We start from the raw sequence: 54,361 nt of genomic DNA on the forward strand, positions 1-54,361 counted from the left end.
GCCGACATGGGCCATCGCATAGCCAGGGTCCGCGGCGATCGCCTCGCGGAACAGGGAGATGCTCTTGCGCAGGCCGTCACCGCGGCGCGCCTGGGTGTGGCGGGTGGCGGCCAGGTAGAGCTCATAGGCCTGGGTGCTGCGCGTGCCGCCGAGGGGCTTGTCCGGCAGGCCCGCCGACACCGCGCCCGCACCGGCGCTGGCCTGCAGGCGCGGCGCCAGCGCCTGCAGCACGCGGGCGGAGATCAGGTCCTGCATGTCGAACACGCCGGTGAACTGCGCATCGAAGCTGTCGCTCCAGCTCGCGCCGCCGTCGCTGGCGCGCAGCAGGCGGGCGTTGACGCGCAGTTGCTCGCCGCGCCGCTGCAGCGAGCCGTCGACGATCCAGTCCACGTCCAGCTCGCGGGCCGCGCGCACCGGGTCCTGGTCGTTGCCGACGTAACGCCGCACCGAGCCGACCGAGCGCACCACCAGTCCCGGCACCAGCGACAGCCGCGTGATGAGGCTGTCGGCCATGCCGAGCTCCAGCAGCTCGTCGCGGCTCTCGGCGGCCAGTGGCTTGAAGGGCAGCACGGCCAGCGTGGCGCGTGCGGGCGGGCGGTCGGGCTCGCGGCGGCGCCAGACCCACGTGCCGGCGACGGCGGCAGTGAGGGCCAGGGCCGCACCGCCGAGCAGGGCCAGCCGCCGCTCGGGACGGGAGGGGGCGGCCGGCGCGTCGGCCACGGGCTCCGGTGCTTCGGCGGGCGGCGGCTCGGCGCCGTCCAGCACCGTCACCGGCGCGATGAAGCGGTAGCCGCGGCGCGCCACCGTCTGGATGTAGCCCCGCCCGGCCGGCTCGTCGCCCAGCGCGCGGCGCAGCGCGGAGATGGTCTGGCTGAGGTTGTTCTCCTCCACCACCAGGCCCGGCCAGAGCGCGGCCATCAGCCGGTCCTTGTCGAGCAGCGTGTCGGGATGGTCGACGAACAGCAGCAGCGCGTCAAACAGCCGGGGCGTCAGGCTCAGTTCGCTGCCGTCGGGCCGCAGCACCCGCTGCTGCGAGCGCTGGAGCACGAAGTCGCCGAAGGAGAGACGTTCAGGCGCGGGCTTCACAGGTGTTTCAGGGATTTTTCAGACGCCGTTCAAGACGGCGCGGCGGGGTGCGGGCGATTGTGCGTGCCGGGCCGCACGCCGCGGCCGAGGACGCAAGGACACCCCCATGAACCTCACTCACCCCACCTGGTTCAACGCGCTGCTGACCGTGGCCCTGGTCATGTCGGCCTGCGGCGGCGGTGGCGACACCGCCCCTGCTGCCGCGCTGGACGAAGACGGCTGCACGCTGACCGACGCAGCCGCGCTGGCCGCCTCCCAGCCCACCGCCCTGTGCCGGGGCAAGGCCAACTTCAACGACCGCCAGTTGGTGGGCATGGGCGGCAACGGCCGGGCCTGCGCCGACTGCCATTCCCCCGCCGACCGCTTCCAGCTGAGCCCGGCGAAAGCGCAGCAGCGGCTGGCGGCCATGATGGCCACGGGCATCGACGACCCGCTGTTCCGCCCCATTGACGCCGATGACTTCCGCGTGCTGGGCGCCGCAGCGCGCGACTTCACCAATGTGACCGTCAACGGCCTGGTGCGGGTGACCCTGCCGCTGCCAGCCAACGTGAAGCTGCTGGACTGCGGCGCCGCCGTGCCCTGCCCCGCCTCGGCCCAGCCCACCGCCGAGACGCAGGCCGACATCTGGCGCGCGGTGCCGTCCATCCTGGACGCGCGCCTCACCGGCCCCGACGGCCAGCAGCCGGCCTGGCCACGCGGGCCCAACCCCAGCGGCGGCTACCAGCTGGATGGCCGCATCGACACGCTGCAGGCCCAGGCGCTGAGCGCACTGCGCAGCCATGCCGGCACGACGGTAGACGCGCCACCCGCATTCCTGGACGACCTGACCGTCTTCCAGAACGCCATGTTCTCCAGCCCCGGTGTGAAGCTGCTGGCTGCCGCCATGGATGCAGGCGCCGCCACGCTGCCCGACCCCGACCCCGTGCTGGACGACCTGGAGCGCCTGGGCAAGCAGGTCTTCAACCGCGCCTGCGCCCAGTGCCACGGCAACCTGGGCGCCCACCCGAGCGGCAGCGCACCCATCCGCCAGGGCATCGCCGGCACGCCGACCTTGCTGGTGCGCTATCACGACATCCTGACCGCCTGCCCCCGCCCCGTCGACACGGTCAGCCCACCGCGCTTCCTGTTCGCTCCCTGCAGCGCCAGCCAGATGGAGAACGTGCGCACCTACCAGATCACCAACAGCGGCACCCCGCCCTCGGGCACTGCCTGCGGCGGCGCCGCGCCCCAGCCGCCGTGCGTGACACGTGTCACCACGTCGGACCCCGGCCGACTGCTGATCACGGGCTACCCCGCGCCGGGCGGGCCGGGCGACATCCAGAAGCTCGACATCCCCAGCCTGCGCGGCATTGCGCAGACAGCGCCCTACTTCTCCAACAACACCGCCGCCACGCTGGAGGAGATGCTGGAGCACTACAAGCAGTTCTTCAAACGCGTGCAAGTGCAAAACCCCGCCGCGCCACTGCTGACCACGCTGCCCGGCGTGACGCCGCCCGTCATCGACCGGCCCTTCAGCGACGCCGAGACACCGGCGCTGCTGGCCTACCTGCGCAAGCTGTGAAGACCCGGCGCGGCGGTTGATACTGCCGGGCATGAAGGCACGCATCGGCATCATCGGCACGGGCTGGGTCGGCACCAGCGTCGCGTTCTCCACGCTGCTGGCCGGGCATGCGCGGGAGCTCTGGCTCTACGACCCGCGCGGCGCGGTCGCCGAGGGCGAGGCCATGGACCTGGCCGACGGTGCGGCCTTCTACCCGCGCTGCGCGGTCAGCGCCGTGCCGCTGGCGCAGATGCGCGAGGCCGACATCGTCGTGCTGGCTGCGGGCCGCAACGGCCGGCCGAACGAGAGCCGGCTGGACCTGCTGCGCGACAACGCCCGCATCGCGGCCGATATCGGCCGCGGGCTGGCGGGCTTTGGCGGCATCGTCATCGTCGTGACCAACCCGGTCGACATCCTGACCCGCGTGGTCACCGACGCCAGCGGGCTGCCGCCGGAGCGCGTCATCGGCACCGGCACGCTGCTGGACACCGCACGGCTGCGCGAGCGGCTGGCACTGCGCCTGGGCGTGGCGCCGCAGTCGGTGCACGCGCAGGTGGTGGGCGAGCATGGCGACTCGTCCGTGCCGCTGTGGTCGGGTGCCCGCGTGGGCGGCGTGCCGCTGCGCGACTGGCCGGGCTGGCAGGTGAGTGAAGAGGCGGCGCTGGCCCAGGCCGTGCGCCGCGCCGCCTACGAGGTCATCCAGCGCAAAGGCGCCACCAACCACGCCATCGGCCTGGTCACGACCGAACTGATCGGCTGCATCGTCGGCGACGAGCACCGGCTGCTGCCGGTCAGCCGCGTGCAGAGCGACGGCGTGGCGTTGTCGCTGCCGGCGCTGGTGGGCGCGGGCGGGGCAGTGCAGGTGATGGCGCCGGCCATGGATGCGGCCGAGCGCGAGGCGCTTGCGGCATCGGGCGCGGTGTTGTCGCAGGCCTTTGCCTCGCTCGCCGGTTGAGGGGCGCAGTCATGCCTGGAGCTCTTCCTGACCGTCGCCGCCTGCTGCTGGGCGGCCTGGCCCTCCCCGTGCTGAGCGCCTGCGGCGGCGGTGGCAGCACGGGCGCTGCGCCCAGCCCTGCGCCGGCCCCTGCACCAGCGCCTGCGCCTGCAGATGTCCCCGCGCTGAAAACGCACTTCGCCGCCAACTTCAAGATCGGCATGGCCGCCGACCCCGGCAGCTACAAGAACGCGATCGCCAATCCGGTGATCCTGAAGCACGCCAACTCGATCACCGGCGAAAACTGCTTCAAGCCGGCCAGCCTCGGCATCTCGCCCGGTGTCTACAACTGGACGACGGCGGACGAGCTGGCCAGCTTCGCAGCCGCCAACGGCATGGTCGTGCGCGGCCACACGCTGTGCTGGCACTCGCAGACGCCCGACTGGTTCTTCACCGGCACGGCGGCCGAGGTGCGCGCCCGGCTCGAGACCTACATCCGCGACGTGGTGACGCATTTCAAGGGCAAGGTCGCCTGCTGGGACGTCGTCAACGAGTGCACCAGTGACGACGCCGGTTCGGCCTGGCGCAACTCCCGTTGGCTGCAGATCCTCGGGCCCGACTACATCGAGCACGCACTGCGAGCCGCCCGGGCCGCCGACCCCGATGCCAAGCTCTTCATCAACGACTACGGCACCGAAGACCCGGCCAAGCTCTCGCGACTGATGACCATCGTCGCCGACCTGCAGGCCCGGGGTGCACCGCTCGACGGCGTGGGCCACCAGCTGCACGTCAGCACTGCGTCGCCCACGGCCGCCAATGTCGACAACGCGCTGCGCAGCGTGGCCAACAAGGGCCTCGTCAACCACGTCACCGAGCTGGACGTGTCGCTCTACAACGACCCCGGCTCCTGCTTCGCGAGCCGCACCGGCTGCGCGGCCGACATCACCGGCGACCCCACGCTGCTGGCCGCCGCCCTCAAGGCGCAGGCCCTGCAGTACCGCGCGCTGTTCAACGTCTTCAAGCGGCACGCCAGCCTGCAGAGCGTCACCACCTGGGGCATTGCGGACAACAGCACGTGGCTGTCGGGCTTTCCCATTGCGCGGGGGAATCGGCCGTTGTTGTTTGACGTTGCCGGGGCCGCCAAGCCGGCAGCGCGCGCGATCACGGATGACGGCTATGTGCCTTAAGGGGAAAAACCGTACGGCCAACAGCCGCAAGTTCCGACAAGAATCTCACTAGGCCATCTACACGCGGCGCCAACGCTGATGGGAGGTGCTCGGCAACACCATGGGCTTGTGGTGGCCGGGCGCCATACCGCTGTGGCGTTGCCGCTGCGGTTAGGTCAAAAGCCCTTTGGTCATGCAGGCAACTCAGCCCTCGACTGAACTTCCGCGAATTCACGAATTCACGAATTCACGAATTCGCTGACCGTGCCCTTGCGCTGACCTCGCTGCCGCGCCCGCTGCGCCCCTGTCAGTCGATCTTCTTCTTGCGCAGCTCCCAGGCCGCGTCGGTGCACAGGCCGCACTGCGGGCCGATGAAGGCGCGCGCGGCCTGCTTGTCGCCGCGCAGCTGCCAGTCCAGCCACGCCACTACGGCGGCAGCCGCCTTGCCGCCGTGAGGCTGCATGTAGGTGCCGCCGTGACCCACGCCGAGCAGGTTCGCAACGGCGACCGGCACATGACCGATGCGGGCGAAGTCGTCCATGCCGTTGGCGTAGGCGATGTCGCTCGGGCCGCCGAGCACGTAGAGCGTCGGCGTGTGCAGCTGGTCGAGCAGCGACTTGGGCTGGTCCATCTCCACGTGCTTGATGCCGGTGCCGGGGATGAAGAGGCCGCTGTTCATGACGACGACCGTCTTCACGCGCGGATCGGGCGCCACGCGCAGGGCCTGGATGCCGCCGCAGCTGAAGCCCGAGACGGCGATGGCCTTCGCGTCTAACCTGCCGAAATAAGGGCTCTTGGCGTCGGCGTTCTGCGCCAGCGCCCAGTCGATGGCCGCGAGCAGGCCGGTGTAGCTCGTGGGCGGCGGCGGGAAGACCGGCCGGCCTTCGGCATCGAGCTGGCGCGGCGGCTGAGGCTGCGGCGGCGCCGTGACGCCGGGGCCTGAACGGATGCGGCCGAGCGCCACGGCCACGTAGCCGTGGGATGCGATCTCGAGCAGGTGCATGCGGGAGCTGGCGCCGTCGTCGGAGCAGGCGCCGTTGCCGAAGACATAGAGGCCGAGTTGCCCCGGCTTGACGTCCGCGAGCTTCGCCGGGCGGTAGACGACGTGATCGGGCAGCGAGGCCACCTCCTCCTTCAGCGCTGGCCACGGGCCGCTGACCGCGGTGTCGGGCGGGTCGGCCGGCGTGGCGGGTGCCTGGGCATCGGCCGTCAGGGCAGCGCAGGCCAGCAGCAGCGACGAGACAAAACGGGGAGGCAGGCGGAATGAAGTCATGCGCGGCAGTCGGAGTGGCGGGGCGGCGGATTCTGTGCCGCCCCGTCCGGCCGCGGCGGGCGCAGCGAGCCAGGCGAACGATGAAAAAAATTAGGTGCCCGATACCGGTTTGCCAAGCCGGCGCCCCAGCGCGAGGGCGGGGAGGGTTTGCCGCAGGCGTTTCTAGGGGGCTGGTGGTGCGCTGCGTACAAGCCTGCGCCGCCGTCCTTTCCTAGACTGCCGCGCGTCCCACCCCCCACAGGAGTCTCCATGAAACAGCCCGTCTCGCTGGGCCGTGCCCTGCACATCACCGCAGTGTCGGCTGCAGTGTCGGCCGCCCTCGGCCTCGCCAGCGCGGCCTCCGCGCAGATCGGCCCGGACCCGACTTCGGCCAGCCTCAACGCCGCCGCCGGCGCGTTCAGCGTGTCGACCTCGTCGGTGAGCCTGCCGCGCGGCTTCGGTGGCGGCACCATCTATTACCCGACGACCAGCGGCCAGTACGGCGTCGTCGCCATCAGCCCGGGCTTCACCGCCACCCAGTCGTCCATCGCCTGGCTCGGCCGGCGCCTGGCCACGCACGGTCTGGTGGTGATCACCATCAACACCAACAGCACCTATGACCAGCCGGCCAGCCGCGCCACGCAGCTGATGGCGGCGCTCAACCACGTCGTCAACAGCTCGAGCAGCACCGTGCGTGCCCGCGTGGACAGCAGCCGGCTGGCCGTGGCCGGCCACTCGATGGGCGGCGGCGGCGCGCTGATCGCGGCGCGGAACAACCCGACGCTGAAAGCCGCGCTGCCGCTGACGCCGTGGAACAGCAGCACCAACTTCTCCGGCGTGACCGTGCCGACGCTGATCGTCGGCTCCGACGGCGACACCGTCGCCCGCGTCGCCAGCCATGCGCGGCCGTTCTACGCCAGCCTGCCGGCCACCACCTTCAAGGCCTATGCCGAACTGAACGGCGCCAGCCACTTCACGCCCAACAGCACCAACACGCCCATCGGCCGCTACGGCGTGGCCTGGATGAAGCGCTTCGTGGACGCCGACACGCGCTACTCGCCTTTCCTCTGCGGCGCGCCGCACCAGGCGTATGCGACCTCCGCGGTGTTCGACCGCTACAGCCAGAACTGCCCGTACTGAGCGCGGTGATGCGGTCCAAGCGTCGCTGGCCGCTGCTGGCCGTGGTGGCTGCCTGCCTGCTGGGCGCGCTCGCCTTCGTCGGATGGCAGCGCACTCAGCCAACGGGCGCGGTGGCTGAGCCGGGCGGCACCGCCTTCCCGTGGGCCGCAACACCCCTGCCGCGTGAGGCTGCGGCATCGGCCGCCACGGCAGCCGTCGACATGGCACCCATCGCCACGGCGACGACTGCCGTGCCGCCATCTGCGGGCGCCTTCCGCACCGATGCTCAGGGCAAGCTGGTTGTGGACAGCGCATTGCGGCTGCGCGCCGAGGAGCTGCTGGCGCTGCACGACGGGCCGGACCTGGCCGCCCGCCTCGACGCCGAGCTGGCCGTGCTGCCGCCGGCCGCCGCCGTAAGGGCGCGCGACCTCGTCACCCGCCTGGACGGCTACCAGGCAGCCCAACGCGCGGCCTTCCCGCCCGGCGAAGCGCCGCTGGTGCCCGAGGAGGGCCTGGCCCAGCTCGATGCGATGCAGGCGCTGCGCGTCAGCCACTTCGGCGCCGACGCTGCGCAGCGCCTGTTCGGCGAGGACGACGCGGTGGCGCGCCGGCTGCTGCAGTTGATGCGCGATGAAACCGATGCGTCGCTCAGCATGGAGCACAAGGCGATGCGGGCGCAGGCCCGCTACGACCTTGAACGGGGGACAGCGCGCCGTTGACACCTGCCGGCGGGTCTCGGAGCATCGCGGCCCGATGACCGAAACCCTTGCCGCGACACGCCTGGGCCTGCTGGGCGACTGCTTCATCTACGCCGCGCCGGCGCTGGACTCCAGCGTCTGCCGGCACTCCGTCACCCTCGCCTGCGCGCTGACCGCCGAGCCGCTGACCGTCACCGTCGCCGGCCGGCGGTGGCAGGGCCGGCTGCTCGCCGTGCGGCCGTTCGTGGCGCGCCACATGGCCTCGGCCGGCCAGCCGGCGGTGCTGATCGACCTGGAGCCCCTGCACCCCCGGTACAGCGCGTTCAGCCGCCCGGCCGGCGCCGAGCCGGTGCTCGCCCTCGACGACCAGCGCTTCACCGGCCTGCTGGCCTGCGCCGAGTCCTTTGCGCTGCAGGCCCGCAGCGGCCGCCAGCTCCAGGCCGCGTTGCAGTTGCAGATCGGCGACCTGGCGGACAGCCTCGGCCGCCATGAGCCGCCCGACCCTCGCGTGGTGCAGATGATGGCGGCGCTGCGGCTGGACCCGGGCCTGAGCCTGGCCGCCCTGGGCCAGCCGGTCGGCATGTCGGCCACGCGCGCATCGCGCAGCTTCGTTGAAGCGTTGGGCATCACGGTGCGGCAATACGCGCTGTCCGTGAAGATCCGGCAGGCCGCCGGCCTCTACGGCAGCGGCCGGCCGCTCACCGAGGTGGCCCAGATCGCCGGCTTCACCGACTCCGCCCACCTCGCTCGCGTCTGGCGGCGCTGCTACGGCGGCTCACCGTCGCACTTCTTCGCCGAACACCGCAGCGTGGAGAACGGGCGGGTGGAGCATGCGTGGCGACAGCAGGTCCGGTGGGGTGGACCGGCTGAGCGCCGCACCGTGGCGCCCGGGAGCCGGTAGCGCCCCAGCGGCCGAGTCCACGGCGCGCCTCGCTCAGCCTGCGGCCAGCGCCCGCCCGATCAGGATCTTCTGCACCTCGCTCGTGCCCTCGTAGATCTGGCACACCCGCACATCGCGGTAGATTCGCTCGACGGGGAAGTCGCTGAGGTAGCCGTAGCCGCCGTGGATCTGGATGGCGTCGGAGCAGACGCGCTCGGCCATCTCGCTGGCGAAGAGCTTGGCCATGGCCGCCTCCTTCAGGCACGGCCGGCCAGCGTCTTTCAGACTGGCGGCATGCCAGATCAGCTGGCGCGCGGCTTCGATCTGCGTGGCCATGTCCGCCAGCTTGAACTGCACGGCCTGATGCTGAAAGATCGGCTGGCCGAAGGTGACACGGTCACGGCTGTAGCGCAGCGCCGCTTCAAACGCCGCACGCGCCATGCCGACCGACTGGGACGCGATGCCGATGCGCCCGCCCTCCAGGCCCGACAGCGCGATCTTCAAACCCTGGCCTTCGTCGCCCAGCCGGTTGGCGGCAGGCACGCGGCAGTTCTCGAACAGGATCTGCGCCGTGTCGCTGCTGTGCTGGCCCATCTTCTCCTCGATGCGCGCGACCGTGTAGCCCGGCGTGGTGGTGGGCACGAGGAAGGCGCTGATGCCCTTCTTGCCGGCGGCCTTGTCGGTCACGGCCATGACGATGGCGACGTCGCCATGCTTGCCGCTGGTGATGAACTGCTTGACGCCGTTGAGCACGTAGTCGTCACCCTCACGAACAGCCGTGGTGCGCAGGCCGCCGGCCTCGGAGCCGACGTGCGGCTCGGTCAGGCAGAAGGCGCCCAGCATGTCACCGCGCGCGAGCGGCTTGAGGAAGCTCTCCTTCTGGTCCGCATTGCCAAAGCCCATCAGGATGGAGCAGACCGGGCAGTTGTTGACGCTGACGACCGTGCTGGTGCCGCCATCGCCGGCGGCGATCTCTTCGAGGATGACGGCCAGGGCCAGGTAGTCCAGCCCCGCGCCGTCCCACTCAGCGGGCACGGCCACGCCGTAGCAGCCAAGGCTCGCGAGACCCTTCAGCTGCTCGGCCGGGAAGTGGTGGTTCTTGTCCCAGGCGGCGGCGTGGGGGGCGATCTCGGCCTGCACGAAGGCGCGGATGGCGTCTTGCACGGCGAGGTGGTCTTCGGATAAGAGCATGGTGAGCTCGACCTGTGGTTTTGGGGGTGAGCCATTGTCCAGCCGCGCGAGCTGACCCTACAGCGCCGGCAGCCTGATCGGGTCGCGCATGCCGTTCACGCCCAGCCGCGCCTGGCAGCCCGCAAAGTGCTGGCCTTGCGCAGTGCGCTCGATGCGAACCGCACCCGGCAAAGGCTGGCGCTGGACCGTCGCGAGCAGCGTCTGGCGCAGCAGTTCCAGATCAACCTGGCGGGCAACGTAGCCCGTCAGGTGACCGCCCGCCGTGTCGAGCAGCCAGTGCGTCACCGTGTTCCGCCAGACGGGCCAGGGTGTGGGGGTTTCGACCCAGGGCTCCGTCTGCAAGGCTTCACACGCGGCCGGCCCCGCTGCCGGCACCGTCGCCAGGCGCCCCACCCAGCGGGCGTCACTGTCTTGCCGGCTCTGCTCGGGCATCGAACCCAGCGCGAACCGGCACAGCTGACGGTCCAGCCACGACACCGCCGGCCTGCCCTCCGCGTCCTTCGCCTGGTGGCAGCCGCGCACCGGGTCCACCAGGTCGCTGATCACCCCGCGGCCGTACTGGGCCTCGTGGGGAATCCAGTTGCGCGGGCTGAGCGTGAGCGCCGGCAGCGGCTTCAGCAGCGCCACCAATTCGGCGCGATCCAGGCCCCGCAAGGCAATCACGTCACCTGCGAGCACCCAGTTGTTCTGCACCGCGGTCAATCCGATCATCGTGCCGATGAGGCTGCGTGAACCCTGCAACGCGCGGCGGGCGAGTTCGTCGGCACGGGCCAGCAGCGCGAGCGCGCGGCTGTCGTCCTTTTCCAGCACGGCCTGCATGCCGAGCCAGCGCACGCACGAGGTCAGGCCGGCCAAGCGCGGCATGGGCAGGGCCGCGAAGGGCCGAGTGGCCAGCGGTCCATCGTCGGGTCGCAGCGGCCACGCCTCCTCCTCCCAGGCCAGCATCTGCGCAATGCGCTCGCAGCGCTCGCCGAGCACGGCGGCCGTGCCCAACTCCTGGCGCAGCGCCGCCGCCTGGTCGTGCCAAAGCCTGGCGCAGTCGCTCCTGCTGGCACGGCAGTTCCACAACTCGCCCGTCGGCAAGCGCAGCCGGTCGCCAGCGGGCGGCGGCAATCCCTTCAACGCGGCCTGGCCAGCGGCGAGGATGTCGGCGCCATCCGGCGCATCCCATCCCTGCACGGCGACGAAGGCGTTGTGCTCAGGCGCCACATGCACCGGCCGCAACAGCAGCTCCGGCGGCACCGGCTGCGGCGCCGCATCGGCCCAGCGGCCGTTGCTGGCCACCCAAGCCAGTGCCAGCAGCAACAACAGCCCCAGCAGACCGAGCCCCAAACGGCCCAGCACCTTGAACACACGGCGCATCGGCGCGTCCTCCCTCACGGCCGGCAGCATAAGCAGGCGTCAAGCCGGCAATGCAGGTGAGTTTTCCCGTCGGCACGCCAGAGGTTCCGCCGGCGGCAGTCGCTGTGCATACTGGGTCATGGTGAGTTCCGCCCCTGCTTTCACTCCGCCTGCCGCGCTGCCACGTGGCGCGCGGCGCGTGGCCTGGTTGTTGATCGTGATGGCGGTGCTGCTGGCCGCGCTGGGCTTGTTCGCCGTGACCTCGCTGTCGGCGGCGCGTGCCTATGTGACCGGCGAGAGCCAGTGGTCGCGCGCGCAGAAGAGCGCCACGCTGGCCTTGTTGATGTATCTGCAGTCCGGTGACGCGGCGCAGTTCCAGGTGTTCGAGCGCGAGATCGCCGTGCCGCTGAGCGACCGACGCGCCCGCGAGGCGATGGATCGCGGCAGCGACCACGACGCCGAAGCCGTCCAAGCTTTCATTGACGGGCGCAACCATGCGGACGACGCGCCCGGCATGGTGCGGCTCTACCGCTGCTGCCGCAGCCTGCCCTACATGGCCGACTCCGTGGCCATCTGGCGCGAGGCCGACAAGTTGATCGCCGAGCTGACCGCGCTGGCCTACCAGGCCCGCGCCCTGCCCGCCGCCGACCGTGCCGCGCTGCAGCCCCGCGTGCTGGCGCTGGATGCGCGGTTGACGCCGATGGAGCAGGCCTTCTCCGACAGCCTGAGCCTGGCAGCACGGCTCACCGGCACCGTGTTGAACGGCCTGCTGATCGTCTGCGCCCTACTCTTCGGCCTGATCGCCGCCGGCCTGGTGCTGCGCCGCGCCCGCCAGGACCAGGCCGCCAGCCAGGCCTTGCTGCGCAGCGAGGCGCTGTTCCGCTCGCTGTGGGAGACCAGCATCGACGGGGCCGTCATCATCGACGTCGACAGCCAGATCCGCTTTGCCAACCCGGCCATCCACACGATGCTGGGCCATGCGCCCGGCAGTCTTGCCGGCCAGCCGCTGTCCGTATTGCAACCCGAGGCGCTGCGTGCGCCGCACGTTGCCGGGCTCGCCCGCCACATGTCCACGGGCGAAAAGCAGCTGAACTGGCGCGGCGTGGAAGCGCTGGCCCGTCACGCCGACGGGCGCGACCTGCCGGTGGAGATCCGCTTCGCCCGCTTCGACCTCGATGGCGAAGCGCTGTTCGTCGGCTTTCTGCACGACATCACCGAGCGCAAAGCCGCCGAGCGCGCGGCTGCCGAACACCGCCGGCTTCAGGCCGCGGACCGGGCCAAGTCCGAATTCCTGGCACGCATGAGCCATGAACTGCGTACGCCGCTGAACGCCATCCTCGGCTTTGCCGACCTGCTGCGCACCGGCCGCAGCGGGCCGGTCACCCCGGAGCAGGAGCGGCAGCTCGGCTTCGTGGCCAGTTCCGGCCGCCATCTGCTGGCCCTCATCAATGATTTGCTGGACCTGTCGCGCATCGAGGCTGGCCGCGTCGAACTGAGCCTGGTGCCACTGGACATCGCCGCGGTGGCGGCGGATGTGGCCGGCCAGCTGCGGCCGCTGGCCGAGACGCGCGGCCTCACGCTGACGCTGGCGATGGCGCCGTCGCTGCCCTGGCGGGGCGACCGCCTCAAGCTGACCCAGGTGCTGCTCAACCTGATTGGCAATGCAATCAAGTTCAGCGAGCAGGGCGAAGTCGAAATCAGCGCGGGGCTTGAGGACACGCGCCTCGTCATGGCCGTGCGGGACCACGGCCCAGGCGTGCCCGAGGCGCAGCGCACCCTGCTCTTCCAGCCCTTCCGCCAACTCGATGGCGGGCTTGCCCACGCGCAGGAGGGCACGGGGCTGGGGCTCTACCTGAGTGCCCAGTTGCTCGGGTTGATGAATGGCAGCATCCGCCACGAGCCGGCCGAAGGCGGTGGCTCGCGCTTCATCATCGAGCTGAAAGCATTGCCGTGACGCACGTCCTGCTCGTGGAAGACAACGACCTCAATGCCTACCTCGCACGCTATGTGCTGGAGGCTGACGGCTTTGAGGTCGAGTGGGTGGTCAACGGCCAACTCGCCCTGGAGGCCGCCGCCGCGCGCCGGCCCGACGTCGTCCTGATGGACATGCGCATGCCGGTGCTCGACGGCTACGAGGCCACACGCCGCCTCAAGGCCGACCCGGCCTTGTGCGACGTGCCGGTGCTGGCGATGAGCGCCCAGGCCCTGCCCGAGGAAAAGACCCGCGCGCTCGCCGCCGGCTGCGACGCCCACATCGACAAGCCGGTCGACGTGGCCACGCTGGCCGCGCAAGTCAGGGCATGGCTGAAGTGAGTTCCGTCGCTCGATGGATGAACACTGCTTTCGGGCCGAGCGCCGGGCCTGCCACGGGCCAGAGGCCCATGGCCTTCCGTAGGCACAAGCAGTCCGCAGGGACTGCTTGTGTCCGACTCCAGTTCGCCAAGCCGGCCCGCCCTGGCGATGTGCTTGCGGCTCAACGCCGCAAGCATCGCCGTCCCCCTGGGGGACCGGCTGGGAACGCCGGCGTTCAGCGCGGCGGGACCGGACGAGGGGCAGCGTTCAGTCCTGCCCGTCCTTCACCAGCAGCGTGCCACGGCCGATGACGCAGGGGTGGGCGTGGCGCACCGTGGCGCGGCCGTCGGCGTGGAAGAGCCAGCCGCCCAGTGAGGCATTCCATTCGACGCTGGCCACACGCCAGTGCAGCACCAGTTCCTGCTCGGCAAACACCGGCGCCTTGAACGAGAAGTTGAAGTTCAGGCACAGCAGCTCGCGCTCCTGGCCGTCTTCGCTGCGCGAGAAATGGCTGGCAGCAAGGCCGATCATCAACGCCGTCGTCTGCTGGCCGCTGGCGATGATTTCGCCGTGGCGGGCGCGCTGGGCGGCCTGCACATCGTGGTGCAGCGGGTTGCTGTCACCGGTCACGCGGGCAAAAGTGGCGATGTCTTCGCGCGTGAAGCGCACGGTGCGCTCGCAGGTTTCGCCCACTCGCACGAGTGTGCTGGTGCCGGCTTCGGCAAGGGTGGCGTCCATCATTCCTCCTGGTACTTCAATTGGGGGGCGACTCGGCTCGGGACCCGTCTGACGCGGTCAATATAAGCAAGCACGATGCCCGGGATATGACGTTAGCAGCCGCCACGCCATGCCCAGAGGTAACAAATCCTTGCTTCGGTGACGCCTGGCAACCGGCGTGCCTGCCGGTAGCTCGCCCGCCCTTACCAGGCCAGCCTCTGCCCGTCGTAATTGAAAAACGAGCCCGAGTCGCCCGGCTTGACGCTGGCCAACACGGTGCGCATGCCGGCAATGCTGGTGGCCACATCGATGTCGGCGCCGGAACCGCCCATGTCGGTGCGCACCCAGCCGGGGTGAAAGCTGATGACGGTGGCCTTGCCGGCCAACGCCAGCGAGGCGTCCTTCATGACCGAGTTCACGGCCGCCTTGGAAGCCCGGTACAGCCAGCCGCTCGTGCCGGCGCGCAGGCCGATCGAGCCCATGCGCGACGACAGGATGGCCACGCGCGCGCCCGGCGCCAGCGCCTCGGCGATCTGCGGCAGCAGGCGCATGGGGCCCAGCACATTGGTGTGCATGACGGCGTCGAAGTCGGCCACGGTGGGCGTCTCCAGGCCCGCGGTGTCGGGCCCGTAGACGCCCGCATTGATGACGACGACGTCAAAGCGGTTGCCGTCGATGAGCCCGGCCAGGCTCGACGCGCTGGCCTCGTCGGCCACGTCCAGTTGCAACGCGCGCGCGCCGTGCTCGCGCAGCTTGTCCAGCGCGGCTTCGTCACGCGCCGTGGCGGTGATGCGGGCGCCGGCCGCGCGGTACTGGCGGACGAATTCAAGACCGAGACCGCGCGACGCGCCGATGATGAGGACGTTCATGGTTTGGTGATGGCCAGTTTCGCGGCGAGCAGGGTGAAAAGACCGGCGCCGCCCAGGTTGAGACCACGCCCCACCCAGGGCTGCGCCCGGGCACGCCGCAGCTGCGCGACCAGGGCGATCAGCGCCAGCATGAAGAGCAGGCCCTGGACGATGAACCAGGCGCCGAGGAAGAGGAAGGCCAACGTCTTGTCGGGCGCGGCGGCGTCGATGAACTGCGGCAAGAGCGCGAGGAAGAACAGCGCCACCTTGGGGTTGAGCGCATTCGTGAAGAAGCCCTGCCGCGCCGTGCGCCACAGTGATTGCGGCGAAGCCACTTCATCGGTCGCCGCCGCAGGCTTGAGCCCGGCCTTGGCCATGCCCCAGGCCACGTAGAGCAGATACGCCGCACCCACGTACTTGACGACCGCAAACGCCTCGGCCGAAGTCGCCAGCAGCGCCGCCAGCCCGAACGCCGCCGCCAGCGTGTGCAGCACGCAGCCGCTCATGATGCCCACCGCCGCCGCCACGCCCTGGCGCCAGCCACCACGCAGCGTGCTGGCCACGGCGTAGGCCATGTCGACGCCGGGCGTCGCGTTGAGGACGAAGACGGTGGCGGCGAACAGGGGGAGGTCGTGGGTGCCGAGCATCAGAGCAGCTCGACCGCCATTGCCGTGGCCTCGCCGCCGCCGATGCACAGCGCGGCCAGACCGCGCTTGAGGCCGCGGGCCTTGAGCGCACCCAGCAGCGTGACGACGATGCGCGCGCCGCTGGCGCCGATGGGGTGGCCCAGCGCGACCGCGCCGCCATTGACGTTGACGATGTCATGCGGCAGCTTGAACTCGGCCATCGCCGCCATCGTCACGGCGGCGAAGGCTTCGTTCACTTCCCACAGCTCCACGTCGGACGCCTGCCAGCCGGCCTTGGCCAGCGCCTTCTGGATGGCACCGACGGGGGCGGTCGTGAACCAGTCCGGCGCCTGGGCGTGGACCGAGTGGCTGACGATGCGGGCGACCGGTGTGAGGCCACGTGCCTTGGCCGTGCTCTCACGCATCAGCACCAGCGCGGCGGCGCCGTCGGAGATGCTGGACGAGGTGGCGGCGGTGATGGCGCCGTCCTTCTTGAAGGCGGGCTTGAGCGTGGGGATCTTGTCGAGCTTGGCCTTGAAGGGCTGCTCGTCGAACTTGACGACGGTGTCGCCCTTGGGCGAGCTGAGCGTGACGGGCGCGATCTCCCAGTCAAAGGCGCCGCTCTCGTTGGCCGCCTTGGCGCGCTGCGTGGACGTGATGGCGAACTGGTCCATGGCCTCGCGGCTGAAGGCGTATTTGCTGACGCACTGCTCGGCGAACACGCCCATGGCCTTGCCGCGTTCGTAGGCGTCTTCCAGGCCGTCGATGGCCATGTGGTCGAACACGGCGCTGGCGCCGTACTTGATGCCCTTGCGGGCGAACATCAGGTGGGGCGCGTTGGTCATGCTCTCCATGCCACCGGCCACGACGACCTCGGCCGAGCCGGCCGCGAGCATGTCGTGGCCGAACATCATGGCGCGCATGCCGGAGCCGCACATCTTGCTCAGCGTCACGGCGCCGGCCGAATCGGGCAGGCCGGCCTTGCGCATGGCCTGGCGGGCGGGCGCCTGGCCCTGGCCCGCCATCAGGCAGTTGCCCATCAGGACTTCATCGACGGCATCGCCCGGCACGCCGGCACGCTCGACCGCCGCTTTGATGGCGACCGCGCCCAGCTCCCAGCCGGCAAGGCCGGCGAAATCACCCAGCAGGCCGCCGATGGGGGTACGGGCGGCGGACACGATGACGATGGTCTCGGACATTTTGTGGACTCCGTTGGTAGACGAAGCCGCGATTCTCGCGCGAGCTTCAGCGCAATGTCGCCTGCGGCACGATGCCGCACTCGGCAGGGCGGACATCGGGCTTCAGCCGTCGCACCGAGCTGCAGAACTCGTTCCAGAAGGCGCGCGTCCAGGCCGGCTGGCGTTGCGCGAAAAGTCTTGATGCCGGCATGAAATAAGGCAGGCGGGCTACCGGCGGTGCCCACTCGACGAGGCTGGCGCGCTGCTCGGGCCGCAGCGCCTCGCGCGTCGTCAGCAACAGGTCGAAACGGCCGGCCAGCAGCATGCTCACTTCAGCATCCAGCGATGCCACGGCTTCGACCTGCCAGCCGCGTTCCCGCGCCACGGTCTGCTGCACAGAGCCCGCGATGACGCCCACGCGCCAACGTGCATCGAGGCGCCGGCCGTTCCAGCCGGGATCCGGCCTGGTGCCGGCAGGGCCGAACAGCGACAGGTTGCCGAACACCGGCGCCCAGGCCAGGTCGGGCCGGCCGCTGGCGTCGAGCGGGAAGCTCAGCGTCTGCAGGCGTTCGGCCGTGACGCCGTAGAGCAATGCGAAATCAAGGCTGCCCTGGATCAACGAAGCGCTGAGGCGCCGGCCTGGCAATCGCACCAGTTCGGCGGTGCATCCCAGGCGCTCGAGGGCATCCCGCACGGCCACGACTTCCCAGCCCGGCGGCTCGGCGAAGCGGCTGCCCTGGCCCATCAGGCCGGGCGGCGTGGCGCTGTCGTTGAAGCCGATGCGCAGCGGCTGCGGACAGGCCGGCGCGGCGGCGGCCGAACCCCAGGCGCAACACGCCAGCAGCGCCAGCAACAGGCGCTTCATCGCCACAGCCGGTAGGCCCAGAAGGCCTCCTCGACCTGGATGCGGCGACGCAGGTCCTCGGGGCTGAAGCCGGTCAGGCGGCGCGTCTCGCGGCAGAGGTGGCTCTGGTCGGCGTAGTCGGCCCCTGCGGCGATATCGGCCCAGTTGAAGCCGGGCTGCCCCTCGGCGGCTGCCACGGCGTAGAAGGCGCTCTCGGCCCGCGACACGGCGCGCAGCTCGCGCATCGGCAGGCCGGCCCAGGCCTTGATGCGGCGCTCCAGCTGGCGCAGGCTGCGGCCGGCCGCGCTGGTGGCGGCACGCACGGCCAGCGCCTCGGTCCAGGCGGCGTAGCGGTGGCCTGGCTGCTGCGTGCCCAGCGCCTGCCAGCGCGGCAGCAGAAAGGCTTCCAGCAACTGCAGGCGCGCGGCGTCGTCCGGCGCGGCGGTCATGCGCGCGGCCCAGTCGCACCAATCGGGCGGCAGCACCTCGTGCACGTCGACGACCCGGTTCACATGCCGGTCAAGCGCAATGCCGGTCAGCGCCGTGAAGGCGTCAGGCAGCATCAGCAGCTTGAAGGCCCGGACGTCGCCCGTGCTGCGCGTGTGCGTGGGCAGCGTGAACGGGCCGCCGAACATGGCGGGCGCGTGGCGGCGCTCAGGCGGCGGCACTGAAAAGCCGGGCGTGGCCAGCCAGTCGCTGCTGCCCTCGGCCCACCAGAACAGCTGCACCAGCGGCGTCGCGGGGAAGTAGTTCTCGCGCGCTGCGGCACTCAGCGCACGGCCGCGCGTGTCGCGCAACATCACGCCACGCACGCAGCCGGCCAGGGCCAGCGGTGGGAGCCAGAGATGGGTGCCTGCGTCATCCATGGGGGATCAGTGTCGCATTCGTTCAAGACCGCCCGGGCTCGGCGGCGCAGCATTCAGCTCCATGACAGCCACGACCTGGAACGACCTCCCAAGCCACCCCACCCGCTGGTGGGGCCTGCCCGTGTTGATGGCGATGCGCCGCGACTACCTCGCCGTCATCTCTGCACAGCGCCCGCTCGGCGACCTGGTGGCACAGACCATCCTGGGCGAGCGCGGCGTGGACGTGTTCGACCCCGACCTGCTGCGCGCCATCATGGTGGACCACGCCGACGCGCTGGTGCGCTGGCAGCGCGGGCCCGAGGTGTTCGCCGAGCTGATGGGCCAGTCGGTACTCGTCACCGAGGGCGCTACCTGGCAGCGCCAGCGCCGCATGCTGATGCCGGCCTTCACGCCCAAGCGAGTGGCTGGCTACGCGGCGCTGATGACGGAGGCCGCCGTGCAGGGGCTGGACGCGGTGCGCCCCGGCGAGGTGGCGATGGACGCGCTCTTCAGCCACCTGACGATGGACGTGATCTCGCGCACGTTGTTCAGCACGCCCATTGGCAACGACACGGGCGCCGCGGCCCAGGCCGTGCAGGTGCTCAGCGAGACGGCGCTGGCCGAGATGTTCTGGCCCTTCACGCTGCCCGACTGGCTGCCCCTGCCCGGCAAGGCGGCCAAGCGCCGCGCCGGCAAGCTGCTGCACGGCCTGCTGGCCGGCCACATCGATGCGCGGCTCAAGGCCGGTGACGACGGCAGGACCGACCTGCTCGGCATGCTGAAGGCGCTGCGCGACGAAGCCACGGGTGAGGCGCTGTCACCGCAGGAGGTCTACGACCAATGCATGGTGAGCTTCCAGGCCGGCCACGAGACCAGCGCGACGGCGCTGCTGTGGTGGAGCTGGCTGCTCGCCGCCCACCCCGAGGTGCAGGCCCGGGTGCGTGCCGAGGTGGACGCTGCGCTGGCCGGCCGCGTGCCGACGCCCGAGGACGTGGCCGCCCTGCCCTGTCTGAGCGCCACGCTGAAGGAGGCCATGCGCCTGTACCCGCCGGTGGCCGGTCTGCTGACGCGGCGGCTGAAGCGCGACATCACCGTCGGCGGCGTGCGCCTGCCGGCCCGCACCCTCGTGCGCGTGACGCCCTGGCTGCTGCACCGCGACCCGCGCTGGTGGCCGGACGAGCCGCTGCGCTTCAAACCCGAGCGCTTCCTGCCCGGGGCTGCGGAGATCCCGCGCGGCGCCTACATCCCCTTCGGCATCGGCCCGCGCGTCTGCCTCGGCCAGCATTTCGCGGTGCTGGAGATGACGCTGATCGCCGCCCTGGTGCTGCAGCGCTTCGAGCTGGCGCCTGTGGGCACGGATGCGCCGAAGCCGCGCATGGCCGTCACGCTGCGACCGGAGAAGGGGCTGACGCTCAAGCTCAGCGCACGGAGGCCGGCATGAACGCCTGGCTGCTCGGCGCCGCGGCGCTCGTCTTCCTGATCGGCCTTGTGCATTCATGGCTGGGCGAGCTGCGCATCTTTCGTCACCTGCGTGAAGCGGGCGTCGTGCCCACCGGTGGCGCGCCGGTGCTGCGCGCCTTCCAGACGCGCATCCTGTGGGCGAGCTGGCACCTCGTGACGGTGATGGCCTGGGCCTTTGCAGCGCTGCTGCTGTGGCTGGCGCAGCCAGCAGCCCAGGCTGCGTCGGGCGGTACTGTCGAGGGCGCCATTGCCGCGGCTCTCACGGCCGGCGCGATCCTCGTGCTGTGGAGCAATCGCGGCCGGCATCCGGCCTGGATCGCGCTGCTGGCGGCAGCCGCGCTGATCCTGATGTCTCAGCGATAAAACGCTTCGACCGCACCCTTGAGCTTGATGCACAGCGGCCGGCCCTTGCGGTCCAGCGTCTTGCCGGCGGGCACCTTGACCCAGCCTTCGCTGATGCAGTACTCCTCCACGTCGTTGCGCTCCTTGCCGTTGAAGCGGATGCCGATGTCGTGCTCGAAGACGGCGGCGACATGGTGGGGGCTGCGCGGGTCGACGCTGAGGTGGTCGGGGAGATCCGGGCGAGTGGCGGGGCGGGTGGCGGGGGCGTCGGACATGATCGTTCGGGTGCGGTGAACAGGGCGCGCATTGTCGCGCGCCAAGGTGGGGGTTCCCTGCGTGCGCGCTCGCGTGCAGCATGGCACCCATGACGGAGATCACCCTGCTGCTGACGGCCCTCGCCAGCGGCGACGCGCAGGCCCGCGACCGGCTCTACACGCTGCTCTACCCCGAGCTCAAGCGCCTGGCGCGCAGCCACCTGGCCGGCCACGCGCCCATGACGCTGGAGCCGGCGGCGCTCATCCACGAGGTGTGGCTAAAGAGCGCGGGCCGCGAAGGAGCGTTGCACCGCGCCCAGTTCTTCGCACACGCGAGCAAGGTCATGCGCAGCGTCATCGTCGACCACGCACGCGAACGCAACGCCGACAAGCGCGGCGGCGGCGTGGCGGACGTGACGCTGTCCACCGCCGCGATGGACCAGCTGGGCGCCCCTGACGTGCTCAAGCTCGACGAGGTGCTGCAGACGCTGGAGCGCGCCGATGGCCGGGCGCACCAGGTGGTGCAGATGCGCTTCTTCGGCGGGCTGGAGATGGAGGAGATTGCCGAGGTGCTGGGCGTGTCGGTGCCGACGATCAAGCGCGACTGGCGCAAGGCGCGCGCGTTCCTGTTCGACGCGCTCCAGACGTGAACACAGAAGACCGGGCCGACGCGCTGGCGGCCTTCGATGCCTGGCAGGACGCCGCCCCCGCCGAGCGCGAGGCGCTGCTGGCGGAACTGCCACCGGCGCAGCGCAAGCGGCTTGAAGCCCTCATCCAAGCCGACCGCGCCGCCGAGGCGCTGGACTTTCTCGCCGAGCCCGCGCAGATGCCCCACGCGCCCGAGCTTGCCGGCCAGGTGCTGGGCGCATGGACACTGGTAGAGCCGCTGGGCAGCGGTGGCATGGGCGAGGTCTGGCGTGCGCGGCGCAGCGACGGCGCGCACGGCGGCGAGGCCGCGATCAAGCTTTTGCACAGCCCCTGGCGCGGCGAAGGCGCAAGGGCGCGCTTTCGCCGAGAGGGCGAGCTGCTGGCGCGGCTGACCCACCCGCACATCGCCCAGTTGCTGGACATCGGCGAGGCCCGTCTTGGCGGCCTGCCCACGCGCTACCTCGTGCTGGAACTCGTGGCGGGCGAGCGCATCGACGCGTGGTGTGAAGCGCAGGGCCTGAACGCCGAGGCCCGGCTGCGGCTCTTCCTGCAGGTCTGCGACGCGGTGGCTCACGCGCATGCCAAGCTCGTTGTGCATCGTGACCTCAAGCCCGGCAACATCCTCGTCACCGACGCGGCTCAGGTGAAGCTGCTGGACTTCGGTGTCGCCAAGCTGCTGGACGATGACACCGGCCCCGAGTTGACGCGACAAGCCGCCGCCGGCCTGACGCCGGAATACGCGGCGCCCGAGCAGTTGCGCGGCGAGCCGGTCAGCACGGCCACCGACGTCTACGCGCTGGGCCGGCTGCTCTGCCTGCTGCTGACCGGCCAGCGCGAGCCGGGGCCGAAGCTGCGCGGCGAGCTGGCGCTGATCGTGGCGCGCGCGGTGAAAGCGCGGCCTGAAGAGCGCTATGCCGGCGCCAGCGCCCTGGCCGATGACGTGCGCCGCCATCTGGACCACCGGCCCATCGCCGCCAGGCCCGACTCCCTGGCCTATCGCAGCGCCAAGTTCGCGCGGCGCTACCGGCTGCAGCTCGCAGCGCTGGGTCTGGTGCTCGCCAGCCTCATCGCCGGCGTGACGGCCGCCACCTGGCAATGGCGCGAAGCCACTCGCGAGGCCGAGCGCACCCGGCGCGTGCAGAGCGTGCTGACGGAACTGCTGACCGGCCTCAGCCCCGACGCATCGGGCAGCGCGACGGTGCCCATGATCGAGCTGCTGCGGCGCAGCTGGGCCGAGGCCAAGCGGCGCCTGGGCGACGACCCGGCGCTGCTGGCGGACGTGGCCCGGCCGCTGGGCTTGCTGCTGGTGCAGAACGGCGACCCGGCGCTGGCACGGGAAGCGCTGCAGATCAGCCGTCAACAGGCCGCACGACAGTCCGCACATCGGGGCCGCAGCATCAGCGGCGAGCAGCGGGAGGTCGCTTTCGAGCTGGCCACGGTGCTGCGCCACCAGGGTGAACCGGCGCTCGCCGAGCCGCTGTTGCGCGACCTGGCCTCATCGGGCAATGACGAGTTCGCACTGTTCGCGCGCGCCAGCCTGGGCGAGATGGCACTGGAGGCGGGCCGGCTGGACGAAGCGCGAGCGCTGCTGACCCAGACCGTGAAGGAAGCAGAGGTCAAGCACTCGGTGCAGCACCGCGCGTATGTCAAGGCGGCCGACCTGCTTGCCGCGGTGGCGCGTGCGCAAGGCCAGTGGGGCGAGGCCCGACGCTGGTTTGAAGCGGTCGCGACGGCTACCGAATCCGCACGGCCGGTGGACGCCGCAGTGGCGCGCCTGTCAGCCGCCACGCTGGAGGTGGAACTGGGCCGCTACGCGCAGGCCGTGCCGCTGCTGCGCGACGCAGTGCAGACGCTGGCGCGCGTGATGGGTGAGGTGCATACGCACACGCTCTACGCACGCGCCTGGTGGGCCACGGCGCTGTTCCACCACGGCGAGCCTGAGGCCGCCGTGATGCAGGCCAGGCGCGCGGTGGCGGATGCAAGCGCTTCTGCCGACCCGGACACGCGCCCGCTGCTGGGCCTGATCCTGGCGCGGCTGGAGCTTCGCGCCGGCCAGCTGGCCGAAGCCGAGCCCCGGCTGCGAACGGCCTGGGATCACTTTTCACCCATCAAGGGCTCGGTCTCGGCCTGGCGCGCGCAGGTGCTGCTGGGCGAAGCCGCGCTGCGGCGCGGCCGGGCACAACAGGCGCTGCCTCTCCTGCAGAACGCGCACGCCAGCGGCGCGGCCGAGCCCGCCGACCGTTGGCTGGGACTGGCGCTGCTGGGTGCGGCCCATCTTGAACTGGGCGAGGATGCAGCCGCCAAGCAGCACTTTGATGACGCTGCCACGGCGGCGGACCTGGGCCTGCCACCCGGCCACCCCGACCGCCTTCGCGCGCAGGCGCTTGCGGCCGTGGCGGCCTGGGCACTGTCGGCCGATGCCCGGCCGCGCGCCCTTGCCGTGCTGGCGCAGTACGGCCATGCGCTGGACACTCGGGCCGATGCGGCCCGAGTCAGGGTCGAGTTGATGTCGCTGTCCTCTTCCACACGCCCACCCCGGGCGGCCTACCTTGCGCTGCTGCGCTACTGAAAGGACTTCCATGCGCAACTTCATTGCCTATCCGCTGGGCATGCTCCTCAGCTTGGGTGCGGCCGTCGCGACCGCCAACACGGCCGCACAGGCAGCTGCTGCCGAAACGCCCAAGGTCAAGGCCGCGCCCGCCGCCAGCGCGACGGCTGCGGGCACCGGCGCCGGCACCGGAGCGGTGCCCAACGCCGGCGGGTCCGGCGGTGGCGTCGGCAGCAACAAGGGCGTCAGCGGCCAGCAGATCGGCCCCAAGAAGCCCAAGTGCCCCGATCCGACAAAGGTCTGCCCGAAAGAGCAGGTGATCAGTCAGTAGGGCGCAGGCGGCTGGCGGCCGCCTGCACAGCCTCTTCAGCCTTTCGTCACGACGAAGGTCACGTCGTACTTGCCGCCGTCGCCGACGATGGTGATCGTCTTCGTCTTGGGGCCGGCGGCCACGTTGAGCAGATTGGCGCTGAGCGGCACTTCCTTGGTGGTGCCGACACGGTCGTCGAAGTTGGGGAAGCCGGTCGGGATGCCCAGCGCGCCATTGATGTCGGCCTTCAGCTTGTCGACGCGCTGAGCCCGCGTCATGCCGGCAGATGCCGCCAGCGCGCCCACGACGGCGGCCTTGACCAGCTCGCGTGCGGTGCCCGGCTTGCCGTCGTCGTGCTCCATCATGGACACGAGCAGGATGGCATTCGCCGGGTTGGCGATGGCCTTGGCCTGGCCGGATGGGCCCCAGGCGTTGCGGCGCCAGACGAGAAATGGAAAGTCGTTCGGATTGACGCCCGGCTGCAGCGGCTGCGTGCCGTGGGTTTCGCCCGCGTCCACGTCGCTCCACGGGCCGTAGCGCGTGACTTCGGCGTTGGGCAGCAGCGGGTTGCTGAGGTCGACGGCGGTGACGAGCACATAGGGCTCGTCCGAGCCGACCTCGTCGGTCTCGATGCGGCACTTGATCTTCTTCAGGGCGATGGTGACGGGCAATGCGGCCATGATGATCTCCGGTGAGTTGAAGCCCGGCGACATGCCCGGCTCATCAACAAGGACGCAAAGCCCACCTCATCAGGGATCACCGGCGCCGATGTGAAAACTACCGCCCGGCGCTCGCCCTCGGCTGCTGACATGTCCGGTCAGCGATGGCACCGAGCATGGCCGCTCTCACTCAACGAAAGCGCGCCATGCAACCCGATTGCCTCATCCTCTACGTGAACAGCCCCGCCGAAAGCGTGCTCTTCTATCGCTCGCTGCTGGGCCGCGAAGCGGTCGAGCAGAGCCCCAACTTCGCGATGTTCATGCTCAACGACAAGACCTTGCTGGGCCTCTGGGCCGCCCACGACGCGCAGCCCGTGAGCAGCCTGCGCGGCGGCGGCGCCGAGATCGGCATCACCGTCGCCAGCGATGCCGAAGTGAAGGCCGCCTGCGCCGCCTGGCAGGCCGCCGGCTGGCCGGTGCTTCAGGCGCCGACGGCGCTGGATTTCGGCTACACGGCCGTGACGGCCGACCCCGACGGCCACCGCGTGCGGGTGTTCCGGCCGACCCAGGCTTGACGTGCTGCGCCCGGTGACCGCGCCGTTATATTGCGCGCGGCTGCGCTCACCGCAGACGGCCATTCACAGGGAGATTCCACGATGACAACGACATTGCGCGCGCTGGTCGCCGCCAGCGCCTTGCTGCTTGTGGGGCCTGCGCTGGCGCAGCAGCCCGAGAGTTCGGACGAGGTCTGTCGCGTGCAAGCCCCGAAGGTCCCGGTCGTCGACTGGAGCGGCCACGCCGCCTATCGCGCCACGGCGACGGTGAAGAATGGGCGGGTCGTCGCGATGGAGATCGTCAGCCTCACACGGGGTGTCGAGCGACGCGCCCAGCGCAGCATCGTCCAGGCCGTCAGCGAGGTGCTGCAAACCGCCCGCTGCCAGCCGGGCGCCCATGTCTTCGAGAAGACCTTCTCCTTTGACATCCCGCCAGCCGCCTCGGCGGCATCGGATGCCGGGCGCTGAGGCGAGGGCAGCTGCTCCCAGAGCAACAGGCGCTGGCTACGGAGCCGCGATCCTGTCCGACGAGTTGTCGCCCACGACCATGCGCACCGGCTTGCCGCTTTCTTCCCTGAAGTAGACAACCTCGCCGACGGCGGCCCCACCCGTGGGACTGTCAAGACGGAAGCGGCCATTGCCCAGTGGTTCGAGCTTCGTGGCTGCATCGATGCCCGGCGCCGTGGCGCCGAGCAGCACGAGGCGCTTGTTCAGCAGCACGACGAAGGTGTCGCCGCCCCGGCTGCGGTAGAGCCCCTGGAACCGTGCCCACGCGGGGTCCCAGGTCACGGTGGGCGCCGAGGCGGCGGCTGTTGCCTTCGCGACCAGCGGACCGAACGCCGCAATCGCCTGGCGCGTGATATCGGCCACATCGGAATCGACGCTGTTGGTCAGCACGACAACGCCCAGCTTGTCGGCAAGATGGAACATGGTCTGGGTCGTGTAGCCCGGATAGCCGCCACCGTGGCCGATGTAGCTCTTGTCCTTGATGCGGGTGGTGAAGAAGCCCAGGCCGGTACCCGTCGTCCAGTTCTCGTCCACCGACCTGACACGGTGCATCTCCCGCAGGGAGCCGCTGCTGACGACCTGTGCGCCGCCACGCGGGCCGCGGCGGAACTGCGCCGAGACATATTTCGCCATGTCACCCAGCGTCGACGTCAGCCCGGTCGCCGCAGCCATGCCGCGCGCATCAACGAACGGAAAGACCGTGCGTGTGCCATCCGGAAGGCGTCGGCCGTAGGGCGTCGCCAGACCGGGCACCGGCTGGTCGTAGCTGGAGTCCGCCATGCCCAACGGCGCAAGGATGTTGGCCTGGGCGTAATCGGCCATGGATTGCCCGCTGAGCTCTTCGACGAGCAGCCCGGCAACTGCGTAGGCGAGGTTGGAATATTTCCAGCGCACCTGCGGCGCAAAGGCGGATTGCCGGTCAGCGAAAAGCGCCTGCAGTTCCACGCGGGTGGGGAACTGCAGCGACGTCCAATGGTCGCTGGCTTCCCGCTGCAGACCCGAGCTGTGAGACAGCAATTGCTCCACGGTGATGACGCCGTCGTCGTCACCGGCGGGCTTGGCCTTGAACCACGGCAGGTACTTCACCACCGGGTCGTCGAGCCGGATCTTTCCCTGCTCGCGCAGCTGCATGATCGCGATGGCGGTCAGCATCTTGGAATGGGAGGCCATGCGGAACCGGGTCTGCACGGTCATGGGCCGCCTGGACGCGACGTCGGCAAAGCCGAACTCCCGGTGCCACACGAGGTCTTGGTCGTGGATCACCCCGACCACGACGCCCGGCGTGCCGCGATGCGCCATGTGTCCCTCAAGCCAGGCGGAAAAGAGCCGCGCAGCGGCTTGAAGTTCGGCATCGCTCACAAGCGCGACTGCAGATGGGGACGAGGCGGCCGCAGACGGTGGTTGCGCTGGGTCCTGGGCCGATGTGGTCGACGCAAAGACGGTCAGCGCCACGGCCATCAAATACCGCGCCCATGGCATGCGAACGCCGCCGCACCCTGCAGTGCATGCCGCGCGCAGAAGACCTGTGTGGCCTGCGTATGTCATTTGTTCCCTCCCCGATCCCAGGGCACGGTATCCGAGGACGAGAACGCTGTAAACGACGGGCAGTCGCGGGATGCCGGCGCGCCGGCGGACTCCGGCGCCTTGAGACCTTGTCGCTCGATCAGCGTGTGCGCCGCGGCTTGCTCATGCCGCGCAACAGAGCGCCGGCACTGGCATTGCCGCGCGTCGCCGGCTTGTCGGCAGCCGGCTTGGCGGGCTTGACCAGGCCGGTCGCTGCAGACACCGTCACGGTCTGGTACTCGCCGGCGTAGTGCTTGCGCATGCGCACGATCTCGCGCTTGTACTTGCCGGCGAGCTGCTGCTTTTTGGCCTCGGTCAACAGCCGGCCGGCGACGTGGAAGAACTTGGCTTCCTCTTCCTTCAGGTGGTGGCGCACCTTGAAGCTGAGCTGCTTCGCGGTCGTGATCCAGCCGTCCTGTTGCTTGTTGCGCACCGACAGGTCTTCGAGCAGTTCGTCGATCTGGTGGTGTTCATGCAGCGCGTGCCGCGAGGCGTCGAGGCCGCCGTCTTCCATCAGCAAGGGGATGTAGAGGAAGCGCTCCTCGGCCGCCGCATGCGCCATCAGTTCGACCTTCAGCTGCAGGAACAGCAGCTGGCGCACCGCCATGTCGCCGCGTGAGGCCGTGAGCTTGCGACACAGGTCGCGTTGCAGGTCGTGGCTTTCGCGGATGGCGTCGAAGATCATGCGGTCATTTTCCAAGGGGGCGTGGGCTGCGGCTGCGCGATTGTTGGTGCGCGCATGGCCTGCGTCTGTCGGACGGAGCCGCTTCGGCTCAACCTGCGGCGAAGGGCGGCCGCAGGGGCTCTGCTAGGCTCGCGCCCCGCCAAAAACCGCTGTTCACCAAGCCGCCCAACGGCGGCAGACCATGGACCTGATGCTGTTCAAGACACTGTGCGCCCTGTCGCTGCTGACGCCCCTGGCCAGCCACGCCGATGTCGAATGGCTGGCCGACGCACAGGGCTGCAAGCTGGAGAGCCCGCGCGCCTGGCCGCTGCAGTCAGTGACGTGGAGCGGCGCCTGCCGCGACGGCTTCGCCGAGGGCAAGGGCCGCAAGCAGACCTTCGTCGACGGGGTCACGATCTCCACTTACGACGGCGAGGTGAAGGCCGGCCGCCTCGCCGGTCAGGGCGTGCTGACGACGCCCTATGGCCAGCGCTACGACGGTCGCTTCGTGGACGGCCGCTACGACGGCCCCGGGCTGCTGACCTTCCCGCGCGGCACCGTCTACCGGGGCGACTTTGTCGCCGGCCATGCGGAGGGCGCCTGCTCCATCGCGTGGCCCGACGGCCACCACTACCAGGGCCAGTGCAAGTCGGCGCGGCCGCAGGGGCAGGGCGAAGTGCAGTTCGGCAATGGCGACCGCTATGTCGGCCCCTTCAACCTCGGTCAGCCGTCCGGCCAGGGGCGCTACACCTGGGCCGCCGGCGGCGTCTACGAAGGCAGCTTTGACGACGGCGACCTGCATGGCCAGGGCGACTACCTGTTCGTTGACGGCAGCCGCTACAGGGGCGAGTTCAAGCACGGCTTCCCGTCCGGGCAAGGGCAGATCCAACAGCCTGGAGGGCCCAGCTACAAGGGACCGTTCGCTGTCGGGTCGCCGACGATGTCAGGCAGCTTCCTGAACGCCGACGGCTCGCCCGCGCCGGCGTCGATGGCCCTGCGCGTGAAGCTGACGCCGCCCTATGTGTCGCCGCAGAAGTTGCTCTCGGCGAACCGCTACACCGCGCCTGCCGAAATCTGCCGCAAGAAGCTGCCGCCCGAGGTGCCCAAGGCCGCATGGCCGGGCCGGCTGCGGTACCGGGCCTTCGTCGTCATCCACGCGGGCGAGGTGACGCGGGTCGACGTGACGGCGACGGGGCCTGTCCACGAGGCCCTGCATGCGCAGTTCGTCGCCAACATCGAGCGCGCCATCCGCGCCTACGACTGCCCTGGCGACCATGTCATCGAGCAGCCGTTCGCGTTCGAACACGAGAACGACTGACTGCGCCCGAAGCGCCCGTCAGGCCACTGCGGCGTAGCGCGCCTTGACGCGCCCAAGTGCCAGCCGGTAGGCAGGCTCGACGTCCTCGGCCTTGGCCGCCGTGAGCTGCAGGTCTTCCAGCAGGCCGTTGTGCAGGCCGTAGACCCAGCCATGCACGACGACCTCCTGGCCGCGCGCCCAGGCGTCCTGCACCACCGTCGTGTGGCAGGCGTTGCGCGCCTGATGCAGCACGTTCAGCTCGCACAGCGCGTCGACACGCCGGGGCTCGGGCACGGTGTCCAGCCAGTCGCTGTGCATGTGGCGCACGTCCTGCACATGGCGGATCCAGTTTTCCACCAGGCCCACGCGCAGGTCGTACAGCGCCGCCTTCACGCCGCCGCAGTTGCTGTGGCCGACGATGATGATGTGGCGCACCTTGAGGTGGTCTACGGCGAACTGCATGACGGACAGGCAGTTCAGGTCGGAGTGCACGACGACGTTGGCGACATTGCGGTGCACGAACAGCTCGCCCGGCAGCAGGTCCACCAACTCGTTGGCCGGCACGCGGCTGTCGGCACAGCCTATCCACAGGTACTGCGGCGTCTGCTGCTTGAGCAGGCGGGAGAAAAAGCCCGGTTCACCGGCCTCGATGTCGGCGGCCCAGCGCTTGTTGTTGTCGAGAAGATCCTGCAGTTCGTGGTTGGTCGTCGTCATGCGCTGGATTGTCTCAGCGGCGAGTTACATCGTCTCGGCAAAGAGCTCCCGGCCGATCAGCATCCGACGGATCTCCGACGTGCCCGCGCCGATTTGCTGCGGCCGGCGCTCTGCGCCTTCACGCCCACTGCGCGGGCATGAGCCTTCGCGGATTGGCGCCAGCTTCGGCATCACATGGTTTCCGCAAACAGTTCCCGTCCAATGAGCATCCGGCGGATTTCACTGGTGCCGGCGCCAATCTCGTAGAGCTTCGCGTCACGCCACAGCCGGCCCAGCGGGTACTCGTTGATGTAGCCATTGCCGCCAAAGATCTGCACGCCCTCGCCGGCCATCCAGGTCGCCTTCTCGGCCGTCCACAGGATGACGGAGGCGCAGTCCTTGCGCACCTGGCGCACATGCTCGGCGCCGAGCAGGTCGAGGTTCTTGGCCACCGTGTAGGCAAAGCTGCGCGCCGCCTGCAGCACGGTGTACATGTCGGCCACCTTGCCCTGGATGAGCTGGAACTCGCCGATGCTCTGGCCGAACTGCTTGCGGTCGTGGATGTAGGGCACGACGTTGTCCATGACGCTCTGCATGATGCCAAGCGGCCCGCCGGTCAGCACGGCGCGCTCGTAGTCCAGGCCCGACATCAGCACGCGCGCGCCGTTGTTGACGCCGCCCAGCACGTTCTCGGCCGGCACCTCGACGTTGTTGAACACCAGCTCGCCGGTGTGAGAGCCGCGCATGCCCAACTTGTCGAGCTTCTGCGCAATGCTGAAGCCACGCATGCCCTTCTCGATGAGGAAGGCAGTCACGCCGCGCGCACCCAGTTCGGGCTCGCTCTTGGCGTAGACGACGAGCGTGTCGGCGTCCGGGCCGTTGGTGATCCACATCTTCGTGCCGTTGAGCACGTAATAGCCGCCCTTGTCCTCGGCGCGCAGCTTCATCGACAGCACGTCGGAGCCCGCGCCCGGTTCGCTCATCGCCAGCGCGCCGACATGCTCGCCGCTGATGAGCCGCGGCAAATACCTTTCCTTTTGCGCATCGTTGCCATTGCGCTTGATCTGGTTCACGCACAGGTTGCTGTGCGCACCATAGGAAAGGCCAACCGACGCGCTCGCGCGACTGATCTCCTCCATCGCGATCATGTGCGCCAGATAGCCCATGTTGGCGCCACCGTACTGCTCCGGCACGGTGATGCCCAGCACGCCCAGCTCACCCATCTTGCGCCACAGGTCCATGGGGAACTGGTCGCTTCGGTCGATCTCGGCCGCGCGGGGTGCGATCTCTTCGTCGGCGAACGCGCGCACCGCATCGCGCAACGCGTCGATGTCTTCACCGAGCTGGAAGTTGAGGCCGGGCAGATTCATGCTGGAGTCTCCTGTGCAAACCGTTCGGCGCCCGGTTGTGCCAGGCCCGCCGGGCGTTTGATTGACGTAAACGTCAACTTTAGCCGCTGGCGTCCGATGGCTGGGGCAGCAGCCGGCGCACCAACGGGTGGGCGATCTTCTTGTCCGTACCAACGGCGTAGAAGGCCTCCTCCAAGCCCACGCAGTCGCCCACGCGCACCAGGCCGTCACGCTCCACGAGCTTGTCGCTCATCAGCGCTGCGGCCGGAAACACGCCCATGCCGGCCGCGCCGAAGGTGGCCAGCAGCGCGCTGTCCTCGAACTCGCCGGCCACCTTGGCGCGCACGCCGTGACGCTCCAGCCATTGGTTCAGGCGCGGGCGCACGGCGGCATGGTCGGTGGGCAGCAGCAGCGGCACGTCGGCCAGCGACGCGGGGAAGTCCCGCCGCGCCGCTGCCGCCCAGCGCGGGTGCGCGAACCAGGCCATCGGCGAGCTGCCCAGCGCGTGGCTGTAGACGCGCAGGTTGGGGTTGGGTGGCGCAGGCCGGTCGGCCAGCACGACGTCCAGGCGGTGCAAGGCCAGGTCGCCCAAGAGGTCGTCGAACTCGTCCTCGTGGCAGAGCAGGCGCAGGTGGGGCGTGTCGATGATGGGCTGCAGCAGGCTCTGCACGACGAGCTTGGGCAGGCCGTCCGAGATGCCGACCGCCAGCCGCACGGCGGGCGCGGTAGCAGCGTCGCGCACGCGCTCGGGCAGCACCTCGCCGAGCGAAAAGATCTGCTCGGCAACTTCCAGCGCCGCCTGACCCGCCTCGGTGAGCGTCAGGCCCCGGCCGGCCGGCTTCAGCAGCGAGGCGCCCAGCGACTGTTCCAACTCCCGCACCTGGGTCGACACCGTCTGCACCGACAGCCCCAGCCGCTCGGCCGCTCGCGTCAGCCCGCCCTCCTTGGCGACGGCCCAGAAGTAGTAGAGGTGGCGGTAGCTGAAGCTCAGGCTCATGTCGTTGTCATTTCAAGTTATGCGGAAGTATTTCTTCTCGATTTTCTGCTTTTTATTGATACCATGGAAGCCTAGTCTGGCGGTCCTTGTCGATGGCTCAGGAGGCCCTCATGCAAAACCAACCCCGTACCCACGCGATCGCCATGCCCGCCACGCCGTTTGGCAGCGCGGTCGACCGCGGCACCGCTCACCGTGTGCTGCGCAACACCTACGCGCTGCTGTCCATGACGCTGCTGTTCAGCGCCGCCGTCGCCTGGGCGGCCGTCGCCTTCAGCCTGCCTTCGCCCGGCATCATCATCACGCTGGTGGCCTATTTCGGCCTGCTGTTCGGCATCCACAAGTTGAAGAACAGCGGCATGGCCGTTGGCCTGGTGTTCGCGCTGACCGGCTTCATGGGCTGGACGCTCGGCCCGCTGCTGACCCGCACGCTGTCGCTGCCCTCCGGCGGCCAGGCGGTGATGCTGGCGCTCGGTGCGACCGGCGCGGTGTTCCTGGCGATGTCCGCTTACGCCACGACGACGAAACGTGACCTGTCCTGGATGGGCGGCTTCCTGTTCGCCGGCATGATCGTCGCGCTGTTCGCCGGCCTGGCCGCGATCTTCTTCCAGATCCCGGCGCTGGCGCTGACGGTCTCCGCCGTCGTTGCCCTGCTGTCGGCCGGCCTCATCCTGTTCGAGACCAAGCAGATCGTGGACGGCGGCGAGACCAACTACGTGCTGGCCACCGTCAGCCTGTTCGTGTCGATCTTCAACCTGTTCACGAGCCTGCTGCATCTGTTCGGCTTCATGGGTTCGGACGACTGACCTTCCCCGCGGCCCGCCGACAGGCGCGCCCCGCTTCGGCGGGGCGCGCCTTTTTCAACCTAGATCCGGCGGTTGGGCACGTCGGAGGGGCTGGCGAGGCGGGCCGATGGCAAGGCGCGTCGACGAAGTGGGCTGATGCCCACAAGGAGAAGCAACGCGGCCAGCGGGTCGAAGCGCCAGACCAGCGGGCGTGCAGCGATGGCTACCGAAGTGGTGATCGTTGCGTACTGCAGAAGGTGTTGAAGCACCAAGACCCCGTTGAATAGCAAGCGGTCAACCGGTGGGTCTAGGTTCGGTTGACGTTAACGTCAACCGACGGACCTAGAATCCGTCTCCGATCAAGGAGACAAGCCATGACCGATCTCGCCGCCGACCACAAGGCGCTGGCCGAGTACCGCCCGACCCACAAGGTCCGTTTCGTCACTGCCGCCAGCCTGTTCGACGGCCATGACGCCGCCATCAACATCATGCGGCGCATCCTGCAGGGCATGGGCGCGGAGGTCATTCACCTCGGGCACAACCGCTCGGTGGACGAGGTCGTCACGGCAGCGCTGCAGGAGGATGCCCAGGGCATCGCCATCAGCTCCTACCAGGGCGGGCACGTCGAGTACTTCAAGTACATGGTGCAGTTGCTCAAGGAACGCGGCGGCGAGCGCATCCAGGTGTTCGGCGGCGGCGGCGGCGTCATCGTGCCGGCCGAGATCCGCGAACTGGCCGAGCACGGCGTGCGCATCTTCAGCCCCGAGGACGGCCAGCGCATGGGGCTGCAGGGAATGATCGGCGAGATGGTCATGAAGGCCGACCAGGACTTCAGCGTCTACGCGCCCGAGAACCTGTCGGCGATCACCGGTCACTCCGAATCCGCCTGGCGCTCATTGGCCCAGCTGTTGACGGCGCTGGAGAACGGCAAGGCGGACGGTTCAATCGTCGACGCGCTACGTTTGCAAGCGAAAGACATCAAGACCCCCGTCCTCGGCATCACCGGCACCGGCGGTGCCGGCAAGTCCAGCCTGACGGACGAGCTCATCCGCCGGCTTCGCCTCGACCAGGGCGACGCGCTGCGCGTGGCGTTGATCTCCATCGACCCGTCGCGCCGCAAGAGCGGCGGCGCGCTGCTGGGCGACCGCATCCGCATGAACGCCATCAGCCCCTGGTCGCAAGGCCAGCGCGTCTTCATGCGCTCCCTGGCTACACGCGACTTCGGCTCCGAGATCTCCCCCGCGCTGCCCGACGTCATCGCCGCCGCCAAGGTGGCCGGCTTCGACCTCGTCATCGTCGAGACCTCCGGCATCGGCCAGGGCGACGCGGCCATCGTGCCGCTGGTGGACGCGCCCATGTACGTGATGACGCCCGAGTTTGGCGCCGCGAGCCAGCTCGAGAAGATCGACATGCTGGACTTCGCCGAGTTCGTCGCCATCAACAAGTTCGACCGCAAGGGCTCGCTGGACGCGCTGCGCGATGTCAGCAAGCAGGTGCAGCGCAACCGCGAGGCCTTCAATGTGATGCCGGACACGATGCCGGTGTTCGGCACCATGGCCAGCCGCTTCAACGACGACGGCGTGACGGCGCTCTACCAGGCGTTGAAGGTGCGCCTCGGCCTTGGCGCGGGGCGCCTGCCGCTGGTGAACACCCGCCACAGCACCCACCAGACCCCCATCGTGCCGGCTGGGCGCGTGCGCTACCTGGCCGACATCAGCGACAGCGTGCGCGCCTACAAGGCCCGCGCGCGCCGGCAGGCGGCGCTGGCTCGCGAGATCCAGCAGCTGGAAGCCAGCCGCACCATGCTGGAGGCGGCCAACCCCGACAAGCAGGGCGCTCGCGCCGCGTTGGCCGACCTGGCCGAGCAGCGCCGCACGCGCCTCGACGGCGACGCGCGCCAGCTGCTGGCGCAATGGCCCGACATGGTCCAGGCCTACGCGGGCGACGAGTACGTCGTGAAGATCCGCGACAAGGAAATCCGCACCGCGCTGGTCACGCAGAGCCTGTCCGGCACCAAGATCCGCAAGGTCGTGCTGCCAAGCTACGAATGCCACGGCGAGTTGCTGAAGTGGCTGATGCTGGAGAACGTGCCTGGCAGCTTCCCCTACGCGGCCGGCGTGTTCGCCTTCAAGCGCGAGGGCGAGGACCCGACGCGCATGTTCGCGGGCGAAGGCGATGCCTTCCGCACCAACCGCCGCTTCAAGCTGGTGTCCGAGGGCACGCCCGCCAAGCGCCTGTCCACCGCCTTCGACTCGGTGACGCTCTACGGCGCCGACCCCGCGCCGCGGCCCGATATCTACGGCAAGGTGGGCAACAGCGGCGTGAGCATCGCAACGCTGGACGATATGAAGGTGCTGTACGACGGCTTCGACCTGTGCAGCCCGACCACGTCCGTATCGATGACGATCAACGGCCCGGCGCCGTCGATCCTGGCCATGTTCATGAACACGGCGATCGACCAGAACCTGGCCAAGTTCAAAGCCGACAACGGCCGCGAGCCGACGGCCGACGAAGCCGCCAAGATCAAGGACTGGGTGCTGGCCAATGTGCGCGGCACCGTGCAGGCCGACATCCTGAAGGAAGACCAGGGCCAGAACACCTGCATCTTCTCGACCGAGTTTTCGCTCAAGGTCATGGGCGACATCGCCGAGTTCTTCGTGCACCACAACGTGCGCAATTTCTACTCGGTGAGCATTTCTGGTTATCACATTGCCGAGGCCGGCGCCAACCCGATCTCACAGCTCGCGCTGACGCTGTCCAACGGCTTCACTTTCGTGGAGGCCTACCTGGCGCGCGGCATGCACATCGACGACTTCGCGCCCAACCTGAGCTTCTTCTTCAGCAACGGCATGGACCCGGAGTACACCGTGCTCGGCCGGGTCGCCCGCCGCATCTGGGCCATCGCCATGCGCGACCGTTACGGCGCGAATGAGCGCAGCCAGAAGCTGAAGTACCACGTGCAAACCTCGGGCCGCAGCCTGCACGCACAGGAGATCGCCTTCAACGACATCCGCACGACGCTGCAGGCGCTGATCGCCGTCTACGACAACTGCAACTCGCTGCACACCAATGCCTACGACGAGGCGATCACGACGCCGACCGACGAAAGCGTTCGCCGGGCGATGGCCATCCAGCTCGTCATCAACCGCGAGTGGGGCCTGGCCAAGAACGAGAACCCGTCGCAGGGCGCCTTCATCATCGACGAGCTGACCGAGTTGGTCGAAGAGGCGGTGCTGACCGAGTTCGAGCGCATCAGCGAACGCGGCGGCGTGCTGGGCGCCATGGAGACCGGCTACCAGCGCGGCCGCATCCAGGAAGAGTCGATGCACTACGAGATGCTCAAGCACACCGGCGAGTACCCCATCATCGGCGTCAACACCTTCCGCAACCCGCAGGGCGAGACGGTGCCCGAGCACATCGAGCTGGCCCGCTCGACCGACGAAGAGAAGCAGTCGCAGCTGACACGGCTTGCGGAGTTCCAGGACCGCCACGCCGCAGAGGCGCCGGCGATGCTCGCCCGGCTTCAGCAGGCGGTCATCGAGAACAAGAACGTGTTCGACGTGCTGATGGAGGCGGTGCGGGTGTGCTCACTCGGTCAGATCACTGGCGCGTTGTTCGAGGTGGGTGGGCAGTACCGAAGGAGCATGTGAGTCCCGCCAAACGCAAGCTCTGGTGGGCCTTCGCAGGACTGGTCGCCTGTGCGACGGCTTTCGGTCTCCGCCGCCTGAACGACACCCCGTTGGAGTTCAACGTTGACGACTGCGACGTGGTCACCGCGCGGCAGGGCATCGACATCAAGTCGCTGCGCGCGCCCGCCGGTGTCGATAAGCCAGCTTTGCTGAAGCTGCTGAACGCCTACATCCCGAACAGCCGCCGCGACAAGCAAGGCGAGTGGCTGCTGCGCGGCAAGATCGACCTTGCAGTGGCCGAGGCGCTGGAGCAGCGGCTGGCCCAGGGACCGACGCCGAGCGCGCTGCGCGTCAACAGCTACGGCGGCGACGAACGCGCAGCGATCCGCATCGCCGACCTGATCGCCCAGCACCGGCTCCCCGTCATCGTCGACGGCGTCTGCGGATCGGCATGCGCCAACTATCTGCTGGCACCGGCACCCAAGGTCACGGTCGACGGCATCGTGCTGATGCACGGTTCGCCGGCCGCATGCCAGGCCCAGTTGGGAACGTTCGGTGCGTTCGAGAAGCTCGGCTGGAAAGCCGCCCTGTTGCTGCGCAGGGCGGCTCAGCGCCAGCTCGACTTCGAGGAGCGGCATCCGCGCTTCAAGGCACTGGTCGAACTCAGCGTACCGACGAACCGCGGGGACCCGAGCGGCGCCAGGCACGTATGGCGTTTCGTGCCGGCACGCGAGCTGACCGCAGCACACCCGGGCCTGACGATGGGCCCGCACGATGCGGAAGTCGCGGCAGCGTTCCGCGCACTGCTGCTGGCCAATCCGGCCCTGAGCGACGCCTATTTCCCGGAATAGCGGGCTCGGTCAAGCTTGCAAATTGAGCACGGCGCGCTCAATTTGCAACGACTTTTTTTCTCTCTACTCCGCCAGCCTGAGCGTCAAGCGGCGCCCCGCGACGCCCTCCACACGCGCGCTGCCATCCGCCTGCGCCCGCCAGTCGGCCAGGCCGATGGGCGTCACCAGCGCGGCCCGTGCCAGGTCACCCTGCAGGCCGATGACGACGAGCTTGTCGGCGGCCGGCTGCGGCCCCGGGTTGACGACCTTGGCGAGCGCATCGGGCAGGCTCAGCTCGCCACGGCACAGGCCGTCGGCGTCGCGGCGGAAGCTGGCCTTGCCCTGCAGAGCCGCCCCGTCCAGCTCGCCTTCGAAGCGGCTGGCCTTGAGCGGGCAGGCTTGCGTGGCAAGACCCGGCACCGGCGCGCGTAGCGGCGCGCTCAGCAGCTCGGCACTGCGTTCGATGGACGAGGTCCACATCGCGTTGGACAGCAGGCTGACGCTGATGCCACCGCTCTCGCCTTGCGGCCACAGCAGCAGCACGCTGCGCGCGCCCAGCGTGGTGCCGGCGTGGTGGACGGTCTTGCGGCCTTCTGCGTCGGTGTCCAGCCGCCAGCCAAAGGCCATCTTGAAGCTGCGCTCGCGCACCGCCTGGCCGGCGTTGTCGAGCACAGGCTGCCACATCCAGTCGCGCGTCGCGGCGTCGACGATGCGGCCCTGCAGCACGCGGCTGCCCCATTCCGCCAGCGCGGGCGCACTGGCGGCCAGGCCGGCGCCGCCCCAGCTGTAGCTGAAGTCGGCGGCCGGTGCCGCCTGCGCACGTTGCGCACTGAGCACATAGGCCTCCGACATGGTGGGCAATTGACTGGTCTTGCCGGTCTGGTCGGGCCCGATGGCCAGGCCCTGCACGACTTTGCCGGAAAGCAGGTCGAGATAGGGCTGGCCGGCGGCGGCTTCGACCACAGCGGCCAGCAGCGTGTAGCCCCAGGTCGAATAGTTATAGCGGCTGCCCGGCGCCGACTGCAGCTGCCGATCCTTCAAATAGATCAGCGATTCGCGGGCCGTGGTGTGACGGGTGGCGCCGACGGTGGCGTCCCGCGCTTCGTAGTGAGGCAATCCGCTCAGATGGGCGGCCAGCTGGCGCGGTGTCACGGCGGCCAGCGCCGGGTCCAGGCCGGGCAGCAGAGCACCGACGGGCTGGTCGACGTCGAGCTTGCCCTGGGCCTTCAACTGGGCGGCGGCCGTCGCGGCAAAGAGCTTGGAGACGCTGGCCAGGCGAAAGCGGGTGTCCGCCTGCACCGGCAGGCCTTGCGCGACATCACGCAGGCCGCTGCTGCCCTGCCAGCGCAGCCTGCCGTCCTGCCACACCGCCGCGCCCATGCCGGGCACGCCGTTGGCCTCGCGCAAGGCGTCGAGCAGGGCCTGCGCCTGGCGCTCCGGGCTGGCCTGGGCGTGAGCCGCCAGCACAAGGAGGGTGAGAGTGAGTGGCTTGATCATGCGGCGCATTCTGTCCGGCGCCGCAGCCTCGTAGACCTCAACGCGACTGGATGACCTGCATGGCCGCCTTGACCCGCCGCAGCATGGGCGACGTACCCGCCACCTTGGGGTCGAAGGGGTGCATGCGCTGGCCGCCCACGGCCGCCATGATCTTGCGCACATAGAGCCGCGTCTCGGCATAGGGTGGCACGCCGAGGTAGCGGTCCACCGCGCCTTCGCCAGCGTTGTAGGCGGCCAGCGCCAGCATCACGTCGCCCTCAAAGTAGGCCAGCAGCCAGCGCAGATAGGCCATGCCGCCGCGGATGTTCTGGGAGGGGTCGCGCAGGCGGATGACGTTGAAGCGCGCGGCCGTGTCGGGCATCAGCTGCATCAGGCCCATCGCCTTCTTGGGCGACTCGGCCAGCGGGTCGAAGTTGGACTCCTGAGCCATCACCGCCAGCACCAGCGCGGGCGACAACTGGTACTCCGGCGCCAGCAGCTTCACGTAGTTGACGATGGCCGGTGGTGCCTGTTGCGGCAGGGGCAGCGTGGCCCACAGGGACACCGGCTTGGCACCGCGCGCGGGCGGTGGCGCGACCGGCGCGGGGTCGGTCTCGGGCGGACGCAGGCAGGGCGGCGGGTCGCCCAGCGGCGTGCCACCCATGCGGTCGAGCATGTTCTGGGCCTGGTCCATGCCCTGCTCCGCGGCGGCCGCGAACATGTGGGCGGCCTCGGCGTCGTTGCGCTGGATGCCGCGCGCGTTGGTCAGCATCCAGCCCAGGCTGTACTGGGCTTCGGCATCGCCGTAGCGGGCGGCACGGCAATACAGCTTGGCGGCGGCCACCTCATCGCGCTTCATGCCGTCGCCGTACTCCAGCGCCTTGGCCTCCTGGCGCCAACGCTCCACCTGGGCGGGCACCACGGGGCCGCGCTCGCCGGGCGGCATGGTGGGGCGGGGCAGTTGCTCCAGCGTCAGCGTGGGCAGCTGGGCCAGGGCGGCAACTGGCTGGAACAACAGCGCGAACAGCAGCGCCAGAAACTGGGTTCTCACGGACGGGCGGGCGAGGAGCAGGAACGGGCTGCGAGTCTAGAGGACCGCCTGTGCGGAGCGGACCCGCGAACCGGTGGCCGGCCGGCCGCAGCCTCAGAGCCGCTCGCCGGTCTCCGCGTCAAAGATCAGCAGGTCTTCCAGCGGCAGCTTCAGCTCCACTGGCTCACCCGGCTGCAGCGTCGGCCAGCCCGCGCAGCGCCAGTGCAACCGGTGCTCGCCGAGCTGCAACTGCACGAGGCTGTCTACGCCTGTGGGCTCGACCAGCAGCACCGGCGCGCGCAGCGACAGCGCCGGCCCGCACTCCGCCGTGCGAACCGACTCCGCCCGCCAGCCCAGCAGCAGCGGCCGGCCGAGCAGGCGCTCGCGCAAGGCGGTGACCAGCAGCGCCTCAGGCCGCCAGCTCAGCGCCCCGGCGCCGCGCAGCATCAGCGTGAACTCACCCTCGGGCTCCAGCCGCGCGGGCAGCAGGTTCATGGCCGGGCTGGACAGGAACTGCGCGACGAAGAGATTGGCCGGCCGCTGGTAGACGTGCTGCGGCGTGCCCAGCTGCTGCACGCGGCCGTCCTTCATCACGGCGATGCGCTGGCCCAGCGTCATGGCCTCGGTCTGGTCGTGCGTCACGTAGATGGCGCTGCGGCCCAGGCGCTGGTGCAGCAGCTTGATCTCGCTGCGCATCTCGGCGCGCAGCTGGGCGTCAAGGTTGGACAGCGGCTCGTCGAACAGGAAGAGGCGCGGCTGGCGGGCCAGCGCCCGGCCCATGGCGACACGCTGGCGCTGGCCGCCGGACAGCTGTGCGGGGCGGCGCTCCAGCAGCGCATGCAGCTGCAGCAGCTTCGCCACCTCCAGCACGCGCGCCTCGCGCTTCGCACGCGGCCAGCCCTGCATCTCCAGGCCGAAGCCGATGTTCTCGGCCACGCTCATGTGCGGGTAGAGGGCGTAGTTCTGGAACACCATCGCGATGTCGCGTTCGCGCGGGCTCAAGGCCTCGATGCGCCGGCCGTCCAGCTGGATCTCGCCGCTGCAGTGCGGCTGCAGCCCGGCCACCACGCCCAGCAGCGACGACTTGCCGCAGCCCGAGGGGCCGACCAGGATGAGCATCTCGCCGGCATCGAGGTCGAGCGTGATGTCGTCCAGGATGGTGTGTGCGCCGACACGCCGCGTGAGGCCGCTGATGCGCAGGCCGGCTATCTCTTCACTCATTGCTAACCCTTGACCGCGCCGGCAACCAGCCCGCGCGTGAAGTGCCGCCCCGCCAGCAGATAAACGACCAGGGTCGGCGCCGCTGCCAGCAGCGCCGCCGCCATCTCCAGCGGATAGGCGCGTGCGCCGGTCTCGGTCTGCGCGCTCAGCTGCGCCAGCGCCGCCGTGATGGGCCGCGCGTCATCGGGCCCGAACACCAGGCCGAACAAATACTCGTTCCAGATCGTCGTGAACTGCAGGATGAGAACGACGACGAAGATGGGCCGGGACAGCGGCAACACCACGCGCCACAGCAGCCGCCAGAAGCCCGCGCCGTCCAGCCGGGCGGCCTGCAGCAGCTCGTCGGGAAAGGCCAGGAAGTGATTGCGGAAGAACAGCGCCAGCGGCAGGCTGTAGATGACGTGGATGGCGATGAGCAGGCCCAGTGACCGGTCCAGTCCCAGCCGCGCCATGGTGATGGCCAGCGGCAGCAGATAGACCTTGATCGGCAGGAAGAAGGCCAGCACCAGCAGCAGCCCCACCCAGCGCTCGCCACGGAAGCGGTATTTGCACAGCACGAAGCCATTGACGGCCGCGAGCAGCGCCGACAACCCCACCGCCGGCACCGCCATCATCAAGCTGATGCCGAAGCTGCCCGACAGCTGCGCCCAGGCCTGGCGCCATGCGGCAATGCTCGGCTCGCGTGGCAACGCTAGAAAGCCCTGCTGCGCCTCGGCCACGCCCTTGAAGCTGTTCATCAGCATCAGCAGCAACGGCAGCGCGATGACGGCCGTCGCGAAGATGGCCAGCAGATAGAGCGTCAGCCTTCTCATGCCGCCGCCCGCCGCGAACGAACCACCGCATAGGGCAGCGCGATGGACAGCACCATCATCACCAGCACCATGGCGCTGGCCGCTCCCAGGCCGAGGCGGCTGCGCTCGAAGGCCATCTGGAACATGTAGAAAGCCGGCAGCTCGCTGGCCTGGCCGGGGCCGCCCTCGGTGAGCACGACGACGAGGTCGAAGGTCTTGATGGCCGCTGGCAGCAGCACCAGCAGCGCCGACGCGAGGCTGGACCCGAGCTGCGGCAGGATGACGCGTTTCAACAGCTTCCACCCTCGGGCGCCGTCCAGTCGCGCGGCCTGCAGCATGGACTCGTCGATGCCGCGCAAGCCCGCCAGGAAGATGGCCATGACGAAACCGCTGATCTGCCACACCGCCGCCACGACCAGCGCGTAGACAGCCATGTCCTCCTGCGCCAGCCAGTCCCATCGAAAGCTCGCCCAGCCCAGCGAGCGCACGCCTTCAGCCAGGCCTTGCTCCGGGTCCATCAGCCAGCGCCAGGCGCTGCCGGTGACGACCATGGACAGCGCCATCGGGTGCAGCCACACCCAGCGCAGAGCGCCCTCGCCGCGCAGCTTCTGGTCCAGCAGCAGCGCCAGGCCCAGGCCGATCAGCAGCGGCAGCACGACGAAGCCGACGCCGAAGCGCAGCAGGTTCCACAGCGCGGCCTGCCAGCGCGGGTCCAGCAGCAGGCGCTCGTACTGCTTGAGGCCGACGAACTCGTGGCTGGGCAGCAGGTTGGAGCGCGTCAGCGACAGCCAGCCCGTCCACAGCAGGAAGCCGTAGAAGAAGACGGCGCCAACCAGCAGCAGCGGGACCAGGCAAGCAAGTGCAGTGCGGCGTTCAGACATCGTCAATCCACCTGCCGCAGCGCCTGTGCCAGCCGCGTCTGCGCCTGCGACGCCGTCATGCGCTCGCTGGCCCAGTAGGCCGACAGCAGGTCCTTCATGCCGCCATAGGCGCTCTCACCGAGGCGGGCGCTCAAGGCCAGCACCAGCTCGCCGCGTGCCTCGCCGGCGCGGAAGTCGGCCGCCGAGCGCTGGGCGCAGGCGTTGAAGCCGCTCAGGTCCGCATCACGCCGCACCGGGATGCCACCCTTGAGCCTGGCCAGCATCGCTGACGTCTGGGGCTCCAGCAGCAGCCCGGCCAGGCGTTGCTGCGCACCCAGCCGCGCGGGCTGAGCGAAGAAGACCAGCCGGTCGAACTCGAAGTAATGCAGACCGGCGTGGCCGGGGGCGGCCGTGCAGTCGTAGTCCACGCCGGGCTGCCAGCCGGCCTTCTGGAACTCGCCATTGGCCCAGTCGCCGGTGAACTGGAACACCGCGCGGCCCTGCAGCAGCAGCGCCGTCGCGCCGGCCCAGTCGCGGCTGACCTGGCCGGCGTCGGTATAGGCCTTCAACGACCGGAACTCCCGCAGCAGCGCCGTCATGCGCTCGCTGGCCAGCAGCGCCGGGTCGGCCTGCACCAGCGCGCGCTCGAAGAAGTCGCGCCCCGCGCGGCCCAGCACCACGGCGACGAAAAGGCTGAGCTTCTGCCCCGCCGAGCTGCCGATGGCCAGCGGCAGCAGGCCGGCGCGGCGCAAGGCCTCGGCCGTGCGGTGGAACTCGTCCCAGCTCTGCGGCTGCGTCAGCCCATGCGCGCGCAGCAGACGCTGGTTGCTCCACAGCGTGTTGAGGCGGTGCACGTTGAGCGGCACGGCGGCCGGCTTGCCGGCGCTGCGCAGCTCGGTGGCGACGGCATGCGGCAGCGCGGCGAACTGCGCGCTGACGACCGGCCCCAGGTCGGCCAGCGGCACGGCCTCGGCCCAGATGCGCAGCGGCTTGTCGGTCTGGGCCAGCGTCGGCGGGTGGCCGGACAGGAAGCGCGCCTTCAGCAAGGTATTGGCGTTGGACGCGCCGGCCACAGCCGTCGTCTTCAGGTCCACGCCGCCGCGTTGGGCGGCTGCTGCCAGCGCTTTCACCATCACGGCCTCGCTGCCGGACGTCCAGCCATGCAGAAGCTCCAGGTCGGCGGCATGGGCGCTTGCGGTGATCGCCAGCGCGATGACGGCGAAGCGCTTCACGACAGCGCGTCCAGCTGGTGCTGCAGCGGCTGCACGAGGGCGGGCAACATCTCGTCCACCAGCGCGGCCGCCCGGTGCAGGCGCAGTTGCGCATCGTCGGGCTTGTGGCCCAACCAGAGCGCTTGGCCCAACTCGATCAGATCGGCCAGCGTGCCAAGCAGCGGCAATGCCGGGGCGAGGTGGGGCGAGGCGGCGAGCAGCGCGCACCAGGCGGGCAGCTGCGCGCGGGCTTCATCCAGCGCGGCCAGCCACGTCGGGGCGTCATGCAGGCTCACCATCAGCGGGCTCTCCGCCGGCAAGGCGTCGGCCAGGCGGTCCAGCGCCTCGCCCTGGTGGTAGGTCTGGGCGCGCTTCTTGGCGTGCTGGCGGGCATAGCCAGAGCCGGGCTCCAGCCACAGCGCCAATGCATGCAACAGCGCGCGGTCGTCGGGGTCGGGGCACAGCGCCTCGAACAGCGACGCGGCCGGGTCGGCGGCGATGCGGCCGGTGGCGACCAGCCAGCGCTGAGTCATGGCCAGACGTGGGGCCAGGCCTTGCGTCTGCCTGCTGTCGTCCGGCGGGTCGCTCCACAGCCGCTCGGCCACGGCCAGGGCGCGCGGCCAGGTGCGCAGCGCAAGCTGCGGCGCCTCGACCAGCTCGCTCCACAGCGCGACCTCGCCGCCGAGCATGGGAACGGTCGCGCCGCCAGCATCGGCAGGCCATGGCGGTGCTTCGTCGCGCCGCCACACGCAGGGCTGGCGCAGCGCGCCCAGGCGCAGCCAGCCCGTGCCAGCTGCGGCGCTGCCGTCTGCCGGGCCCCAGAACTCCAGCTCGCCCAGATCGCTATCGACCCGCAGCCGCCACGGGCCGCGGCTGCTGACAACGCGTGGCGCCAGCCATTCATCCAGCGTGCCGCTGCTGCGCAGATGCAGCCGGGCCTCATCGCCGCTCAGCCACAGCCTGCCCTCGACAGTCCACGTGCCAACCGTCGCCTGCAGTGCCCAGCCCTGACCACCGGCAGGTGGTGCGCCGGGCCGCGCGGGCGGCCGCAACGGGCGGCGCCAGTGGTAGGCAGCGGGGTGGATCTGGTCCAGGTAGAAGCCCGCGCTGCGCAGCCGCCCGGCCAGGCCCGGCGGCGCCAGGCGCAGCGCCTCTTCGCCGCGCCAGCATTGCAACAGGCTGCCCGGTGGCAGCGCGGTGGACTGGCCCATCTCGTCCCAGGCCACCAGCCGCCGGCCATGGCGGCGCAGCACGGCGCCCAGGCGGGCGAGGTAGACAGCCTGCAGCCCGGCCAGACCGGAGCCGCGCTGTTCGGCCAGCCGCGTCCATGCGGCTGGCGCCATCTCGTCGCCGCCCAGATGGATGAAGGGGTCGGGGAAGACCTCGGCCCATTCGGCCAGCAGGCCGTCGACAAAGGCGTAGAGCGCGTCGCTGTCCGGGTTCACGGCAGCGCCGAAGACGCCGAAGCCGGCCTGCGCCTCGGTGGGCACGGGCGCGCACAGCAGCTCCGGGTAGGCCAGGCCCAGCGCCCAGCAATGGCCGGGCAGGTCCAGTTCGGGCACGACGCGGATGCCGCGCGCGGCGGCTTCGTCGACCAGGCGGCGCGCCTGCTCCAGCGTGTATGAGAAGCCGCCGCTGGCGCGTTGCTGCAGGCGCGGGAAACGCATGGATTCGAGCCGCCAGGCCTGGTCGTCGGTCAGATGCCAGTGCAGCACGTTGAGCCGCGCGGCAGCCATGCCGTCGAGCAGGTGCAGCAGCGTGTCGAACGGCAGCGGCCTGCGCGCCACATCCACGAGCAGGCCGCGCCAGGGATGGCGCGGGGCGTCGTCGATCTGCAGCGCCGGCAGGGTTTTGGCACCCGCCTCGCACGCCGCATGCCAAAGCTGCGACAGCGCATGCAGGCCGTGCTGCACGCCGGCCGGCGTGGCGGCCTGCAGGCGCACCACGTCTGCGCCCAGCCGCAGGCGAAAGGATTCGTCGTCGCCCAGCAGCGGCATCCGCGGCGCCAGGCTGGGCAGCACTAGCCGCGCCGACGCCGCGCTTTCGTGGGCCGGCAACAGCGCCCGCAGTCTGGCCGGCAAGTCCCGCAAACCGGCCACGGCCGGCCCTGCGCCGGGCAGCAGGGTCAGCACTTGCGGCTGGGGCAGCAGCGCGGTGGCGAACGGGGAAAACGACATGCGGCCATCTTCTGCCCGGCCGGCTTGGGCCTATCTCAAGCGCATCTGAAGGTTGTCTCAAGAGGGAGGCCAGAATGCGGCGTCAACACTTGCATGCACCGGAGTTGCCATGGCGAGCGAATCCCCCGCCCAACTGATCGACGCCAAGATCGCCGCCCTCGGCGACTGGCGGGCAGACACACTGAAACGGCTGCGCGAACTCATCCTCGCCACCGACGACGGCGTTATCGAGACGTGGAAGTGGGACGTCCCCGTCTGGGAGCGCGACGGCATCCTGTGCACCGGCGAGACCTACAAGGCCAAGGTCAAGCTGACCTTTCCGCATGGCGCGGCGTTGGCCGATCCGAAGGGGTTGTTCAACTCCAGCCTGGAGGCAAGGTGAGAAGGGCGATTGACTTGGGGCCGGCCGATGAGGTGGACGCGGCGGCTTTCAAGGCGTTGATCAAGGCGGCGGTGAAGTTCAACGAGGGCAAGGCGAAATGAGGGGCTCACGCCGCCCGGCACTGACGGACTGAATGCAGTTCGCGCGCATGCCAGAGCGCCTTGCTTGCCCAACGTGCTGTCAAGGCCGGCGTCGTTGGGCGTTGACTGCGTTCACCCCAACCTCCCAACATCCGGCAGCTTGGCGACGACCTTGATCTCAAAGTCAAACCCGTAGAGCCACGTCACGCCAACGCCCGTCAACGTCGGGTGCGGCGCCTCGCCCCAGAACTCGCCGACGATGGGCCAGATGCGGTCGAACTTGGTGGCCGGGTCGACGATGAAGACGGTCACGTCGATGACATCGTCGAAGCTGCAGCCGGCCGCCGCGAGGACGGCGTTCAGGTTCTGGAAAGCGAGGCGGACTTGCGCCTCCAGCTCGGGCTCGGGTGAGCCATCGGGCCGGCTGCCGACCTGGCCCGACACGAACAGCAAGCCGTTGGAGCGGATGGCCGGCGAGTAGCGGTTGCGCTCATAGAGGGCCTGGCGGCCGGGTGGGAAGACGACGTCGCGTGTGGGCATGGGGAGGCTCCTGCAAGACAAAGTGAGGGGAACGGACACTCTAGAAAGTTCGCCCCTCCCGATAAACAGGCAGGACGCACAAACACTGTTTGGCCGGCCCAAACAACAGGAACCGCTATGGACCGATTCGACGCGCTGCAGGCCTTCGTCCGCGTGGTGGAGGCGGGCAGCTTCACCAAGGCGGCACTGACGCTGCACATGAGCAAGACGACCGTGACGCAGCTGGTGCAGCAGTTGGAGGCGCGGCTGGGCGTGCGGCTGCTGCACCGCACGACGCGCCAGGTGACGGTGACGACGGAGGGCGCGGCCTACTACGAGCGCGTCGTGCGCGTGCTGTCGGACCTGGAAGAGGCCGACACCGGCTTGACGGGCGATCCGGGCGCACCGGGCGGCCGCCTGCGCGTGGACGTGCCCAGCCCCTTCGCGCGCCTCGTCCTGATGCCGGCCCTGCCCGAGTTTCACCGCCGCTACCCAGGCATCCAGCTGGACATGGGCGTCAGCGACCGCGTGGTCGACGTGATCGGCGACAACGTCGACTGCGTGCTGCGCGGCGGCGAGGTCACGGTGCCGTCGCTGATCGCGCGGCGGGTCGGCGACCTGCAGATGGGCGTGTATGCCGCGCCGGGCTACCTGCGCAGCGCCGGCACGCCCGCGCATCCAAGCGATCTCGAAGGGCCGCACCACCGCATCGTCGGCTTCCTGCGCTCCAGCACCGGCACGCTGGCGGCGATAGCCCTGCGGCGCGGCGAGGAGAGCGTGGCGGTGAACGGCCGGTACGTCGTCTCGGCCGACGACGGCAACGCCTATCTGGCCGCCGGCCTGGCCGGTATGGGCGTTCTCTGGCTGCCGCGCTACATGGCCGAGCCGCATGCGGCGCGCGGCGAGCTCCTGCCGCTGTTCGGCGGCTGGCAGATCGAGCCCATGCCGATGTACCTCGCCTACCCGCCGACCCGCCACGTCAGCCCCAGGCTGCGTGCCTTCATGGGCTGGATCGACGAGCTGATGGCGAAGCTCCCAGAGGCCTAGCCGCGCAGGATCTTTTCCATCGCCTTGCCCTTGGCCAGCTCGTCCACGAGCTTGTCCAGCCAGCGGATCTTCTGCATCAGCGGGTCTTCGACGTCCTCCACGCGCACGCCGCAGACCACGCCCTTGATGAGGGCCGTGTTCGGATGCAACGCAGGCGCCTGGGCGAAGAAAGTTTCAAAGTCGACCGCAGCGTCCAGCTGACTGCGCAGGCCGGCCTCCTCGTAGCCGGTCAGCCAGCAGATCACCTGGTCGACCTCCGCCTGCGTGCGGCCCTTGGCCTCGGCCTTGCGGACGTACAGCGGGTAGACCTTGGCGAAGGCCGTCGTGAAGATTCGGTGCGCGGGCATGGGGGCAATCTTGTCTCAAAAACCAGCCTGCCACCTCTCCTGCAAACTCCCCGCCATGCGACTCCTGCACCTCCTGCTTCTGCTGGCCTGCCTGCCCCTGCTGACGAATTGCGCCAGCAGCAGCGACTGTGGCTCGCCCCACGCCGCCTCGGCTCAGTTCAAGAACTGCGCCTTCGCCAACCTGCCCAACCCCGCCACGCCGCCCGGCGCCAGCGGCTGGGCGATCTGGTCGCGCTTCATCTTCGGCAGCAAGACGGGCACCGTACCGGTGGACGCCATCCCCGTGCGGCCGTTGACGACAGCGCAGCTGGAGGCGCTGGACCCGCAGGCCAACCACGTCGTGCGGCTGGGCCACTCCTCGCACCTGCTGAAGCTGCAAGGCAAGTTCTGGCTCATCGACCCCGTCTTCGGGGAACGTGCATCGCCCCTCAGCTTTGCCGGCCCCAAGCGCTTCCACGCGCCGCCGCTGACGCTGCAGCAGCTGCCGGCCATCGAAGGGCTGATCCTGTCGCACGACCATTACGACCACCTCGACGTGCCCACCATCGAGTACCTGGCGCAACGCGTGCAGCGCTACTTCGTGCCGCTCGGCGTGAAGGCACGGCTGGTGGCCATGGGCGTGCCGGCCGAGCGCGTGCAGGAGTTCGACTGGTGGCAGGGCGCCACGCATGCCGGCGTGCAACTCACGGCCACGCCGGCCCAGCATTTCTCCGGCCGCAGCCTCACTGACCGCAACAGCACGCTGTGGGCATCCTGGGTCATAGCGAGCGGCGGGCAGCGCATCTTCTACAGCGGCGACTCGGGCTACTTCCCCGGCTTCAAGCAGATCGGCGAGCGCTTCGGCGGCTTCGACCTGGCGCTGATGGAGAACGGCGCCTACGACGCCTACTGGCCGGCCGTGCACATGACGCCGGAGGAGAGCGTGCAGGCTTTCCAGGACCTGCGCGGCAAGCTGCTTTTCTCGGTGCACAACAGCACCTTCGACCTGGCCTTCCACACCTGGCATGAACCACTGGACCGGTTGGCCGACCTGGCGGCGGCCAAGGGCATCGAGCTGGCGACGCCGGAGATCGGCGAGGTGCTGACGGTGGGGCAGCCTCGGACCAACCGGCGCTGGTGGGCAGGCTTGAAGTAGCCACGCGCCACGACGGGCCACAGCCACGGAGAGCCGACCCGCTGGCTTGCTTTTTGCAGTTCTGCCCTTGACCCGGCGCTTTCCCGGCCGGCGTGCATCAACTCGGGGCGGCCATGCGCCAACTCGAGCCCAGCCGTCATGCCAGGACAGTGAGGAGCGGACCATGCAAGTCACCATAGCCGCGGCGCCCGAGCCGGTGGCCGTTGACCCGGCTCGCACGGCGGTCGTCATCATCGACATGCAGCGCGACTTCATCGAGGCCGATGGCTTCGGGGCCAGCCTGGGCAACGACGTCTCGCTGCTGCGCGCAGCCATCGCCCCCTGCCAGGCGCTGCTGGCCGGCGCGCGGGCGGCGGGCATGCTCGTCATCCACACCCGCGAGGGCCACCGCCCCGACATGACCGACGCGCCGCGCGCCAAGGTGGAGCGCGGCGCACCCAGCTTGCGCATCGGCGCGGCCGGCCCGATGGGGCGCATCCTCATCCGCGGCGAGCCCGGCCATGCCCTCATCCCCGAGCTTCAGCCGCAGGCCGGCGAGCCCGTCATCGACAAGCCCGGCAAGGGCGCCTTCTACGCGACCGACCTGGGCGCCATCCTGCAGCACCGCGGCATCGAGGCGCTGATCGTCTGCGGCGTGACCACCGAGGTCTGCGTGCACACCACCGTGCGCGAGGCCAACGACCGCGGCTACCGCTGCATCGTGCCGGGCGACTGCTGCGCCTCCTACTTCCCCGAGTTCCACGAGGTCGGCCTGCGCATGATCCAGGCGCAGGGCGGCATCTTCGGCTGGGTCACCGATTCGGCGCGCGTGCTCGCGGCCATCGACACAAGGAGCGCTCCATGACGATGCCCTTGACCACCTCGCCAAAGCTCTGGGTGCCCGGCGACTGGAACGCCCTCTTCGGCTTCGGCACCAACATCCTGGTCAACCTGCTGACGCTGACCGCGCTGCTGCGCTTCGTGCTGAAGATGCCCGACGAACTCGTGTTCGGCCGCATCCTGCCCGCCGCCGGGCTGATGATGTTCCTGTCCACGGCCTACTACGCCTGGCTGGCGTGGAAGCTCGCCAAGGCCACCGGCCGCAGCGATGTGTGCGCCCTGCCCTCGGGCATCAGCGTGCCGCACATGTTCATCGTCGTGTTCGTCATCATGCTGCCCATCTCGCTGAAGACGGGCGATCCGGTCAAGGGCTGGGAGGCCGGGCTCACCTGGGTGTTCGTGCAGAGCTTCGTGCTGATGGTGGGCGGCTTCATCGCGCCGGTGATCCGCCGCATCACGCCGCGCGCCGCGCTGCTGGGCACGCTGGCCGGCGTGTCCGTCGCCTTCATCGCGCTGCGCCCGGCGCTGGAGATGTTCATGACACCGGTCCTCGGCCTGGTGTGCTTCTCGGTCATCCTGGTCAGCTGGTTCGGCGGCGTGCGCTGGTTCCGCGGCATCCCGGCGGGGTTGGTAGCCATCGCCCTGGGCTGCGCCATCGCCTGGGGCTCCACCGCCCTGGGCATGCCCATCGGCGGCATGAGCCTGTCCGCGCTCGGCGCCTCGTTTGCCAACTTCGGCTTCTCCGTGCCGCTGCCCGCCTTCGGTCATGTGTTCTCGGGCTTCGAGTTCCTGGCCATCATCCTTGTCACGGCCATCCCCTTCGGCATCTACGACCTCGTGGAAGCGATGGACAACGTCGAGAGCGCCGCCGCCGGCGGCGACAGCTTCCCCACCACCCGCGTGCTGACGGCCGACGGCGTCGTCAGCCTGATCGGCTGCCTGATGGGCAACCCCTTCATCAACGCCGTCTACATCGGCCACCCGGGCTGGAAGGCCATGGGCGGGCGCATCGGCTACTCGCTGGCCACCGGCGTGGCCGTGCTGGTGATGTGCTGGCTGGGCATCATCGCGGTGATGACGACGCTGATCCCGGTCGTCGCCATCGCGCCCATCCTGCTCTACATCGGCATGCTGATCGGCGCGCAGGCTTTCCAGGAGACGCCGCGCAGCCACGCGCCAGCCATCATCCTGGCCTTCATGCCGCACCTGGCGGCCTGGGGCAAATTGCAGATCGACAACGCACTGGGCGCCGCCGGCACCAGCGCCGCCGCCGTCGGGCTGGACAAGCTGGGCCAGACGGGCGTGCTGTATCACGGGCTGGAAGTGCTGGGCGGCGGCGCCATCCTCGGCGGCCTCGTGCTCGGCGCGATTGCCGTGTTCATCATCGAACGTCAGCTCGCCAAGGCCGCCACCTTCGCGGTGGCGGGCGCCGCGCTGACCTTCTTCGGCTTCATGCACGGCGAGCAGATCGGCATTGGCAAGAGCCTGCCGCTGGCGCTGAGCTATCTTGGGTTTGCGGCGGTGCTGCTGGCGTGTGCGAAGTTTGCGCAGACGGCGCCCAAGGCGGTGGAGGCGAATGGGGAGCGGGGGGAGATCGACGAGCCGGTCACAGCTTGATGCCCCTGAGTGCGTGGGCTGGTTGCGCTGATCAACGTTTGACATAAGAGGCGCTGATCGGCTTGCCGGGCAGCGTCCTCTCGATGGGAGCGTTAGCCGTCTCGTTCAATGTGCAATGCCTACAGCTCTAACGAAGCGCAGGCCGAACTCAGTAATGCGTAAGAACCCATGCTCGAAGGTGACGTGGGCATCAGGTGGTGGAAACTCGACACGAAGGCGCAAGACCTCTGGGCGGTTTTCTAGCCAGTCATAGGCCCCCGGCACAAGAATCTGTGCGTCATATCGAAACTCAACCAAACCGAGTCGAATCCAGTTTTCGGCAATGGCTGTGCCGTCGCCATGCTCAGCTGGATCGTTGCTTCCTAGAAACGTAAGGGGCTGGAGGTGTCGGTACACATGACGAATGCCAACGTCGCCGTTTACCTTCAGGAATACGTTGGCGACGGGAATGCTGCTGCCCGATGTGAGAACTGCAATTGGAAGTGTCTTCAGCAACCTTGCCTCTTCGGCACTGAGTTGTTTTATCACTTCAACAAATGAAGGATGCGCGTGGTTCTGTGATCTCCTGTCCATAGCGGTCGCAAGCAGACCTAGGTACAACTCCTTTAGGTCTGGCTCCTCGTGGCTGTACGCGAGGCCCTGAATGGCTGGGCCTGCAACTGACGCTTTCGGTTCGACAAGATCTGATGCCGGAATGCTCGTTGTCTTTTCAGCGAGTTCGCTTGGAAACTTGGAAGAGAAGTAGTTTCTGGCTTTCTCTACGCCGAAGTTGATCGCCGCGAAAGGCAGAAGCAGTGTGTTAATTGTGTTGGTCACTGTCACAGCAGCAGTGCCAAGGTTGGCCGCTGCCTTCTTGACTTTCGGATCATCGCCAGCGGCTTTGATCATCTCGCTGACGACGCTCATTGCCCCCTTGGCGACTTCAATTGGCGACTGATCATCAGGCATTGGCGTAGCTCCTAGACGGCTAACGTGCGAGTTCAGCGGGCGGCGAAGCCGTCCGCTGCAGCAAAAGGTTAGCCAGCCTACGACGTGCCATAAGTGCATTGCGCCGCGCTAGCAAAAATGCCTTTGAGTGATGCGGGACGCGGATATAGAGCTGCAACGCAGCTCGAACTCGCCCTTGGTCAAAAAGTGAATTGGCGATGTTGTAGAGCAGATCCCCTCTGCGTTCCCATTCCGAACGAGCGCGAGCGCGTCGAAAGTATCGTTCCGCCGCGCGCGCTTTGCCTAACTCGCTGAAACACGAACCAAGAGCCCACAACGTATCGACATCGTCGGGAGCCAAGCGTAGCGCTTTGAAGAACGCTCGCTGTGCGGACCTCAGGTCGCGAGTGCGATACAACGCGTCGGCTTCGCGGTAACACGCCAAGTGCTGCTCCCACGCTTGTGCTTCGTTCATACGCTTGGCTGGCTAACGTGTCGTAGATGGATCGTTAACGATTCCTGCCTAACATTTGAGCATGCGAACGTACCGCCACGCCACCAGCGCTGAACGTGACGCACGTGCGGAGCGGCGGCTGGCACGTGCTGCCGAAGGTGGGAATGCCCCGCTTCAAGCGGCTCGAGAAGATCACCGGCAGCCGTTTGACTGGACTTTCGCTTGCGGCGGCGTTTCGTGGCACTTGCACTTCGAGCCCAACCTGAAGGACGTCAGGCAGCGGCGCGTCTTCAGGGATGGACAGCCATGGATGTGTGCAGGGCTCGAACGGGTTTGGCGGACGATGCAAAAGGAGATGGCTCCTGCGCACGGTCGGCAGCATTGGCGCTGACCGCCGAGGCACGGTGACCGCCGCGCCAATCAGCGCTACCCCACCGGCCGATACGCCACCACATCAATCTCCACCTTCGCCGGAATCATCAGCCGCGACTCCACCGTCGAGCGGGCCGGCTTGCCGCCCGGGAAGTAGCCCATGTAGACGCGGTTGAAGGCACCGAAGTCGCGGGCGTCTTCGAGCCAGACCGTCGTCTTGCAGACGTCGGCCAGCGTGGCGCCGGCCAGTGC

52 protein-coding genes and 1 pseudogene (2 of these 53 only partly in view) are annotated in these 54,361 nt (G+C 69.4%); 24 read left to right on the forward strand and 29 right to left on the reverse strand.

All coding sequences use genetic code 11. The annotated features are described in order from the left end of the window. A protein-coding gene (locus AC0IZJ_RS24045; protein WP_471854102.1) for a winged helix-turn-helix domain-containing protein crosses the window boundary here: on the reverse strand, positions 1–1,086 show its 5' portion. The gene continues 843 nt to the left of window position 1, outside the view; 1,086 of the gene's 1,929 nt are visible here — the first part of the coding sequence; its start codon is at positions 1,084–1,086; the stop codon falls past the left edge of the window. A 106-nt stretch (positions 1,087–1,192) separates the two neighbouring features. Between AC0IZJ_RS24045 and AC0IZJ_RS24050 the strand changes: the two genes are divergently transcribed. From AC0IZJ_RS24050 to AC0IZJ_RS24060, 3 genes are read left to right on the forward strand one after another with little or no spacing between them, the layout of a single operon-like run. Next, complete coding sequence (locus tag AC0IZJ_RS24050; protein WP_471854103.1) at positions 1,193–2,647, forward strand: c-type cytochrome; 1,455 nt, start codon at positions 1,193–1,195, stop codon at positions 2,645–2,647. Between the two features lie 31 nt (positions 2,648–2,678). Continuing rightward, positions 2,679–3,581, forward strand: coding sequence for a lactate/malate family dehydrogenase (locus tag AC0IZJ_RS24055; protein ID WP_471854104.1), 903 nt, complete (start codon positions 2,679–2,681; stop codon positions 3,579–3,581). An 11-nt stretch (positions 3,582–3,592) separates the two neighbouring features. Further along, positions 3,593–4,747, forward strand: a complete 1,155-nt coding sequence (locus AC0IZJ_RS24060; protein ID WP_471854106.1) for an endo-1,4-beta-xylanase — start codon at positions 3,593–3,595, stop codon at positions 4,745–4,747. 286 nt (positions 4,748–5,033) lie between these two features. Here the strand turns inward: AC0IZJ_RS24060 and AC0IZJ_RS24065 are convergent, their stop codons facing one another. Then, positions 5,034–5,999: an alpha/beta hydrolase gene (locus tag AC0IZJ_RS24065; protein WP_471854107.1), complete on the reverse strand. Its 966-nt coding sequence runs from the start codon at positions 5,997–5,999 to the stop codon at positions 5,034–5,036. 249 nt (positions 6,000–6,248) lie between these two features. Between AC0IZJ_RS24065 and AC0IZJ_RS24070 the strand changes: the two genes are divergently transcribed. From AC0IZJ_RS24070 to AC0IZJ_RS24080, 3 genes are read left to right on the forward strand one after another with little or no spacing between them, the layout of a single operon-like run. After that, positions 6,249–7,118 carry an alpha/beta hydrolase family protein gene (locus tag AC0IZJ_RS24070; protein WP_471854108.1) on the forward strand — a complete coding sequence of 290 codons (870 nt, stop codon included), beginning with the start codon at positions 6,249–6,251 and terminating at the stop codon, positions 7,116–7,118. Between the two features lie 8 nt (positions 7,119–7,126). After that, positions 7,127–7,816, forward strand: a complete 690-nt coding sequence (locus tag AC0IZJ_RS24075; RefSeq protein WP_471854109.1) for a lipase secretion chaperone — start codon at positions 7,127–7,129, stop codon at positions 7,814–7,816. Positions 7,817–7,850: 34 nt separating this feature from the next. Further along, a complete protein-coding gene (locus tag AC0IZJ_RS24080) occupies positions 7,851–8,696 on the forward strand; it encodes a helix-turn-helix domain-containing protein (RefSeq protein WP_471854110.1) in 846 nt (281 codons plus the stop codon). Between the two features lie 33 nt (positions 8,697–8,729). On the opposite strand, the gene AC0IZJ_RS24085 is transcribed toward AC0IZJ_RS24080, so the two are convergent. Beyond that, the gene (locus AC0IZJ_RS24085; RefSeq protein WP_471854111.1) at positions 8,730–9,866 is read right to left on the reverse strand and encodes an acyl-CoA dehydrogenase family protein; all 1,137 of its coding nucleotides are present in this window, start codon (positions 9,864–9,866) and stop codon (positions 8,730–8,732) included. Between the two features lie 57 nt (positions 9,867–9,923). Next, positions 9,924–11,228 carry a hypothetical protein gene (locus tag AC0IZJ_RS24090; RefSeq protein ID WP_471854112.1) on the reverse strand — a complete coding sequence of 435 codons (1,305 nt, stop codon included), beginning with the start codon at positions 11,226–11,228 and terminating at the stop codon, positions 9,924–9,926. Between the two features lie 178 nt (positions 11,229–11,406). On the opposite strand from AC0IZJ_RS24090, the gene AC0IZJ_RS24095 reads away from it, so the two are divergent. Then, positions 11,407–13,161 (forward strand): sensor histidine kinase, encoded by a 1,755-nt coding sequence (locus AC0IZJ_RS24095; protein ID WP_471854113.1) that lies wholly within the window; start codon positions 11,407–11,409, stop codon positions 13,159–13,161. Continuing rightward, complete coding sequence (locus tag AC0IZJ_RS24100) at positions 13,158–13,520, forward strand: response regulator (protein ID WP_471854114.1); 363 nt, start codon at positions 13,158–13,160, stop codon at positions 13,518–13,520. The genes AC0IZJ_RS24095 and AC0IZJ_RS24100 overlap by 4 nt, the downstream gene beginning before the upstream one ends. Before the next feature lie 246 nt (positions 13,521–13,766). Here the strand turns inward: AC0IZJ_RS24100 and AC0IZJ_RS24105 are convergent, their stop codons facing one another. From AC0IZJ_RS24105 to AC0IZJ_RS24130, 6 genes are all read right to left on the reverse strand, one after another. Further along, positions 13,767–14,237, reverse strand: a complete 471-nt coding sequence (locus AC0IZJ_RS24105; protein ID WP_471854115.1) for a MaoC family dehydratase — start codon at positions 14,235–14,237, stop codon at positions 13,767–13,769. Between the two features lie 182 nt (positions 14,238–14,419). Beyond that, a complete protein-coding gene (locus AC0IZJ_RS24110) occupies positions 14,420–15,085 on the reverse strand; it encodes an SDR family oxidoreductase (protein WP_471854116.1) in 666 nt (221 codons plus the stop codon). After that, a complete protein-coding gene (locus tag AC0IZJ_RS24115) occupies positions 15,082–15,711 on the reverse strand; it encodes a LysE family translocator (RefSeq protein ID WP_471854117.1) in 630 nt (209 codons plus the stop codon). The genes AC0IZJ_RS24110 and AC0IZJ_RS24115 overlap by 4 nt, the downstream gene beginning before the upstream one ends. Further along, complete coding sequence (locus tag AC0IZJ_RS24120; RefSeq protein WP_471854118.1) at positions 15,711–16,889, reverse strand: acetyl-CoA C-acyltransferase; 1,179 nt, start codon at positions 16,887–16,889, stop codon at positions 15,711–15,713. Before AC0IZJ_RS24120 ends, AC0IZJ_RS24115 begins: the two co-directional genes overlap by 1 nt. A 46-nt stretch (positions 16,890–16,935) precedes the next feature. Then, positions 16,936–17,733, reverse strand: a complete 798-nt coding sequence (locus AC0IZJ_RS24125; protein WP_471854119.1) for a hypothetical protein — start codon at positions 17,731–17,733, stop codon at positions 16,936–16,938. Then, positions 17,730–18,578, reverse strand: coding sequence for an AraC family transcriptional regulator (locus AC0IZJ_RS24130; protein WP_471854120.1), 849 nt, complete (start codon positions 18,576–18,578; stop codon positions 17,730–17,732). Before AC0IZJ_RS24130 ends, AC0IZJ_RS24125 begins: the two co-directional genes overlap by 4 nt. A gap of 61 nt (positions 18,579–18,639) precedes the next feature. On the opposite strand from AC0IZJ_RS24130, the gene AC0IZJ_RS24135 reads away from it, so the two are divergent. Next, positions 18,640–19,998, forward strand: coding sequence for a cytochrome P450 (locus AC0IZJ_RS24135; protein WP_471854121.1), 1,359 nt, complete (start codon positions 18,640–18,642; stop codon positions 19,996–19,998). After that, positions 19,995–20,381, forward strand: a complete 387-nt coding sequence (locus tag AC0IZJ_RS24140; RefSeq protein ID WP_471854123.1) for a hypothetical protein — start codon at positions 19,995–19,997, stop codon at positions 20,379–20,381. The genes AC0IZJ_RS24135 and AC0IZJ_RS24140 overlap by 4 nt, the downstream gene beginning before the upstream one ends. On the opposite strand, the gene AC0IZJ_RS24145 is transcribed toward AC0IZJ_RS24140, so the two are convergent. Further along, positions 20,372–20,635 carry a DUF3297 family protein gene (locus AC0IZJ_RS24145; protein WP_471854125.1) on the reverse strand — a complete coding sequence of 88 codons (264 nt, stop codon included), beginning with the start codon at positions 20,633–20,635 and terminating at the stop codon, positions 20,372–20,374. The genes AC0IZJ_RS24140 and AC0IZJ_RS24145 overlap by 10 nt on opposite strands. Before the next feature lie 89 nt (positions 20,636–20,724). Here AC0IZJ_RS24145 and AC0IZJ_RS24150 point away from each other — a divergent pair, with 89 nt between their 5' ends. From AC0IZJ_RS24150 to AC0IZJ_RS24160, 3 genes are read left to right on the forward strand one after another with little or no spacing between them, the layout of a single operon-like run. Continuing rightward, positions 20,725–21,264 (forward strand): ECF-type sigma factor, encoded by a 540-nt coding sequence (locus AC0IZJ_RS24150; protein WP_471854127.1) that lies wholly within the window; start codon positions 20,725–20,727, stop codon positions 21,262–21,264. Beyond that, positions 21,261–23,831: a protein kinase domain-containing protein gene (locus AC0IZJ_RS24155; protein ID WP_471854129.1), complete on the forward strand. Its 2,571-nt coding sequence runs from the start codon at positions 21,261–21,263 to the stop codon at positions 23,829–23,831. The genes AC0IZJ_RS24150 and AC0IZJ_RS24155 overlap by 4 nt, the downstream gene beginning before the upstream one ends. Positions 23,832–23,841: 10 nt before the next feature. Continuing rightward, positions 23,842–24,141 (forward strand): hypothetical protein, encoded by a 300-nt coding sequence (locus AC0IZJ_RS24160; RefSeq protein ID WP_471854131.1) that lies wholly within the window; start codon positions 23,842–23,844, stop codon positions 24,139–24,141. Positions 24,142–24,176: 35 nt separating this feature from the next. On the opposite strand, the gene AC0IZJ_RS24165 is transcribed toward AC0IZJ_RS24160, so the two are convergent. Next, positions 24,177–24,800 (reverse strand): hypothetical protein, encoded by a 624-nt coding sequence (locus AC0IZJ_RS24165; RefSeq protein ID WP_471854133.1) that lies wholly within the window; start codon positions 24,798–24,800, stop codon positions 24,177–24,179. A gap of 185 nt (positions 24,801–24,985) precedes the next feature. Between AC0IZJ_RS24165 and AC0IZJ_RS24170 the strand changes: the two genes are divergently transcribed. Both AC0IZJ_RS24170 and AC0IZJ_RS24175 read left to right on the forward strand, forming a co-directional pair. After that, on the forward strand, positions 24,986–25,354 hold the full coding sequence (locus tag AC0IZJ_RS24170; protein WP_471854135.1) for a VOC family protein: 369 nt from the start codon (positions 24,986–24,988) through the stop codon (positions 25,352–25,354). A gap of 81 nt (positions 25,355–25,435) precedes the next feature. Next, positions 25,436–25,801, forward strand: a complete 366-nt coding sequence (locus AC0IZJ_RS24175) for a hypothetical protein (protein ID WP_471854137.1) — start codon at positions 25,436–25,438, stop codon at positions 25,799–25,801. A 36-nt stretch (positions 25,802–25,837) separates the two neighbouring features. Here the strand turns inward: AC0IZJ_RS24175 and AC0IZJ_RS24180 are convergent, their stop codons facing one another. Both AC0IZJ_RS24180 and AC0IZJ_RS24185 read right to left on the reverse strand, forming a co-directional pair. Then, positions 25,838–27,199, reverse strand: coding sequence for a serine hydrolase domain-containing protein (locus AC0IZJ_RS24180; protein WP_471854139.1), 1,362 nt, complete (start codon positions 27,197–27,199; stop codon positions 25,838–25,840). A 304-nt stretch (positions 27,200–27,503) separates the two neighbouring features. Continuing rightward, positions 27,504–28,088 (reverse strand): hemerythrin domain-containing protein, encoded by a 585-nt coding sequence (locus AC0IZJ_RS24185; protein ID WP_471854141.1) that lies wholly within the window; start codon positions 28,086–28,088, stop codon positions 27,504–27,506. 181 nt (positions 28,089–28,269) lie between these two features. On the opposite strand from AC0IZJ_RS24185, the gene AC0IZJ_RS24190 reads away from it, so the two are divergent. Further along, positions 28,270–29,385 carry an MORN repeat-containing protein gene (locus AC0IZJ_RS24190; RefSeq protein WP_471854143.1) on the forward strand — a complete coding sequence of 372 codons (1,116 nt, stop codon included), beginning with the start codon at positions 28,270–28,272 and terminating at the stop codon, positions 29,383–29,385. Between the two features lie 18 nt (positions 29,386–29,403). Here AC0IZJ_RS24190 and can read toward each other — a convergent pair whose 3' ends face one another. The 4 genes from can to AC0IZJ_RS24210 form a co-directional block, all read right to left on the reverse strand. Further along, positions 29,404–30,078 carry a carbonate dehydratase gene (gene can, locus AC0IZJ_RS24195; protein WP_471854145.1) on the reverse strand — a complete coding sequence of 225 codons (675 nt, stop codon included), beginning with the start codon at positions 30,076–30,078 and terminating at the stop codon, positions 29,404–29,406. Between the two features lie 24 nt (positions 30,079–30,102). Further along, positions 30,103–30,249 carry a hypothetical protein gene (locus AC0IZJ_RS24200; protein ID WP_471854222.1) on the reverse strand — a complete coding sequence of 49 codons (147 nt, stop codon included), beginning with the start codon at positions 30,247–30,249 and terminating at the stop codon, positions 30,103–30,105. Further along, a complete protein-coding gene (locus tag AC0IZJ_RS24205) occupies positions 30,249–31,427 on the reverse strand; it encodes an isovaleryl-CoA dehydrogenase (protein WP_471854147.1) in 1,179 nt (392 codons plus the stop codon). The genes AC0IZJ_RS24200 and AC0IZJ_RS24205 overlap by 1 nt, the downstream gene beginning before the upstream one ends. A 79-nt stretch (positions 31,428–31,506) precedes the next feature. Beyond that, on the reverse strand, positions 31,507–32,403 hold the full coding sequence (locus tag AC0IZJ_RS24210) for a LysR family transcriptional regulator (protein ID WP_471854149.1): 897 nt from the start codon (positions 32,401–32,403) through the stop codon (positions 31,507–31,509). Positions 32,404–32,513: 110 nt separating this feature from the next. On the opposite strand from AC0IZJ_RS24210, the gene AC0IZJ_RS24215 reads away from it, so the two are divergent. From AC0IZJ_RS24215 to AC0IZJ_RS24225, 3 genes are all read left to right on the forward strand, one after another. Further along, positions 32,514–33,206, forward strand: coding sequence for a Bax inhibitor-1/YccA family protein (locus AC0IZJ_RS24215; protein ID WP_471854151.1), 693 nt, complete (start codon positions 32,514–32,516; stop codon positions 33,204–33,206). A 353-nt stretch (positions 33,207–33,559) separates the two neighbouring features. Beyond that, entirely contained in the window at positions 33,560–36,835 is a 3,276-nt protein-coding gene (gene icmF / locus AC0IZJ_RS24220) for a fused isobutyryl-CoA mutase/GTPase IcmF (protein ID WP_471854153.1), read from the forward strand. After that, positions 36,832–37,665: a hypothetical protein gene (locus tag AC0IZJ_RS24225; RefSeq protein ID WP_471854155.1), complete on the forward strand. Its 834-nt coding sequence runs from the start codon at positions 36,832–36,834 to the stop codon at positions 37,663–37,665. The genes icmF and AC0IZJ_RS24225 overlap by 4 nt, the downstream gene beginning before the upstream one ends. Before the next feature lie 63 nt (positions 37,666–37,728). Here the strand turns inward: AC0IZJ_RS24225 and AC0IZJ_RS24230 are convergent, their stop codons facing one another. From AC0IZJ_RS24230 to AC0IZJ_RS24260, 7 genes are all read right to left on the reverse strand, one after another. Further along, positions 37,729–39,141: a serine hydrolase domain-containing protein gene (locus AC0IZJ_RS24230; protein ID WP_471854157.1), complete on the reverse strand. Its 1,413-nt coding sequence runs from the start codon at positions 39,139–39,141 to the stop codon at positions 37,729–37,731. Between the two features lie 37 nt (positions 39,142–39,178). Further along, the gene (locus tag AC0IZJ_RS24235; protein WP_471854159.1) at positions 39,179–40,171 is read right to left on the reverse strand and encodes a transglycosylase SLT domain-containing protein; all 993 of its coding nucleotides are present in this window, start codon (positions 40,169–40,171) and stop codon (positions 39,179–39,181) included. Positions 40,172–40,264: 93 nt separating this feature from the next. Continuing rightward, positions 40,265–41,371, reverse strand: a complete 1,107-nt coding sequence (locus AC0IZJ_RS24240) for an ABC transporter ATP-binding protein (RefSeq protein WP_471854161.1) — start codon at positions 41,369–41,371, stop codon at positions 40,265–40,267. A gap of 2 nt (positions 41,372–41,373) precedes the next feature. Beyond that, positions 41,374–42,183, reverse strand: a complete 810-nt coding sequence (locus AC0IZJ_RS24245) for a carbohydrate ABC transporter permease (RefSeq protein WP_471854163.1) — start codon at positions 42,181–42,183, stop codon at positions 41,374–41,376. Beyond that, positions 42,180–43,043: a carbohydrate ABC transporter permease gene (locus AC0IZJ_RS24250; protein ID WP_471854165.1), complete on the reverse strand. Its 864-nt coding sequence runs from the start codon at positions 43,041–43,043 to the stop codon at positions 42,180–42,182. The genes AC0IZJ_RS24245 and AC0IZJ_RS24250 overlap by 4 nt, the downstream gene beginning before the upstream one ends. Before the next feature lie 2 nt (positions 43,044–43,045). After that, on the reverse strand, positions 43,046–44,254 hold the full coding sequence (locus AC0IZJ_RS24255; RefSeq protein ID WP_471854167.1) for an ABC transporter substrate-binding protein: 1,209 nt from the start codon (positions 44,252–44,254) through the stop codon (positions 43,046–43,048). Then, complete coding sequence (locus AC0IZJ_RS24260; RefSeq protein ID WP_471854169.1) at positions 44,251–46,410, reverse strand: family 20 glycosylhydrolase; 2,160 nt, start codon at positions 46,408–46,410, stop codon at positions 44,251–44,253. The genes AC0IZJ_RS24255 and AC0IZJ_RS24260 overlap by 4 nt, the downstream gene beginning before the upstream one ends. Positions 46,411–46,519: 109 nt before the next feature. Between AC0IZJ_RS24260 and AC0IZJ_RS24265 the strand changes: the two are divergent. Next, a pseudogene (locus AC0IZJ_RS24265) lies at positions 46,520–46,893 on the forward strand (DUF1801 domain-containing protein). Positions 46,894–47,004: 111 nt separating this feature from the next. On the opposite strand, the gene AC0IZJ_RS24270 reads toward AC0IZJ_RS24265, so the two are convergent. Further along, positions 47,005–47,412, reverse strand: coding sequence for a RidA family protein (locus tag AC0IZJ_RS24270; protein WP_471854171.1), 408 nt, complete (start codon positions 47,410–47,412; stop codon positions 47,005–47,007). A 117-nt stretch (positions 47,413–47,529) separates the two neighbouring features. On the opposite strand from AC0IZJ_RS24270, the gene AC0IZJ_RS24275 reads away from it, so the two are divergent. Next, positions 47,530–48,438, forward strand: coding sequence for a LysR family transcriptional regulator (locus tag AC0IZJ_RS24275; RefSeq protein ID WP_471854173.1), 909 nt, complete (start codon positions 47,530–47,532; stop codon positions 48,436–48,438). Here AC0IZJ_RS24275 and AC0IZJ_RS24280 read toward each other — a convergent pair. Continuing rightward, entirely contained in the window at positions 48,435–48,785 is a 351-nt protein-coding gene (locus AC0IZJ_RS24280; protein ID WP_471854175.1) for a DUF2200 domain-containing protein, read from the reverse strand. The genes AC0IZJ_RS24275 and AC0IZJ_RS24280 overlap by 4 nt on opposite strands. Positions 48,786–48,840: 55 nt before the next feature. Here AC0IZJ_RS24280 and AC0IZJ_RS24285 point away from each other — a divergent pair, with 55 nt between their 5' ends. From AC0IZJ_RS24285 to AC0IZJ_RS24295, 3 genes are all read left to right on the forward strand, one after another. Continuing rightward, positions 48,841–49,920: an MBL fold metallo-hydrolase gene (locus tag AC0IZJ_RS24285; protein ID WP_471854177.1), complete on the forward strand. Its 1,080-nt coding sequence runs from the start codon at positions 48,841–48,843 to the stop codon at positions 49,918–49,920. Positions 49,921–50,083: 163 nt separating this feature from the next. Continuing rightward, a complete protein-coding gene (locus tag AC0IZJ_RS24290) occupies positions 50,084–50,764 on the forward strand; it encodes a cysteine hydrolase family protein (RefSeq protein ID WP_471854179.1) in 681 nt (226 codons plus the stop codon). After that, positions 50,761–52,356, forward strand: coding sequence for a hypothetical protein (locus AC0IZJ_RS24295; protein WP_471854181.1), 1,596 nt, complete (start codon positions 50,761–50,763; stop codon positions 52,354–52,356). The genes AC0IZJ_RS24290 and AC0IZJ_RS24295 overlap by 4 nt, the downstream gene beginning before the upstream one ends. A 105-nt stretch (positions 52,357–52,461) precedes the next feature. Here the strand turns inward: AC0IZJ_RS24295 and AC0IZJ_RS24300 are convergent, their stop codons facing one another. Continuing rightward, positions 52,462–53,304: a DUF4393 domain-containing protein gene (locus tag AC0IZJ_RS24300; protein WP_471854183.1), complete on the reverse strand. Its 843-nt coding sequence runs from the start codon at positions 53,302–53,304 to the stop codon at positions 52,462–52,464. Positions 53,305–54,163: 859 nt separating this feature from the next. Further along, positions 54,164–54,361, reverse strand: the final stretch of a protein-coding gene (locus AC0IZJ_RS24305; RefSeq protein ID WP_471854184.1) for a RidA family protein. 201 nt of this gene lie beyond the right edge of the window; only the last 198 of its 399 coding nucleotides appear in the window; its start codon lies beyond the right edge, outside the window; it ends in the stop codon at positions 54,164–54,166.

The sequence above is a fragment of the Roseateles sp. AC306 genome (assembly GCF_979253795.1).

Excerpts from the sequence above, each read along its gene's own strand:
- AC0IZJ_RS24050 (WP_471854103.1), top strand. The coding sequence starts at position 1,193 with ATGAACCTCACTCACCCCACCTGGTTCAACGCGCTGCTGACCGTGGCC.
- AC0IZJ_RS24055 (WP_471854104.1), top strand. The coding sequence starts at position 2,679 with ATGAAGGCACGCATCGGCATCATCGGCACGGGCTGGGTCGGCACCAGC.
- AC0IZJ_RS24060 (WP_471854106.1), top strand. The coding sequence starts at position 3,593 with ATGCCTGGAGCTCTTCCTGACCGTCGCCGCCTGCTGCTGGGCGGCCTG.
- AC0IZJ_RS24065 (WP_471854107.1), bottom strand. The coding sequence starts at position 5,999 with ATGACTTCATTCCGCCTGCCTCCCCGTTTTGTCTCGTCGCTGCTGCTG.
- AC0IZJ_RS24070 (WP_471854108.1), top strand. The coding sequence starts at position 6,249 with ATGAAACAGCCCGTCTCGCTGGGCCGTGCCCTGCACATCACCGCAGTG.
- AC0IZJ_RS24075 (WP_471854109.1), top strand. The coding sequence starts at position 7,127 with ATGCGGTCCAAGCGTCGCTGGCCGCTGCTGGCCGTGGTGGCTGCCTGC.
- AC0IZJ_RS24080 (WP_471854110.1), top strand. The coding sequence starts at position 7,851 with ATGACCGAAACCCTTGCCGCGACACGCCTGGGCCTGCTGGGCGACTGC.
- AC0IZJ_RS24085 (WP_471854111.1), bottom strand. The coding sequence starts at position 9,866 with ATGCTCTTATCCGAAGACCACCTCGCCGTGCAAGACGCCATCCGCGCC.
- AC0IZJ_RS24090 (WP_471854112.1), bottom strand. The coding sequence starts at position 11,228 with ATGCGCCGTGTGTTCAAGGTGCTGGGCCGTTTGGGGCTCGGTCTGCTG.
- AC0IZJ_RS24105 (WP_471854115.1), bottom strand. The coding sequence starts at position 14,237 with ATGGACGCCACCCTTGCCGAAGCCGGCACCAGCACACTCGTGCGAGTG.
- AC0IZJ_RS24110 (WP_471854116.1), bottom strand. The coding sequence starts at position 15,085 with ATGAACGTCCTCATCATCGGCGCGTCGCGCGGTCTCGGTCTTGAATTC.
- AC0IZJ_RS24115 (WP_471854117.1), bottom strand. The coding sequence starts at position 15,711 with ATGCTCGGCACCCACGACCTCCCCCTGTTCGCCGCCACCGTCTTCGTC.
- AC0IZJ_RS24120 (WP_471854118.1), bottom strand. The coding sequence starts at position 16,889 with ATGTCCGAGACCATCGTCATCGTGTCCGCCGCCCGTACCCCCATCGGC.
- AC0IZJ_RS24125 (WP_471854119.1), bottom strand. The coding sequence starts at position 17,733 with ATGAAGCGCCTGTTGCTGGCGCTGCTGGCGTGTTGCGCCTGGGGTTCG.
- AC0IZJ_RS24130 (WP_471854120.1), bottom strand. The coding sequence starts at position 18,578 with ATGGATGACGCAGGCACCCATCTCTGGCTCCCACCGCTGGCCCTGGCC.
- AC0IZJ_RS24135 (WP_471854121.1), top strand. The coding sequence starts at position 18,640 with ATGACAGCCACGACCTGGAACGACCTCCCAAGCCACCCCACCCGCTGG.
- AC0IZJ_RS24140 (WP_471854123.1), top strand. The coding sequence starts at position 19,995 with ATGAACGCCTGGCTGCTCGGCGCCGCGGCGCTCGTCTTCCTGATCGGC.
- AC0IZJ_RS24145 (WP_471854125.1), bottom strand. The coding sequence starts at position 20,635 with ATGTCCGACGCCCCCGCCACCCGCCCCGCCACTCGCCCGGATCTCCCC.
- AC0IZJ_RS24150 (WP_471854127.1), top strand. The coding sequence starts at position 20,725 with ATGACGGAGATCACCCTGCTGCTGACGGCCCTCGCCAGCGGCGACGCG.
- AC0IZJ_RS24160 (WP_471854131.1), top strand. The coding sequence starts at position 23,842 with ATGCGCAACTTCATTGCCTATCCGCTGGGCATGCTCCTCAGCTTGGGT.
- AC0IZJ_RS24165 (WP_471854133.1), bottom strand. The coding sequence starts at position 24,800 with ATGGCCGCATTGCCCGTCACCATCGCCCTGAAGAAGATCAAGTGCCGC.
- AC0IZJ_RS24170 (WP_471854135.1), top strand. The coding sequence starts at position 24,986 with ATGCAACCCGATTGCCTCATCCTCTACGTGAACAGCCCCGCCGAAAGC.
- AC0IZJ_RS24175 (WP_471854137.1), top strand. The coding sequence starts at position 25,436 with ATGACAACGACATTGCGCGCGCTGGTCGCCGCCAGCGCCTTGCTGCTT.
- AC0IZJ_RS24185 (WP_471854141.1), bottom strand. The coding sequence starts at position 28,088 with ATGATCTTCGACGCCATCCGCGAAAGCCACGACCTGCAACGCGACCTG.
- AC0IZJ_RS24190 (WP_471854143.1), top strand. The coding sequence starts at position 28,270 with ATGGACCTGATGCTGTTCAAGACACTGTGCGCCCTGTCGCTGCTGACG.
- can (WP_471854145.1), bottom strand. The coding sequence starts at position 30,078 with ATGACGACGACCAACCACGAACTGCAGGATCTTCTCGACAACAACAAG.
- AC0IZJ_RS24200 (WP_471854222.1), bottom strand. The coding sequence starts at position 30,249 with ATGCCGAAGCTGGCGCCAATCCGCGAAGGCTCATGCCCGCGCAGTGGG.
- AC0IZJ_RS24205 (WP_471854147.1), bottom strand. The coding sequence starts at position 31,427 with ATGAATCTGCCCGGCCTCAACTTCCAGCTCGGTGAAGACATCGACGCG.
- AC0IZJ_RS24210 (WP_471854149.1), bottom strand. The coding sequence starts at position 32,403 with ATGAGCCTGAGCTTCAGCTACCGCCACCTCTACTACTTCTGGGCCGTC.
- AC0IZJ_RS24215 (WP_471854151.1), top strand. The coding sequence starts at position 32,514 with ATGCAAAACCAACCCCGTACCCACGCGATCGCCATGCCCGCCACGCCG.
- icmF (WP_471854153.1), top strand. The coding sequence starts at position 33,560 with ATGACCGATCTCGCCGCCGACCACAAGGCGCTGGCCGAGTACCGCCCG.
- AC0IZJ_RS24230 (WP_471854157.1), bottom strand. The coding sequence starts at position 39,141 with ATGATCAAGCCACTCACTCTCACCCTCCTTGTGCTGGCGGCTCACGCC.
- AC0IZJ_RS24240 (WP_471854161.1), bottom strand. The coding sequence starts at position 41,371 with ATGAGTGAAGAGATAGCCGGCCTGCGCATCAGCGGCCTCACGCGGCGT.
- AC0IZJ_RS24245 (WP_471854163.1), bottom strand. The coding sequence starts at position 42,183 with ATGAGAAGGCTGACGCTCTATCTGCTGGCCATCTTCGCGACGGCCGTC.
- AC0IZJ_RS24250 (WP_471854165.1), bottom strand. The coding sequence starts at position 43,043 with ATGTCTGAACGCCGCACTGCACTTGCTTGCCTGGTCCCGCTGCTGCTG.
- AC0IZJ_RS24260 (WP_471854169.1), bottom strand. The coding sequence starts at position 46,410 with ATGTCGTTTTCCCCGTTCGCCACCGCGCTGCTGCCCCAGCCGCAAGTG.
- AC0IZJ_RS24270 (WP_471854171.1), bottom strand. The coding sequence starts at position 47,412 with ATGCCCACACGCGACGTCGTCTTCCCACCCGGCCGCCAGGCCCTCTAT.
- AC0IZJ_RS24275 (WP_471854173.1), top strand. The coding sequence starts at position 47,530 with ATGGACCGATTCGACGCGCTGCAGGCCTTCGTCCGCGTGGTGGAGGCG.
- AC0IZJ_RS24280 (WP_471854175.1), bottom strand. The coding sequence starts at position 48,785 with ATGCCCGCGCACCGAATCTTCACGACGGCCTTCGCCAAGGTCTACCCG.
- AC0IZJ_RS24285 (WP_471854177.1), top strand. The coding sequence starts at position 48,841 with ATGCGACTCCTGCACCTCCTGCTTCTGCTGGCCTGCCTGCCCCTGCTG.
- AC0IZJ_RS24290 (WP_471854179.1), top strand. The coding sequence starts at position 50,084 with ATGCAAGTCACCATAGCCGCGGCGCCCGAGCCGGTGGCCGTTGACCCG.
- AC0IZJ_RS24295 (WP_471854181.1), top strand. The coding sequence starts at position 50,761 with ATGACGATGCCCTTGACCACCTCGCCAAAGCTCTGGGTGCCCGGCGAC.
- AC0IZJ_RS24300 (WP_471854183.1), bottom strand. The coding sequence starts at position 53,304 with ATGCCTGATGATCAGTCGCCAATTGAAGTCGCCAAGGGGGCAATGAGC.